We start from the raw sequence: 55,792 nt of genomic DNA, 5'->3' as shown, positions 1-55,792 counted from the left end.
TGTGGAGGGGGGCACGATGCGCCGAGACAGATTGCGGACCACCCGGACTCAGGACGGCCGCAAGCTCGCCATATGGCAATTGGAAGGGGTCTCGGCCCGCATCTTATGTGCGCAATTCACTGCCGAATCGTTCACCGCGTATCGCGTGCCCTTGCGCGCACCGGTTCCGGGAGCGCAACCCGGAACGGTCGTGTTCGATCCGTACCCCGACCTGGCCGCCGCTCGGGAGTTACTGCCCGAGCACGACGACCTGTGGGATGAGCTTCGCGACGACTACTGGGCCGCACTGATGAAGGGTGAGCCGCTATGAGTCCCTACCACCCGCCGCGAATCGTCGAGATCCCGTATCTACTTGCGATAGTCGCGGAAGGTGGCACGCAGGTCGTCGACGATCAGGTCGGGTTCTTCCATGGCGGCGAAGTGTCCGCCGCGGTCGAGTTCGGTCCAGCGCACGATGTTGTGGTTGCGTTCGGCGATGCGGCGGACCGGGATGCCGAGGTCGTGGGGCATGACCGCGACGGCGACCGGGACGTCGGTGTCGGGTTCGGTGCTGCCCCAGGTGGCGGCTGCCTCGTAGTAGTAGCGCGCCGACGAGCCGGCGGTGGCGTTGAGCCAGTAGATCATGACGTTGGTCAGCATCGCGTCGCGGTCGACGGCGTCTTCGGGCGCATCGGTGGAGTCGGTCCAGTCCTTGAATCGTTCAACGATCCAGGCCATTTGGCCTACCGGTGAGTCGGCGAGCGCGTATGACAGCGTTTGCGGACGACTGGCTTGCAGCATGGCGTACGCGCCGAGTTCGTACTGGGCGCGCTGCGCCAGTGCGACCGCCCGCTGTTCGGCGGGATTGTCGAGGTCGGCGGTCTCGGCGGTGACGGTGGCGGAGGCGATCATCGTCAAGTGCACCGCGACCACATGCTCGGCATCGATCACCGCCAGCTCGCGAGAGATCGCGGCGCCGGTGTCCTCGCCATGGGCGCCGTAGCGGTTGTAGCCCAGGCGGCGCATCAGCTCCGCCCACGCCCGCGCGGCCCGCGCGGGCGACCAGCCGACCGCGGGGCCGGAGAGCCCGTAACCGGGAATGGTCGGCACCACGACGTGGAACGCGTCCTGCGCCTTGCCGCCGTGCGCGACCGGGTCGGTCAGCGGGCCGATCGCCTCGAGGAATTCCACGATCGATCCGGGCCATCCGTGCGTGAGCACCAGCGGCAGCGCGTCGGGTTCGGGCGAGCGGACGTGGACGAAATGCACGTTGTGCCCGTCGATCTCGGTGCGGAACTGCGGGAAAGAGTTCAGCCGGGCCTCCTGGGCGCGCCAGTCGTAGGTGTTGCGCCAATAATCGGCCAGCTCCCGGGTGTAGCCGAGCGGGATGCCCTGTCGCCAACCCGCCCCGGGGTCCTCGTCGGGCCAGCGGGTGTCGTCCAGGCGCCGATTCAGGTCGTCGAGCTGCTCCTGGGCGATGGCGATGCGGAAGGGCGTGATCTCTGTGCTCATGAAAACCACACTACAATCGAGCTAGGACAGATACGGTCCTAGGATTCGGGCAGAATATGAGCTGTGTTGGAAACCTCGGCGCGACTGCTCGAACTTCTGTCCCTGCTGCAGACACCCCGCGAGTGGACCGGTGCGGAACTGGCCGAACGCCTCCAGGTCGACGCGCGGACGATCCGTCGCGACATCGACAAACTGCGCACCCTCGGCTATCCCGTGCACGCGGTCGCGGGAGCCGCCGGATACCGGCTGGGCGCGGGCGTCAAACTGCCCCCGCTGCTGCTGAACGACGACGAGGCAGTCGCCGTCGTGGTCGGGCTGCGCACCGCCGCCGGTGGCACCATCGCAGGCATCGAAGAGAATTCGCTGCAGGCGCTGGCGAAACTGGAACAGATCCTCCCGGCCCGGCTACGCCACCGCGTCTCGGCACTACAGGCCGCCACCGTCGCCATGCCGGCCAGCACCGCGCCGGTGGACCCCGACGTGCTGACCGTGATCGCCACCGCCATCCGCGATCACGAACAACTCCGCTTCGACTACCGCACCCACAGCGACACCCTGATCCGTCGCACGGCCGAGCCGCATCGGCTCGTGCACACCGGGCGGCACTGGTATCTGGTCGGCTGGGACCTCGACCGAACCGATTGGCGCACATACCGTGTCGACCGCCTGCACCCGCGCATTCCCAACGGGCCGCGGTTCACGCCGCGCGAGGCGCCGGAGGTGGATCTGGCCGGTTTCGTCTCTCGCGCGGTCAGCACAGCGCCCTATCGCTATCGAGCACGCATCACCCTCGAGGTATCCGCGGCCGTGGCGGCCGACCGCATCCCACCCACCGTCGGCGTCCTCGAGGCCATCGACGACCAGCACTGCCTGCTGCACACCGGCTCGAATTCGCTCGACGAAATAGCGGTCTACGTAGGGCTTTTCGGCTTCGGATTCCGTGTCCATGAACCACCCGAACTCATCGCCCACCTGCGAGCACTCGCACACCGCCTCACCGCGGCCACCTCATCCCAAACCTGACCAACCATTCCGCTCCAACCAATCCTGATCGGCATACTGCTGGGCAGGCACTTCACGAGCCGGATGCCGCATGGGTGACCGATCGTGCTCGGCCCTCCTCGAAAGTTCTGACCACAGCATGCGTGCCAGTGCGGCAACCGCTCTCGGTCATATTGCGCGTATCCGCTCCTGCAACCGTCGGAGCTGTGGCAGCGGAGATTATGCGAGGCGGATATCCGCGGTGGCGAGGCCGAACACCTTGCGTCCGGCCGACTTTGCGACGATAACGACGACTGCGGTCCTGGTCTCGGGGTCGACCGATTTGATGCGCCCGGTGAACTCGACGCTTCCGGCGCAGGCGGCTTCGATGACGGTGTAGTTCGACAGCCGGACCCCGTACCTGATCATCGCGCTCGGGTCACCGAGCCCTCCGCTGACAAAACCAGCGCCCAGGCCCATGGTGAGCATGCCGTGGGCGATCACATCCGGAAGGCCCGCGAGCGCGGCAACCTCGTCAGCCATTGGATCGGGTTCACATCACACGCTCGATCATGTCGCTGATGCTGGCGTCGAAGTCGTCGCTGATGATACCGACCACGGTGGTGTGCATGATCTGCACGAGCTCACCGGTCTGGTTGGTGAAGGTGTAGGTGATGGTGAGCAGGTCCCTGCCCGCGATCCGTCGCACCGAGGAGAGCTCGACATCGCTGACCAACCGGTCGCCGATGAGCACCGGCTTGTACATTTCGAAGACCTGATCGGTCTGCACGAACATGTCGTACAGTCACCACGGTCTCGAGCAGCTGGCGGTTGGCCAACATCGCGACGGTCGTAACCGGCATCAGCAGAACCGAATTCACGAGCGAAACCCCACCTTCTCACACTCATGGCGCTCGCGCCGAGGAGAACAAACGAACGGAACTGCTGGGCGCAGTCACCGAGCAGCGACTTCGCTGTCCAGTGGCCGGGCCCGCTCGAGAATCTCGTCGACGGTCTGCTCCACGGTGAGATCGGAAGTGTCCAACCACAATCCGATGCGCGGGGTCTGCGTCCGCAGCACCTCGTCCAGGCTGTCGACGGTGAAGCCGTCGTAGGCGACCTTGTCCCTGCCCGCCTCGCGGGCGGCGACCGCGGCCGGTCTCGGCGCGAGCACCACCACATACCGCGGCCTGGTCCGGATGTGGTCGAGGGTGTAGGGCAGGCACTCTCCGAGCACGACATCCTGGATGATCGCGGTGAATCCGGCCGAGGCGTATGTATCGGCGGTATGCGCGGCCAGCGCGTGTCGCAGCCGCAGTTGCTCGAGTGCCTGCGTCGACGGTTCCGGACTCATGTCCGCCCGGCCACCGATGATGAAGCGCCGGAACGCATCTCCGCGCACATGCGCCGAGCGAGGCAACCGCTCCGCCAGCGCCTGCGCGACCGTGGACTTCCCGGCGGCCTGAATACCGGTGATCAGATAGACGGCGGATTCCATATCCGCCATGCTCGCAGCCGAGCGCTACTCATTTTCGCCGCCGTTCCCCGACGCAGCTCGTCCGGTGGAACGGGTGCAGTCGCGACAGCGCGCGCCCGGTATCGGCGCGCGAGATGAGATCGTCGCCGCGGCTAGCGTGCAGGCCGGTAACGCCCGCGCCGGAGCGGTGCTGAGTGAGACGATCGAAATGTTCCAGCGAACTATTGCGGCACGGCCGTGGCAGTTTCGCTGAGAACCGTTGAGGCACCCACGATTTCGATGCATCCCATGTACTAGTCCTGCGCTGGGCGAAGAATCGGGTCGATCTCGACCAGCATGGCGATCAAGTCGCTTGCTCCATGACGTACCAGCTCATCAGGCGCTCCGGTCAATGTCTCGCACTCTCGCACAGCAGCATCCCGGTCGCGGGAGAACACTCCGAATACGTCGAGCACGGCTGTCCTGATCCAGTCGGCGTGGTTCGGATCAGCCGCGGCGAGTCCTGAGGCGACGGCAGCGAAACCGAGCACGTCCTGACGCCGGAGCAATGCCTCCGCCGTCGCGCGGGTAACGAATGTGTCGCCAGCATCAAGTATGAGGCTCGACAACGGCCCTCTGGTCTCGGGCATTTCGGCGAAGTTGGCCAGGCAGCGGCCTGCGTCTGCCCTGTCTCGGTAGTCGGGGCTTTCTGCAAGCGTGATCAGCCCGGCTACGACTGCACCTCTTACCTCGTTGCTCATGGGCACCATTCTGCTGCGCAGGTCGATCAAGTTCCCGCCGACGACCGAGATACCCGCAAGGCGCGCACCGACTCAGCTCGCGCGGTGGATGGGATGCAGTCGCGATAGCGCGCGCACGGCATCGGCGCGCGAAATGAGCTGGTCGCCATCGAGTTCGGCGATGGCTGCCTCCATCCATTCCCGGATCAGCGTCGACAGGCCGATACCGCGGTTGTCGGCGAGTTGCTTGACCCGGGTGTGCAGCTCCAGCGGCATACGGATGGAACTCGTCACCATGATGTCGTCACCGGGGGCGAGTGGTGGCGGCGCCTTCTCCGGCGGGACCGGTTCGTCGCTGAAGGTCAGCCGATCCATGAACGACGCCACTTCGTCCGGGGTGGACGGGAAATCCTTTTCACGCATCACCGGTTCTCCTGTTCCCACTCCTCGAACATTTTCAGTTCGTCGGCGCGCATTTCCCGGGCGCCGATGATCAGCCAGGTCCACTGGTCCTGTTGGCGCGTCGCCACGATCAGCGGCCGCCCGGTACCGGTGCGACCCCAGACCGACAACACCGTCACGTGCCCGTCATCGGCAATCCGCGGCCAGCGCAGTGCTCCTTCGAGGACTTGGCGTACCTCCCGGGGTCCGATGCCGATCAGGTGCGCGAACGCCCAGTCCGGCCACTCGAACCCCATAGTCACATACTACGCGCATAGTAACCGACCGATCAGTCCCGGCTTGATACTTGACGCGTAGGATTTTGCCTACCTATAGTCGGGATCGTGAACATCACCGAAGGACAGGTCTTCGCGGCACTGGCCAGTCCGGTTCGGCGCGAGGTATTGCGGCTGCTGCGCGAGGGCGGACCGCAGCCGGTGACCGATCTGGCCGCGCATTTCGAGATGGCGCGGCCGAGCTTCTCCGAACACCTGCGGGTGCTGCGGGAGGCCGAGTTGGTCAGTGAGAACAAGGTGGGGCGGCAACGACTGTATCGGCTCGAGGCGGCCCCGCTATACGAAATCCAGCAATGGTTGCACCCGTTCGAGCAGTTCTGGCGCGAGAAGTTGGCCGGGCTGCGTGAACTGCTGGACACCATGGAAGAGGAATAACGATGACCGACGATCCGACCACCATTCACGTGGACGAATTCCTGGCGCACCCACCCGCGAAGGTGTGGCGTGCGCTGACCGAGCCCGATTTGCTCGCGCGGTGGTTCATGCCGTCCGGCTTCCGGCTCGAGGTCGGGCATCGCTACACCATCGATGCGAAAGCCGTTCCGGCGACCGGCTTTTCCGGTGCGATCGCGGCCGAGGTGCTGGCCTTCGAATCGGAGCGGATGCTGCGCGTCGGCTGGCGCGACGTCGACCCGAATGCCGAGCACGGCGCCGACTGGACGATCACCTGGAAGCTCGAGGCCGAGGGCAAGGGCACCCGATTGTTCTTGGAACACGCCGGATTCGATCCGGACCATCCGCTCCAGCAGAAAGCCCGCACGATCATGGACGCCGGGTGGCGCAGCCATGTCATGCGGCGCATCGATGAGGTGTTGCAAGAATTGGAGTCGTCACCGAACCTCGGGCGCTGAGTCGCGCCGCATTTCCTTGCAGCTATCGGCTGTTCGATCAGGCGATCTCGGCAAAGTGCAGCACCGCCGAACGCCGGATACACCGTGGGGTGTCTGCCCCAGTGACAACGGCCGAGATGGTATCGGCGACCGTCATCGAACCGGTCGCCGATACCATGGCCATCAAGACAGCGACGTCGATTCGGTCATGTCCTGGTCCTGCGTTACGTCCTGTACCGGAACAGGATTCGACCGCGGGTGAGGTCATACGGGCTGAGCTCCACGAGCACCCGATCCTGCGGCAAGATCTTGATGTAGTTCTTCCGTATCTTCCCGCTGATGTGTGCGAGTACCTTGTGCCCGTTCGCGAGTTCCACTGTGAAAGTGGCGTTGCGCAGACACTCGACGACGGTGCCTTCGATTTCGATGCCCCTGCCGTTTTTTGCCGTAGTCATCATCGCAGCACCAACTCCAGGTTGCTGCCTGCGCGGCTGCTGCCGCCAACGCCGTCGAACAGCGCTGCAGCGGCGGTGTTGGTGTCGTTCACATACGCCGATGCCGTTTCGATCCCCGATTGGTGCAGCGAGCGAAGTACCGGGGCGAGCAGTGCTCTGGCGATACCTTGGCGGCGTTGGTCGGCTCGAACAACGATGAGTTCGATACGTGCGTGCCGACGTCGCGATGCGACGCGGAGCAGTCCGACATACTCGCCGGACCGGGTTGCGACCGCATACTGTGCCGGATCGACCGGAACGATCCCGTCCGGGCGGGTAATTATCTCGGCGGGCATGGAGTCCCAGCCGACGGTGTCGTCGATTTCGGCACGGATCCTGGTGTAGGCCTCGAGGAGTAGTACTTCTTGTGCCGCGCCGACCGGCAGTATCGTCACGCCCTCGACCGACGGCACCGAGTCGAGCCCGGTGTGGTGCGGGTCGGTGGATACGAGGTATTCCCACTCACGGCGGCGGGTCGTGAAACCAGCCCGCTCCCAAGCAGACCTCAGGTCCACGTCGACTTCATCGACCACCGTGTAAATCGGCCTCGAAAGCGCTGGCAGCATCGCACTAGCGAGTTGGTCGAAGACCGTGCCGTGCCACGAGTCGATGCTGAGGAAGATCCGACCGTCGGGCCGCCGCGAAGCGTCGCCGCGGCCGATCACTCGGTCGTCGGCTACCGCCTGCCATTGTGTCTCCGCAACCCGCGTGATCACTACGGTGGGCTCACCCATACCCGCAGTGAAATTCATAGAATTCATTGGTTGTCGCCTTTCGGGATTGCCTTGTTGCTCAGGCGCTCCCGGCGACACCTACATCGTTCGCCCGACCGTGACGACGAGAGGGAGCCCCCACATCGATACAGTGTTCATGGGTCTCACCTCCTCGCTTGATGCCACGGTGTCACGGAGGCTATCAGCTCGAACATCATCCTGCCCAACTCTTTTCCGCCGACCGGCTCGACTGGCTACCGGTGCACTGCTCGAGCATGGCATCGACGCCACCACCCCGGCCGCAGTTCCTGTTCCACGTCGTCGCCGCGATGGACGAGTGGACTGCGGACCTGATCAGCGAGGCGAACGCCGCTACACCGTCGCCCAAAACAGCAGACCCCCTGTCGGGTGTGAGCTTGCGATGAGGGGGCAGTACTCGCTCAGAGGTTTTCCGCGGTCACGATGATTGTGGTCCAACCGCCCAGGTGAATTCGGTCACCGCTCTGGAGCGGGACGGGCACCTTGCCGGGGATCAGGTCTTCGCTGCCATTCAGGCTTGTGCCGTTGGTGGAGCCGAGGTCGGTGATGGTTATGCCGGTTTCGGCGAGGCGGAGGATCGCGTGGGCGCGGGAGACCCCTGCGTCGGCGGGGGCGATGCCCAGATCGATCTCGGGTTGCAGACCCTGGGAGACGCTGTGTTTGCCGATCAGGATGTCGTTGCCGCGCAGGGTGATTCGGCGCTCGGGGTAGAACGCCGGGAATTCGACCTGGTCGGCGTCGGGGCCCTTGCGGGCCTGCACGCGGTCGTAGAACTCACGATCGGCGGTGATCGTGGCGACCCATGTCACGGTACCGGCCGCGCTCACGACCTCAGCGGCGGAAACCGCGGTGGCGGTGACGATTTCGGTCGGCGCGGCCGCACGCGGCTCCGGCGTCGGCAGCGCTGAATCGGCGCCGCAGACTTCACAGAAGCGGCCGGTGCTCGGCGACCCGCATGACGGGCACAGCGCGGCCGAGGTCGTCGGTGCGGGCGCGCCGATCGGTGAACCGCAGACATCGCAGTAATCCGTCGCGACGGACTGATGCCCGTCCGGACAGGTAGCAATCGCCATCACCCCTCCTTGCGTACCCGCGCCGTCTTGGTGGAGCGTGCGTCCAAGGCCATTTCGTCCGCGGCCTCGACCCTGGCGCGCAACCGCACCGTGCCATTGCGCTCGTCCACCTCGACCACACCGCGCAACAGCTTCGCGGTGCCCTCGTTCCCCGATTCGGCGGCGAGCTCGACCGCGCGCCGCAGCTTCGCCGTCGCGGTCTCCACATCACCGTTTTTACGCGCGCTCAACCCCTCTTGCACGACCTGGGCGAGTTCGGCCTGTCCGGTGTAATGCGCAACGCGCCTGCTGATCCGGGCCGAGAGTTCGGTCTCGGTGGTCCACACCGCGCGTACCAATCCCTGACCGACCACCTCGTCGCCCGCGACCACACTGATCCGGGCCGCGAGCTTCTCCCGTCCGGGTGCGGCGGGCTCGACCCGCACCTGCACGTGGTAGTCGCGGTCCTCCGCGCCCCAGGCGCCGAGCGGGTACTCCCCCAGTTGCGATCCGGCGTCGGTGCGTCGCGCGGTGAGATCCTCGATGGTCGGGGCGACCTGCTTGACGAACTGGACGGTGGCGCCCGCCGGTGTCCACACCCGCAGGGTGAGTTCCGGAATCGCCTTGGCCATCGACGTCTGCGTCATGGCGGCGAAGTCCGCGGCCAGATTCGCCGGATCCGCGACGATATCGACCGTGCCGTGCAGCGCCGAGGCGATGGTGCGCAATTCGTCCACCTGCCAGTCGGTGCCGACGCCGCGGCAGTCACAGGTGAAGATGCCCTCGGACTGTTTGATCTCGGCGGCCAGCGCCGCAGGTTCCTCGTGTTCGTTCTTGCCGTCGGTGAGCAGAATGGCGTGCACCATGGCATCCGGATGTTTCTTGGCCAGCTGCCGGGTGAGCCCGAGCCAGGTGCCCATGGCGGTGCCGCCGTTGGGCCGCAACTTGTCCAGTGCGCGGCGGGCCGCGGCCCTGGTATCGCGGTTGACGGGCACCGATGGCTTGTCGCCCGGATAGGTCAGCCGCGCCATCGACGTGCCCTCGATGATCGCGAACCGGGTGCCGTCCTTCAATACATCGAGTGCGGCCAGGGTGGCTCGGCGTGCACCCTCGAACTTCTTGCCGGTGGCCATCGATCCGGAGCAGTCGATGATCAGCACCTCCAGTCGCTCCGGTTCCGGTCCGGCGGCCACGAAATCCGCGCCGGTCTCCACGGTCACCACCGCGTCGACTGTATCCGCGCCCTCGGCCAGGTATTCGTTCTGGTCTATCGCTACCGAAATCCCGTTATTCGCAATGGAACTCACTGTGCAACTCCTGCATCGACCGATGGCCCGATCGGCACCAGCGCGACGGTGATGTTGTCGCTCCCCCCGGACCGTAGTGCAAATTCGACAAGCGCCCGCGCCGCCTCCTCGCGCGGTAACCCGCTGACCATCCGTGCCAACGCCGCCGGATCGGACACGTAGTTCCAGAGTCCGTCACTGCACAGCAACAGCACCCCGGGACCCGTGGTGTGAAAGGTCTTCACACATCGGTCCGACCACGCCTTGTCCTCGCTGTCGGCACCGAGCCAGCGCAGCAAGGTATGCGCCCGCGGATCCCGCATCGCGGACTGCTCGTCCATGGCACCCGCATCGACGAGCGCCTGCGCCCACGAGTCGTCGACGGTCAGCCGTGTCGACGGCAAATTCCCGCCCGCGATCGGCTCGATGCCGACGCCCTGCAACCAATATGCCCGGCTGTCACCGACATTCGCGACGGTGATCTCCACGCCGTCGCCGCCGTATCCGCGCACGATGGCCGAAACGTAGGTGCATGATGGAGCGTGACCGTCGTGCGTCGCGATATCGCGCACGGCCTCCGATGCGGCCGTGAGCCCGGCCATCACAACCGCCGTGCCCGAGCGCGCTTCGGCCAATGCGGTGAGGCAGGCATCGACGCCCGCACGCGCCGCCGCGCCCGAGGCCGCCTGCGGATCATCGGAGGTGGAGACGCCGTCGCTGACCGCGATCACCGAGACGACCGGGCGCTTGGCACCGTCTTCCAACACCGCCGCCGCGACCGCATCCTCGTTGCGCGCGTGCGCGATACCGCGATCGGTCATGACATACACCGCGCCGAGATCGGCCTCGAATCGATCCGGCTGCGGCCGCAATTGACCGCAGCCGCCGCAGTAACCATCGGCGTCGTATCGGGTGCCGCCACAACCCTCACATGTCGGCGCCGCATCCGGATCCGACCGCGGCAGCGCGATTCTGCGCGCGCCGAGTTCGCGGCCGCAGGCCTCACAGAACCGGTCGGCCACCCCGACCCGCGCCGCGCACTCCGGGCACCGCGGCTGCACCGCGGTATCAGGTCCGGTCATAGGTTCGTCCTCGGCCGGATCGCATTGGCACGATCCACCAGCTCGAATCGGGCCCACATATCTTCGGTTTCGCGGGCGAGGTCGCGATAGCAGCGCTCCAAACCGGTTCGTACTCCGTCCTGATCGAGGTTGGCGCCGAGCAGCGCCCCATGTGTCGTCGGTGCTTTTCCCGTGCGCAGCCAGTTCAATGCGGCGTCCAGCACGCGCATTCGCACCTGTGCGCCACGGCTTTTCGATTCGATTCGCAATGCCTCGACCCGTCCGCCCGCATCGCGCAGCAGCGTTTCCGATAGTTCATCGGGTGTGCGGTCGGCCAGCATGGTCTCCACCGCCGTCAGCCGTGCCTCGGTGTAGAGCGCCGATGCCGAATCCACCTGGTCGAGTACGGCGACCGCGCCGTCGCGATCGCCGTCCGCATTGCGCAGCCGGGCCAGTCCGAAGGCGGCGCTGGCGAAGCCGTGGTCGGTGCGCCAGACCGTGTCGTAGTAGCGCGCGGCCTGTTGCCGATCCGACTGCGCGCCCGCGAGTTCGGCGACGGCCGCCTGTGCGATCTTCGGCGCGGCCTCACCGGGCAATGCGGCGTACACGGCATCGAATTCGGCATGTGCCGCATCCGTATTGCCCGCGAGCAGCTCGGCTTGACCGCGATACCAGGCCAGCCGCCAGTCACCGGGCAGGGTGTCGGCGAGTTCGTCGAGTCGGCGCAGCGCGTCGGCCGGATCGCCGACCTCCAGCGCGGCGCGGACCAGCCGCAATGGAATCTCCACGGACGCACCGCGGGTCGTGAGCACCGATCGCAGTCCCGCCTCGAAGGCCGGTTCCAGTTCGGCGGGAGAAGTTCCGCCGGTGGTGGCCAGCAGCGCCGCACCGCTGTCGTTCGGATCCACCAGCGGAACGGGCAGTGCCGCAACGATACTCGCTGGCGTCAGCGCTTCCTGAATGCCGAATACGCCACGCGGCGGCCCGAAGTAGGCCGACATTCCGGGACGCGGCACACCGTCATCGATGCTCAGCACCTCGCGCAGCACGCCGGTCAGCTGATCGGCCATCTCCTCCATCGAGGAGAAACGCGCCTCTGGATCGGCCTCGGTGGCGCGCAGGATGAATCGGTGCAGCGAATCATATTTCGCCAGTAGCGGTTCGGCGTCCGGATCGGGCAGTGCGCCGAAGTGTCCACCCTGCTGCGGCACATTCATCAGCAATACCGCGAGAGTGCGTCCGACGGTGTAGACCTCGGTCGCCACGGTCGGCCCGCTTTGAGAAATTTGGGGGTCCTGATAGCCGATGGTGCCGTAAATAGGGCTGTCCTGATCGTCCATGGCGATCACCGCGCCCATATCGATGAGCTTGAGCTGCTCATCGGTCTGCATCACGTTGTCCGGCTTGAAATCGCAGTAGGCCAGGCCGAGCGAATGCAGATAGCCGAGCGCGGGCAGCATCTCCAGAATGTAGGCGATGGCCTGCGGTGGCGGCAGATAGCTGCCGTCGGCATCGCGGCGGGCGCGCAGGATCTGTTTGAGCGACGTCCCGCCGACGTACTCCATGACGATGTAGCCGACCGCGACACCGTCGGCGCCGCGGTGCTCGACGAAGTTGTAGATCTTGACGATGCTGGGATGTTCGACCTCGGCGAGGAATCGCTTTTCGGCGACCGCCGCGGCCATCGCGTCCAGATCCCCGGAATTGAGTAGACCTTTCAGCACCACCCAGCGGTTTGCGACATTGCGGTCGGTGGCCAGATAGATCCAGCCGAGTCCGCCGTGCGCCAAGCAGCCGACCACGTCGTACTGTCCGCCGACCAAGTCGCCCTTGCGTAGCTTCGGTGTGAAGGAGAACCGGGTGCCGCAGTTGGGACAGAAGCCCTCGGTGCGGCCGGGCGTACCGTCATGGCCGCGGCCGACCGGTTGTTCACATTTGCCGCAGAGCCGCTTTCCCTCGGCGACCTGCGGATCGGCCAGGACCGCGGTGGCCGGGTCGATGCGCGGGATCCGCGGCACTTCCACCATGCCCGCGCCGAGCCGACCGCGAGCGCTGGATTTCGACGAGGTCCGGCCGGTGCGCACCGAACGTCCGGAGGCGCGGGTGCTTCCCGAGCGGGCCGACAGTGCGGAAGTTCCGGAATTTCCGGCCGGAGCTGTGCCGCAAGCATCGCAGTAGCCGTCGACGATGTTTCCGCCGCAGCCCGGCTCGGCACAGATAGCCTGCCGCGATTCAGCCGGAGCCGTGCCGCAGGCGTCGCAATATCCACCGGCAATGGTTCCAGTGCAGCCCGGTTCGGCACAGGCCAGGGCCTTGCTCGAAACCTCATGCCGGATAGGGATTTCCGCCGAAACAGTGGTCGCCTCGGCGGGTGCGGTGCCGCACACCGCGCAGTATCCGTCTTCGATCGTGCCGCCGCAGCCCGGCTCATTACAGGTCATCTGCCCCGCCCCGATTTCTCCCCGATGATCTGCTGGAAGTCGGCGACCGCCCGGGTAACGGCCGCCAGATCACACGGTCGCCGCGCGAGCAGACCCGCCGCGATCTGATTCGAGGCCAGGACATCTCGGTCCTCGCTGACGCCGAGACGAGCCGCCTTCGCCTGATAGGCGGCCAGTCGTCCGCGCAACTCGGCACGCCGATCGAGCAGGCCCTGAGCCAATTCCTGCACGGTGGCCGCTCCCGCGGTCGCGTCCGCGATTTGTGTGCGCAACCGGACCAACTCCGCTGCCGCGCCCGATTTCGCGGATAACGCATCTAGTTCGGCTTCGAGCGCGGCGGTGTTGTCCTCGGACACCGGCAGCGGGCCAGCCGAAATCTTCGCCTCGACTTGCGTCCGCGCCTCCGCCGCGCGGGCTCGGGTGGCCCGCAGCACCGCCAAGCGACTGCGCGTTTCGGCGACCGCCTCGGCCCAATCCGCAGCGACCGCAACGAGTTCGGCGAGAATGGTGGCCACCTGCCGCAACTCCCCCGACAACTCCGCTATGCGCGCATCGATCTCCGGCACCGTCAACGCGAGTGGATCGGTCGCCGATCGGCTCAGCAATTCGGCGATGCCGTCGCCGATCGCGCGCAACTGCGTGGTCTCGCCCCCGGCCGCACCTGCTTTGTCCAGGGTGTCCTGCAGTGGCGCGAGGCCCGACATCACCCTCGTGTTCACCGCATCGATCGTGTCGAGGAATTCGGCGATTTCCGGGAAGGTGGCCCGCATGCGATCAACGGTATCGGCGAGTCCGACGAACAGAACCTCTTCGGCGGGTCCGGTGAGCGAACGTTGCGCCATCGGTATCGGCGTGCGCGCGGCCTCGTAGGGACGCCCACGCAGCAGCCGGGTGAGTTCGGCGCGCTCACCGTCGTCGAGGCGCGCCCGAGTGCCGCGCACCTTGCGCGCCGATTCCAGGATGATCTGCAGACGGCTGTAGTCCTCCCACATCAGCGCGAGCGCGGCGCGGACCGGCAGCCAGCGCTGTTCGGTCACCCCGGTCGGCGGATACCGCTGCAGCAGCGTGTGGCCCGGATGTTTGTCCAGTTCCAGCAGGGTGGCGGTGATGGCATCGAATTCGATTGTGCGGGTGGTCAATTCGGCGTCGATTTCGGCGAGAGTGAGTAGCTGCATGGTTTCACTCTTTGTAGCGGAGGTCCGGTGGCCCCGGCGACGGGCCGAGGGCGCTGAGCCTTGCGTTGTAGAGCTGCTGCCAGGTGCCGTCGCCGCGGATGCGTTCCAGCACGCCGTTGACGAAGCGGACCAGATCCGGATGCCCCTGCGCGATGCCGACCGCGTATGCGCCGGTGCCGATCACCTCGCCGACGATCTCCAGATTCCGGTCCTGGGCCACCAGACCGACCAGGATCGGATCGTCGCCGCTGATCGCGTCCACATGCCCCTGTTGCAGCGCGGCCAGACAGTCGGTCCAATTCGACGCGCCCAGGACGACGGGTCGCTTGGGCAGGCTGAACAGCGGCCCGGGTGAGGTGGTGCCCCGGGTGACGCACACCCGCTTACCACCCAGATCCGCGCCCGCACGAATGCCGGAGTTGCGGATGGCCAGAAGGCGTTGGGTCGCACGGTAATAGACCCCGGAGAAGTCGACATCGCGACGCCGCTCACAGGTCGCCGAGAAGGTGCGCACGATCAGGTCGACCTGCTTGTTCTGCAGGGCCGGTATGCGCTCGGCCGCGGTGACCGAACGCAATTCGATCCGGTCCGGATCACCGAAAAGGGATCGGGCGATCTCGCGCGCGATATCGATGTCGAAGCCCTCGAGCTGTCCGGTGCTGGGATTGCGGAAGCCGAACAGGTAGGTGTTCTGATCCACCCCGACCCGCAGTTTGCCATTGGCGGCGATGGCCGCCATAGCCGAGCCCGATGGCATCGCACCGGGACTCGGCAACGGCCCGGGACGCAGGGTGGCCTCCGGATCGCAATTGCCGCCGGATTCGGTCTGCGGTGGCGTAGTGATCTCGACCAGGTCGGGCTTGGGGTTGACCGCGGCCACATTCGTGGCGGCCGGGGCCTGGATGCCGGAGCCGCATGCGGTCACCAGCGCGCTCACCGCGACCAGCGCCATCCATCCGAAACCCGCCCGCCGCAGGATGATTCGCCGTCTCACAGGAACTCCTTCAGCCGTGGCCACAGTCCGGTGACGGTCGAGGCCGCTGCGCCGAACAGCAGTACCAGTGTCCCCGCGGGGCTGAGCGTCAACGTCGCACCCGCCGAGTCGACGCCGTCGCGCAACGAACCACGTTCCTGAATGAGGTTGTCGCGCAACAGCTGGTCGAGATGGGCGAACAGCATCGCCGAGGTGTCCGGACCGGTGCCGATGGCCTGCGCTACGGCCGCTGGATAGTTCGCCGCCTCGTAGGCCTCACGCTGTTTGGCATGTCCGGCGGTCCAGCCCAGCACGCTCCGCGAGGCCGCGGAATCGGACCCGGTTACCCTCGCCAACCGATCCGCCAGTTCGGTGGTGTGCTTGCGGTAATCGGTTTCGCTCGTGGTGATATCGCCGCGGGTGATCAACTCCAGGGTTTCGTCGGTGCGCGCTTGCTGGGCCAGGATCCTGGCCTGGGTCAGGGTTTCGAAGCGGCTGGTCGCCCCGGATTTGCCGGTATCGAGTGCGGCCGCGGCGATGATCGTCGCGGCGACCACCCAGAACAGCGCGAGGGCGGTCGCTCCCGCGGCGACCGCGAGGCCGAGGTTCATCCGGCGATTGGTGCGACGCAGCAGGACGAAAGTGCCACCGCCACAACCGATGAGAACCATCATCAGCAGCACGACGGTCGTCCACGGCAGCGCGCCGATATCGTGCTGATCCTGGCGCACCGCGGCCATGCGGTCTTTGCTCAGCATTTCGGCGTTGGGCAGCAAGGAATTCTGCATCAGCAGTGAGGCCTCGCGCAGATACGACGAACCGACGGGGAACCCCTGCCGGTTGTTCGCCCGTGCCGTTTCGACCAGGCCGGTGTAGGCGGGCAGGTCGGCGGCGATCTTGGCGACGATATTCCTGGTCTGCTGATCGGCGGCCCCGGCCGTCGCCTCCGCGAGTGCGGAGGCCGCTTCGGCGAGCGCCTGCTGGTACTGCCCACGCACCTGTGGTGATTCGATGCCGCCGGACAGGAAGGCCGTGGCCGCGGACGCGTCAGCGGCCGACAGTGCGACGTACAGGGTTTGCGCGGCGTAGGCCAGCGGTTCGGTGTGCTCCAGCACGGTATCGCGCCGCGCGATCTTGCCGCTCAATTGATCGGCCGAAGTCAATCCGGCAAGCAGGCACAACACCACGGTGACGACGGCGACCGCGCCGATGGCACCCGGAGTCGTCCCGGCGAAGCGCCGTAACCACGCACCCCCGTTGCGCATGGTCGCCGGTAGGCGAATCTCCAACACCGTCCCCCTTCATCTACCCGGCCGGTGTTCCCGATCGCGATAGTACGGGAGGGAATTCGGGTTTGCTGCCCATCGCCTCGGGGGCATCGAAATCCGAGGTCAATCCGAGGTCACATCGAGCAGCGGTGCGAGGTTCGGCGTCCAGCGCGGGTACTCGGTGAAGATCTCCCCGAAGGACTTCATCGGTTTGCCGAGCGGCAGGCCCGCCGAGCTGTCTTCGCGCAGTTCGTGCTGCAGCGACTCCACCGAGCGCATCAAGCCGGTGTGCAGACTGCGCTGTTCGATAACGGCACTGCGGCCGGTGATTCCGATCGCACCGATGAACGCACCCGAGCCGTCGCGCACGGCCGATGCCACGCAGCTCCATCCGACCAGGGTTTGCTCGCGCTCGTGCACGAATCCGGTATCGCGGGCCTCGTCGAGCAATGCCCGTAGTTTGCGCGAATCGGTGACCGAATATTGGGTCAGTGGCGCCCAGCCCATGGCGAAGATTTGTTCGGCCTGTTCGTCGTGTGCGGCGATCTGCAGTCGTCCCGCGGCGGTGAGGACCATACTGGGCCCGAACGAGGCCAGGCTCGGCCAGTTCTGCCGCTTCATCACCGCGGCGTAGTTGCGGCCGAACGCCGAACCGTTGAGGGTCAGCTCCCCGCCGTACAGGCTTGCGCACCAGACGATTTCGCCGCGCGTACGCAGATATAGGTCCTGGATGTAGGGCTGCGCGGTGAGCACGAAACCGTGCTGCTGGGCCGCGCGCAGACCGTGGTAGATCAGCAACGTGCCAGCGCGGTAACCGTCCTGAGTCAGTTCGAGCATGCCGCGTCGAGCCAGGTCGTTGGCGATGCGACGGACGGTGGGTTTCGGAATGCCGGTGCGCTTGGTCAAGGTGGCCAGCGAGACCGGATCCCGGGAATCGGCGACCGCCTCGATTATCGCGACGGCGCGCCCGACCACAGTTTTGTCATCGGGCATATCGCACCGCCGAGGCGACCGGAGCACAGCGGCGACACATCATGTCGACCTTCTCGGGAAGTGGAAACCGGCCGCGCGAGAAATGCGCGGTCGCGACGAGTGTGCGACCGCATCGCCCCGGGTGTCAAACCGGCACCTCGTTGGACGGCCGTTGGTTATTCGTTGGTCGGTGCCGCGAATCTCAGGGGGCCCGAAACGTACCGACCCGTGTTCGGTACGGACCCCCAACGCACCCCTAACCAACCCTCCAGCCTCGCACCGCGAGGCGGCCGTAATCAATGCACACACAGCCGATTTCGATGAACGTGTCACTCAGTGATACGGCGGGGATGTTTCCGCACCGGATTTGCCGGACGCTGATTCCAGGTCCCGTCCACCGGGCTTGGCGAGCAGGAAAGTGAACCCAGTGAAGTACCTACTCACCGCCGTTCTCGCGGTGGTCGCGGCGGCCGCGGTTTTCTTCGCGGTCGGTAAGTCGAATCTCGATATCCACCTGCCGCAGGTGGATCAGGCTTCGAATCAGGATCAGCCCACCGGCAAAGGCACCGGATCCTCTGGCGGAAACGGTGATTCGAACGGAAACAGCAATTCCGGTTCCACCGGACCCACGGGCCCGACCGGTCCCACCGGAACGTCGGACAAGACCAAGAAGCACACCGTCGTCTTCGACGTGACCGGCAACGGCAAGGTCCGCGATCTGAGCTGGGGTGACGGCGCCAGCAGCTATCTCGGTGCGGGCGCCACGACACTGCCCTATTCGCACACCCTGGTCAGCAACCGGACCGGCGGATTCGTCGTCTTTGTCGAGGGCACACCCGATCCCGCCGGTGCTGCTCACTGCAAGATCACCGTCGACGGCAAGGTCGTCGCCGACCAACAGGCCACCGCTCGCGGAATGTCTTGCCGCGCAGAAATTTCCAACTAATCGGAGCCAGGAATGCGTGAGGATACTCGTTTCCAACTCACCCAGGCCGGAGTGAGCGCCAGCCGGGTGTTCCCGTTCTATGTCGTCTGCGATGTCTCCCGGTCGATGTGGGATCCCGCGTGGACCAACCAGAAGATCACGCCGCTCGAGACGGTGGAGCAGGCGCTGCCGGATATGCTCAATGTGCTGGAGGAAGATCCGACCACCTATGACACCGCACATCTTTCGGTGGTTGCTTTCGGTGATTCCGCCGTCGCGGTGTTGCCGCTGACTCCGCTGCGCATCGATCCGTCCATTCCGGCGCTGCCACGCCAGGGCGCGACCGACTACGCGGACGTATTCCGCTATCTGGACCGGCAATTGCGCTCCGACCACAAGCGCTTCGCCAGCGCCCGACTGGACACCTACACGCCGGTGATCTTCTTCCTCACCGACGGAAATCCCCAGGTGCGCGGCAAATTCCAGCCCGACGAGGTCTGGGTGCCGGTACGCGCCGGATTGGAGGCGCCCGGCCACCCGTTCCGCCCGGTGGTGGTGGCCCTCGGCATCGGTGATGTGCGTGAGGAGACGGTACGGCAGTTGCGCTCCCGCAATCCGGTCGGCGTCGCCTGTGTCGCCCAGGGCAGTGTGGCGCCGGGAGATCTGTTGCGCGCCATCATCAACAGCATCAAGTTCTCGATCAGCAGCAGTGTCGGGCAGGGCAGGTTCCTGTTCCGTACGCCCCTCGGTATGCGGGAACTGGACTGAATAGCCATGACGTTGGATACGTTTCGCCGCCGACCCATTCTGCTGGTGGCCGGGATCGCACTGCTGGGTGCGCTGCTGTCGATCATTGTGCAACTGCTGGGTGACAGCGGGAACGACCGCTGGACGACGGACAGGGTGGCCGATCGGGTCCTGGCCGAAGGCACCGGCGGGTGCCCACCGACGGCCGCTGAGCCGCAAACCGCTGTGGCCGTGCTGAATTCGCCGGTGCGGGCGCAAATCGAAAACAAGGCGGGCGATACCTGCGCGTTGATCTCGGGTGCTCCCATCAAATTCCCACCGGAGTTCAAGGCGCCGTCGACACGGCAGATGGTGCGAGATGTCGACGGTAACGAAGTGAGCGTCCGCCCCCTCAACAAGGCGGGTGATCTGCTGATGGTTTCGATCGCCGAACCCGCGCACGAGCGGTCAGGATGGTGGTGGCTACCTGCGGCTCTCATCTGCTTCCTGGCCTCGACGGCCACCGGCGCGGCGGTCATGCTGGTGCGCCCCCGAGCTGATGTCCCCGCCCCTGAACGCGGCGAGGAGACCATGCGCCGAGAGCATGTCGAGCACACCGAGTCCGCCCGTCCGGTGGAACTGCCCGCCCTGACCACCTCGGGCGTGAGCGGACTCACGGTCGATCGCGGCCGCAGCGGCCGCTACGACGTGTATGCCGCCACGCAGGTGGGACTTTCGCACGCTAAGGACGGCAACACCCGCGAGGACGCCTACGCGATCGGTGGTGATCCGGATCGCGGCTGGGTCTACCTCGCGGTCGCCGACGGGCTCGGTTCGGCCGCCAATTCCCATGCCGCCGCCCAGCGTGCGACCCGCACCTGCCTGACGCTGCTGCACCGGTACGCGAGTTCGCTCGATCGCATCGGCTATCCGTCCACCTGGGAGCCGCTCGCCGCCGAGATCACCGCGAAGGTCGCCGCCCAACTCGACGCGGGATCGGTCGACGGACTGGCCGCCGAACTCGATTACCGCAGCCCGCACGGCGCGGGCGACAACAAGCGCACCTCGATCCCGGCCTGCACCTTGGCCTTCGCCGCGCTCGGCCCGGTATCGGCGGACGGCTATCCGCTGGCCTGGGCGACCGTCGGCGATTGCGATCTGCTGCTGGTGGATCTGAATTCCGGTGCCACCAAATGGCTTACCCAGCACGCGACCAAGCGCGGCATGATCAGCAATGTCACGCCGTCGCTGCCACGTGATGCCGATCGCGTGATCGCGGGATTCACGTTCGTGCCGTCGAATCTGATGGTGGTGCTGGCCAGCGACGGCATGGCCGATGCGATCCGGCTGGTGCCCGAACAATTCGCCACGCTGCTGCCGCAGATCGCCGGACCGCGGCCCGCCGAGCATGTTTTCGGTCAGCTCGTCGGATTCGACCTGCCCGGTCTGCACGATGACCGCACCATCGTCGCGGCCTGGCCGACACGCGGGCGCGGGCCCGCCCGGGAAAGACGGTAGGTGGGGGCAATGACAATGCCGGGGTGGTCGGCAGCCGGTCGTACCGAGTACCGCGTGGACGAACTGCGCATCGTGGGCGACTTCCCGCTGGGTGAGGGCGGTTCCGCACAGGTGTGGCGTTGTACGACACCGGACGAGGTGTCGGTCGCCTTCAAGCGCTATGACCGGGATACTGTGCGCCAGTTGGAGCCGGAGGTGCTGCGCGAGTTGGTCGACTGGCCGCACCGGCTGGATCAGGACGACCGGAAGCGGATGCTGGAGCTGTGTGCTTGGCCCCATGCCGTGGTCGTCGAAGATCGAACGGTGGTAGGCATTCTCATGCCGCTGGCACCGCGCGAATTCTTCTTCGAATCGCACAGCGGGCCGCAGCCGCGTGCCTTCACCCGGGTCGCGGTGCGGGTGTCGGATGCGCAGAAGCGTCGGCACACCTATTTCGACTTCCCGCACAAGATCGCACGGCTCGGGCAGTTGCTGGTGGATCTGCAGTTCCTGCACGACAACGACGTCGTGGTCGGGGATCTACAGCCCAACAACATTCTGACCACCGACGCACGCCCGGTCGACGGTATCGTCTCGGCGCACAATTACTTCCTGGACTGCGATTCCTTCCTCATCAGCGGCCGCGGCGCGACCCCGCGCCTGGATCCGCTGCCGTGGCGGCCGCCGTATCCGGTGCAGCAGTTCACCGCGACCACCGATCTGTTCAAATTCGCCCTGTTGATGATTCGTTGCCTCGCCGAGGATCTGGCCGCGAATCAGCTCGACTATCGGCAGTATGCCCAGTTGCTGCCCAGCGGGGATTTCCAGAAGGTCGACCGCCTGCTGACCACCCCGTACCCGGATCTGACCTCGGCGGATCTACGGGCGCTTGCGCTGGCTTGGCAGTCGGTGGTGCGGCCGGACGGCCGGGTGTATCGGCGGACCGACTTCGCGCTGCGCGAACCCTGGAACGAGCAAACTCGCGCCGCGCACTTCGCTGGGTTCGCCGTGCCCACGCCGACGAATAGTACACCGTCCCAACGTATTTCACCCATTGTGGTCGTCGCGTGGATCGCGCTGTTCATCGTGCTGCTCGCCGTTGTTATCGCGCTCGCCTGATCAGGAACGAACTGATGTCCGAACCCGCACTCCTGCTCACTACCGGTGCGATCCGTCACCGGATCTCCGGGCGTACCCATTCCCTCGGCTCCGGGTCCGGCGCCGATATTTCGGTCAGCGACGACGGTCCGGCAGGCCAGTGGCTTCGGTTCCGACATGTCAACGGATGGGCCATCCGCGCCGTGGATCCGACGATCGAGGCGACTCTCGATGATGTGCCGATCGGCCCACGGAACTGGACGGCGATCGAAGGTGCGGGGGTCCACGAACTGCGGATCGTGGTGCGCGGTCGGATATTTCGCCTCGTAGTGGCGAATGCGGACGATAATACGAATGTCACGCCGCCGACCGTTGTCGGTCGGGCGGGGCAGGAACCGCGGCCATCGGCCCCGGCCAGACCACCACAATCGAAACGCACGCCACCGCAGCCGCCTCCTCGGGGAGGGCGCGTCGTCAATGGCGGCGACCGGACGATCATCGATGCGCCGCCGCCATCACCGCCGGTCATCGATCGGACTCCCCCGCGACAATCCGTCCCGCCATCCCCCGGGCGCCCGGGATCCTGGTCGGTCCCGAGCGATCGGGTGCTCGCGATCGGCCGCGAGGGCGGTGACGCGGAAATCGCCCTGCCCGGACTGGATCTGGCGCATCGGCATGCGACAGTGCGCTGGACCGGGCGCGCTGTGGAGCTGCGCGGACTCGCCACCAATGCGCGTCCGTTCGTCGACGGCAAACCCGTACTGCACGCTCGGTTGCGGGTGGGCGAGCAATTCATGGTGGCGCACCACATCTTCGAAGTGTCGGGCCCGGCGCAGCTGACACTGGTGCCTGCCGCCGTGATCGCGCGGGAACCGCTGCTGCGCTTCGATGGGGTGAGCCTGCGGTATCGGGGTCGCACCGAGCCCACCTTGCGCGATCTGACCTTCGAACTCGGACGCGGTGAGGTCCTTGCCGTGATCGGACCGTCCGGGGCCGGGAAGTCCACCATGTGCGCGGGGCTGCTCGGGGAGGTCGCGCTGGCAGCGGGCTCGTTGCGGCTCGGGCACGTCGACCTGGTCGCCTCGCGCATGCAGGCCAGTCATCTGGTTTCGTTTGTGCCGCAACAGCCCGCGATGTTCGGCGACCTCGCGGTGCGCGACGCGTTGCTATGGGTTGCGGGTCTCCGCACGGCCAGCGATACCACCCGAGCCGAGCGGGCGGCCCGGGTCGATACCGTGATCGCCGAGATGGAGCTGGCGGGTGAGGTCGGCAAGCGGATCGACACGCTGTCGGGCGGTCAGCGCAAGCGCGTCTCGACGGCCATGGAATTACTGAGCGATCCGCAGTTGCTGGTCCTGGACGAGCCGACCTCCGGCTTGGACGAGGGCTTGGACCGCGCCATGATGCAGCGGCTACGGGTGGTCGCCGAAACCGGTTGCGCGGTCATTGTCGTCACCCATTCGATGGTCAATGTCGACTGCGCCGACAAGGTGCTCGCGGTAACCGGTCGCGGGCGACTCGGATTCTTCGGGCCACCCCGCGAGTTGCTGCGCGCCTTCGGTGTCGACAGCTACGCGGAGGTGATGGACCGGTTGCGCGCCGACCGGCAGGACGGGCAGCCCGCCGCACCCTCGACCCCGCAACCGGCCGAGCACGCGGTGCCCGCGCCGATGCGTGGTTCCCTGCATCGGCATCTGCCGCGACTGATCGGTCGGGAATGGGCCCGTCAGCGCAATGGATTCCGAACGCTCGCGCTGGGTTCGGCGGCGGGCATCGGCTTGACAGCCTTGCTGGGTGCGGCTGCCTCGGACAAAGGGCTGGGCGGTGATCCGCGTGCGATCAGTTCGGTCATGATCGCCTTGATCGTCTGTCTCACCTTCTTCTCGATGGCGCAATCCTTCGCCGCCATCGTCGACGATCGTGTCGTCATCGAACGCGAAGCGCGCTGGGGCATTTCGGCGGCGTCGGTGGTGTTGGCGCGCGCGATCACCTGTACACCGCTCGCGGTGCTGCTGGGTGTGGCATCGACCATCGGATATCTCGGCATCAAGTCCGGGCCCACGAAACCGGTGCTGCCGCAACCATACGGACTGCTGCTGTTCGCGATTACGCTGCCACTGGCCGCGATGGCGCTCGGACTGCTGGTGTCGGCATGTTCGAAATCATTGCGCCAGGCGGTTTTCGTGCTGATGGGCGTGCTCGCGCTGCAGGTGGTGATGACCGGGCTCGCACCACCGTTCGAAGGCACGCCCGGTGCGGTACTGCGGACGTTCGCCTATGCCGCGCCGTCGCGGTGGGCGGCGGCCGGGATCGGTGCCGATGTCGGACTCACCGATGGGGCGGATCCGCCAGCGGGACAGCAGAAGCCGTTCGCCGATTTGATCTGGACCCACGATCTGCGTCATGTCGTGACGGCAGCGGCGGTGCTCGTCGTGATCGCGATCATCGCCGCCGCATCGACCATTCGGGTGCTGCGGCGGCAGCTGATGGCCCTGAAATAGGAGCTGGGTATGACATCACGAATCCGCTTGCTGCTGAGCGTGTTTGCTCTGGTGAGTCTCGGTGTGGCCGGATGCTCGTCGGCCGCACCGCGTCAGGTCCAGCAGTCGCCGGAGCCGGGCGGAACGCGTCCGGTGACGGTGCGTACCGGACAGATTCCCGGCGGGACCATTACATTGCGAACGAATCAACAGGTGACTTTCGAACCGAATTCGCTGCGGTACTGCACGACCGATGGCGCCGGATTCAAGTTGCGCACCGGAGAAACCGTGTGGCTGAGCGGAATCTCATCCCTGGAATTCGGTACGCAGGAGGGTGTGGAGTTGGCAGTGACCTACCGGCCTTTGCCCGCGAAAGGCGGTGGCACCCAGATCTTTCCTGGTGCCGCGAATGCGCAACCCGGCTCCGGCCGCATGTCTTCGGTCTGTGAATTCTTCGTGGCGAATCTGAACCGTCGATATATGCCCGGCGACCTGATCAGTATCACCTTCAATTCGGAGACCGAATTACATAACTGATCCGCGTGCGGCGAATCATCACTGCAGTGCGCTCAGCCGGAATGCGACCACGAGCGCCACGACGGATATCACGATGGCAATCCAGCCGAGCCGGATCCAGCGTGCGGCCGATGCGGGCGGTGCGACGAATGCGCGTCGGGCATGAATTCGTTCGGCGAATCCGCGAATGATCGCGACCGGCCCCAGTACGAGGCCGAACCCGGAGAGCGACAGCAGGGTTATGACCACGACCATTGGTGTTCGGGGATGCGGATCGCGTTTGGGGACCGGCGGACCTGGCGGCACCTGGTTGACGACAGGCTGATCGGCTGGGGTAACCACAATGTTGCGCGCCGACGTGGAGCGTCTACGTTGCGGCTCGGTGGACCGCATCAGCCTTTCCTCGGCCGCGACGAGTTCGGTGACCTCATTCGATGCGGGCACACTGTCATGCCTGCGCGCGGTGGCTTCGTCGGCCGCGGTGATCGCGTGCGCCTCTTCGTTCGGTGCGGTGACCTCGTCGGCCGGTTCCGCAACCGTTTGTTTGCGTCGGTTGCTCCGCTCATCCTTGGCTTGTGCCGCAAGGAAATCCACCAATTCACGGGCCGTCGGCCGGGCATCGGGATCCTTGGTCATCGCCGCGAGGACCATGCGCCGATATCGGCCGGGCACCTCGGTGAGATCCGGATCGTCCCGAATGATCCGCGCTATCACCGCCGCCTGGGTATCGGCGTGGAACGGTGGCCGACCGGTCGCCGCGAAGGCGACCAGCGCGCCCCAGGCGAAGATATCCGCGGGCGGTCCTACCTCCTGGTTGCCGAGCATTTCCGGCGGCATCCACGCCAGTGTCCCGATGATGCGTCCCGGTTCGGTGAGGCGGGTGGCATCGACAATCCGGGCGATACCGAAATCGATGACCCGCGGGCCGTCCCACGTCAGAATGATGTTGTCCGGCTTCAAATCCCGATGAATGACATCAGCGCCGTGTATGCACTCGAGTGCTTCGGCGAGCCCGCTCGCGAAATCGTAGAGCTGTGCCGACGACATAGCGCCGCGTTCCCGAATGGCCTCTGCCATCGACTCCCCGGATACGAAGGAATTCGCCAGCCACGGCCGCTCCGCTTCGATATCGGCGTCCACCACCTCCGCGATGCGCCGTCCGTGCACACGCTGAGCCGCGGTGACCTCCTGCCGAAATCTAGCCCGGAACTCGGGATCCCGCGCCAATTGGGTATGCGGCATCTTTATCGCGACCACGGTGCCGTCCGGGCCGAATCCCTGGAATACGACACCCATTCCACCCTCGCCGAGGCGGCCGTGTAACACGAACGTACCGATAGCCGTCGGATCATCCGGCAACAATGGTCTCAGCATTCTCCCTCGCCGATTACGCTGAGCTGTCGTAGTTTTCGGAGTTTAGCACTGTCCGAGGGTATTGTCCGACCACATTGGTTCCCCGTTGGTGTTTCATTGGTCGCCGCCGCGAATCTCATGGGCATGAGCCCATCGAAACACCCGATCCGCCGCCCCGCCGCAGCCTTGCTGGCCGCCATCGCGGGCCTGACGATCGCAGTACTCCCACTCACCGAACTGCCCACGGCCGCAGCGGCTCCCGACTGCGCACACGCCGATGATCCGGTAATCCCGCCGGACAAGGCGCCATCCGGCAACTCCGGCTCACGCAGCCGCCTGCGGGATCTGTTCCCCGACCTCGCCTACCGCCACGAGATCGAAAAGGCGGTCCTGTGCCTGACCAATGCCGAACGCACCCAACGCGGCATCCCTGCCCTCGAATGGAACATGCTTCTCGTAGATTCGGCGGAGAAATACGGCACCGAAGCCGACCGCCTCGACTGGTGGGTCGGCAGCACCAAGCAGGAAACGGTGAAATGGCACATCCACCCCGAGACCCCACGCACCACCGCCGACGACAATCAGGAGGCGACGGTGCAGATCGGCAAGCGCATCGCCGCCGCCCAACCCTGCGCCCCCGGTAAGACTTTGGCGCACTGGGCGGAGAACACCGCCTGGGGCACCGGCAACCGATCCACCGCCCGCGCCATCGTGGACGCCTGGATGCACTCCGACACCCACCGAGCCAACATCCTCGACAAAGACTCGACGTTGCTCGGCCCAGGCGCGGTCTATGGCCTCGCCCAACCCGGCACAGCCCCCGACCAGGCAGGTCTGTACGTCCAGCACTTCGCGTCCTGCAAGTGATCGCCCTACCGCTGCTTCGCGTCGTAGTCCAGCCGTGCCTGTTCGACCTTGCCCAGGTTGACCGACCATTCGGCGAGCGACGCGAACAGCGGTGCCAGGCTGCGTCCGAGGTCGCTGATCTCGTACTCCACCCGGGGCGGTACCTCGGGGTAGTAGGTGCGCACGACGATCCCGTCGCGTTCGAGTTGGCGTAGCCGCTGTGTCAGCACCTTGGGCGTGATCGTGACGATGCGGCGTTCGAGTTCACCGAATCGTTGTCGCCCGAACTCGTTCAGTGTCCACAGGATCGGGGTGGTCCACCGACTGAAGACGATGTCGACCACCGGAGTGATCGGGCACGCGAGTTCCGGCGGGGGCTCGATTGTGGTCTCGGCCACTTCCACCGTCACTTTCCTCTAGGTACCTACTACCTCCACGACAGTACCGTGACCGGGTCCGCAGCGAAATCGGCGACAGGAGAACGGAAATGATCGTGGTGACGGGAGCGACCGGGAATGTCGGGCGACCGCTCGTGCAGGCCCTCGTCGAGGCAGGCGAGGAAGTGACGGCAGTCTCCAGGGGCGTGACCGAAGTGCCTGCGCGAGTCCGGGCGCACCGGGCCGATCTGGCCGAGCCCGCGACCCTGGAACCCGCTCTCGTGGGAGCCGAGGCGATGTTCCTCTTGACCTCCCCCGACTTCATGGCGAACGGCAATCTCGGTGACGTCGTGCACGTGGTGCGAGCGGCCGGGATCCAGCGGATCGTGTTGCTGTCATCGCAAGGTGTCGGCACACAACGTCATTCATCGAGACTGGAAGATATCGTCGAGCAGTCGGGTCTCGACTGGACGATGTTGCGCCCGGGCAACTTCAACTCCAACTCGCTGCAATGGGCCGATTCGGTGCGCACCCGGCGAGTGGTCGAAGCGCCGTTCGGCGACGTCGCGGTCCCGGCCATCGCCCCTGCAGACATCGCCGAGGTCGCCGCCGTCACGCTGCGCGAGCCGGGCCACGGCGGCCACATCTACACCCTGACCGGCCCGGCTCCGATCTCCCCCCGACAGCAGGCCGCGGCAATCGGGGACGCCATCGGCGAGCCGGTACGGTTCATCGAGCAGAGCCGCACCGATGCCCGGAACCAAATGCTGGCGTATCTGCCCGAGCCGGTTGTGGAGGCGACTCTCGGCGCCCTCGGCTCCCCATCGGCCGCCGAGCAACAAGTAAGCCCCGATGTCGAGCGACTCCTCGGCCGCCCACCCCACACCTTCGCCGCGTGGGCCGCACGCAACGCCGCAGCCTTCAAATAGCGCTGCCCACAACACATTTGGTCAAGGGATCACCATGCGCCGGTGGCGTTCGACCGAGACCGCCAACACCAGCGCATGGTGATCATGGGTCCAACTATTCCCCGCGGCGGGCAGCGGTTCGGCTGAGACGTGGTTGGTTACACCTCGGTCGGCGCGGGTGTCTTGTCGAGATAGCGGCTCATCGCCCAGTTCAGCCCGCGCATCGCGAGGTTGTAGGACGGCGGGAAGTAGCGCTGCGCGAGATAGCCGACCCGGATATCCGGGGAGGTGAAGACCAGGTATTTATTGCGCTCGACCCCGCGCACGATCGATCGGGCCGCCTGCTCCGGTGTAACCGCATGCCGCATGAACAGCGAAACCGCCTGCTGCACCGCCGCGCCCTGCCGATCGATGCCCGCGATATCGACGCTGTCCACCATCGGTGTCGCCATCGCACCGGGGCAGACCAGGCTGACACCGATTCGGTGCTGCCGCAGATCGAAGCGCAGCACCTCCGAAACGCCGCGCAATCCGAACTTTCCCGCACTGTAGGGCGCATGCCAGGGGAGCCCGAAGAGGCCCGCCGCCGAGGCCACATTGACCAGATGTCCACCTCGCCCGGCCTCGATCATGGGCGGCACGAACTCCTCGATCACATGGATCGGGCCCATCAGATCGATATCGATGGTGCGCCGCCACTGCGTGTGCGTGAGCCGATCGACGGTTCCCCAGGTGGCAATGCCTGCCACATTCATCACGATATCGACACTGTCCACTTCGGCGTGCGCCTTCGCGGCCAGCGCCACGACGGCGTCGTAATCGCTGACGTCGGCGGGCGCGGCCAGGTGCACGACGCCGCCCTGAGCGCGCACCTCATCGGCGGTATTCCGCAGTCCGGCATCATCGATATCGGTCAGGATGACCGATGCGCCCTTGGCGACAACCGCTAGCGCCATAGCGCGGCCCAATCCACTCGCCGCTCCGGTGATCAGGCAGCTCTTGCCGTGGAACTTCGTCATGAACCAAACGATAGACAATTACGAACACTATTGTCTATAGATCCGATACCCGCCTCGGCCGCAATATTCGGCCGCCGGTCGACAGATACCGAGATGCGATTGATACACGGCTCGCTGAACGATAGCTGTCGACCACAAAATGTGCTCATACCGGATTCGTGGAAGCGTCGCCGCCGTTGACACAGACCGGAACTGCGGCGATATACAAGCGGTGAGGCTGATGTCAAGGCATCGATACCAGGGCCGATGGTCGGGAATATGGCCACGAAAAGGCCCTTGTCCGGGTGCGCTGTGGTGCCATACTCGATTGGAGTGGCCAGCGGCGCGCTCGCCCCGGTCCGATCGATACCGACGCACCAGCCTCAGCATGGCATGGTTGCCGGGCGAACACTCGCGGACTCCAATGATCTTGGTGCGCCAGGAATGTTCGAGCACTCATCCCATGTTCCCAATATTGTTGCGTGTACAGGATTATCGGGAGGACCTCATGGGGAACCTGTTCGGACCCACCGGCCTAGTGGGGGGCAGACGTGGCTGAGGGACGCGAAACGACGGCACGGAATTCCACGCTCGCCGGGTATCGCGATGCCTCGATCACCACCACACCGGCCGTCCGCCCGGTGATCTCCATCGCCCTGTTGCTCGTGAGTGTCGCGCTGGTCTACGAGGCCGGACGCGCCGCCCCCGGACAGGACCACGGCTGGTTCATCGCCGTATCTATCGCCGGACTCTTCGTGGTGCGCGGATTGCATCTGCGCCGCCCAATCACCCTGCCGCATTTCACCATCGCGGTTTTCGTGCTCGCGGCGGCCAATGCCGCCTATCGCGCCTCGCATCCGGGCTTCGGCTTCGTCTTCCTGGCCGCGACCGGATTCATCCTGATGCTGCCGCAGTCGAGTAGGCCACAGCCCGAGCAGTTGTACCGGGTCGCCGAACTCGTCGGCCGATCCCACCGCGATCCACTCGCCGCCTTCGCGCTGCATTCGTCGAAGTCCTACTACTTCAACGCGAATTCGACCGCGGCGATCGGCTATCGGGCCCGCTTCGGGATCGCGGTGGTCGCCGGTGATCCGATCGGCGATCGCGCCGACTTCCCGGCCCTGCTCACGGACTTCTCCGAGTTCGCGGCGAATCACGGCTGGCGGGTCGCGGTGCTCGGTGCCAGTCCGGACCTGGCCGAGATGTGGCGACATCGGGCGATCGAGCATCGGGGGTTGCGCGCGATTCCGGTCGGCCGCGATGTGATCATCGATGTAGGGACATTCGCCATGGTCGGGCGTTCCTTCCGCAATCTGCGCCAGGGCGTGAGCCGCACCCGGAATTTCGGGGTGACCACCGAGGTCATCCATGAAACCGACCTGACCGAACCATTGCGGGCCGAACTACTGGATATTGTCGACGAGTGGCGTACCGGTCGGCAGAATCGCGGCTTCTCGATGATCCTCGACCATCTGTTGGACGGTCGGAATCCCGGCATGCTGCTGGTGCTGGCCCGCGATGAGCACGGGCGCGTGGCGGGCTTCCAGCGCTACGGCGTCTCCGGGCGGGGCCGCGAGCTGAGCCTGGATGTGCCATGGCGGCGCAAGGATGCCCCGAACGGGCTGGACGAGCGGATGGTCATCGATCTCGTCGACCACGCCCGTACCCAGGGGATCGAACGGATCTCGCTGGCATTCGCCCCTTTCCCCGAACTGTTCGCCGAGAAGGAGCGGTCGCGGACCGGGAAGCTGATCTATGCGCTCGTGCACCTGGGCGATCCGTTGATCCGGCTGGAATCGCTGTACCGATTCCTGCGCAAATTTCAGGCGATGTCGGATCAGCGCTTCGTGCTGATCCGCTGGCGCGAGGTGCTGCTGGCCGCCGCGGCCCTGCTCACCTTGGAGTTCGTGCCGCACCGCAAGCAGTACTAGTCACGGACGGTAATGCCGATCGTCTTGGCGAATTCGGGTGCCAGATCGATCAGTTGCAGCGGGGTGATGGTCGCCCCGCGCAAGGCATCGAGGCCCTCGGCGACATCGAGGTGCGCCGCACCGCGCAGGTCGACCTGTTGCAGTCGGGCACGGTTGATCAGCAGGCCTTCCACGGTGGTGCCGGGGAAGCTGACCTTGGTCAGCTCGGCATCACCGAAGTCGGTGTGGCGCAGCACGCAGTCGACGAATTGCACCTCGCGCAGTTTGGTCTTGCGGAAGTTCACGGAGTCGAATTTGCAGCCCTCGAAGCGCACTCGACGCAAGTTGGCACCGCCCGCATCGACGCCCGACAGTGCACCGGCGATCAATTCGACGTCCTGCCAGGAGGTATCGGACAGGTCGGTGCCGACCCAGCGCACGTTGCGCTGCCAGACATCGGTGAAGCGGGAGAACCGCAGGCTGCCGCGGTTGATCGCGAGCGAGGTGAAGACGGTTTCGGAGAACCTGGAATTGCCTGCCTCGATGTCATCGAGGTCGTCGCCGGTGATGTGCACACAGTCGTAGTCGCCCTCGGGTTCGAGATCGCTCGCCAGCGGCGTGAGATAGCGCGCGTAGGGCAGATCCTCGAGTTCGTTGGGCACGGTTGACCTCCGGTTCGGCGACGGTTCTCCTTGTCTACCAGTCGGATCCGACAGGTCAGGAGTCGATGCGGTCCAGCAGCCAGCTCGGGCCCGCCGATTCGGCGCCGAGGGCCTCGATTCGCTCGCGGAGTCTTCGATCGGCCGTTATGACAGTGATCCTGTCCTCCGCGGTGGCCGCGGCTACGACGTCGACGATCGCGTCGTCTCCCGAACCGTCCGCCAGCACCACGCGCACGCCTGCGAATTCCTCCGATCCCGCGGCCTTCGCCGCACCCTCCAGTACGACGACCACTTCGGCGGGTTGTGGGAGGTCCAGCGTGCTCAACCGCATGAGCAGTCGCCGAGCCGCACCCGCACGATCGCGCCACCAGCCATCGGGACGTGAGCCGACGACGTTGGCGGCATCGACGACGATCAGCATCGCTTCCTTTCTACTCATCGGTGCTGAGGCGGGCGGCGCGGGTGTGCAGGTAGCGCTGTTGCGGGAGGCTCATCGTCTGTTGCGCGGCAAGCAGAAATGCCTCGCGGGCACCGGCCCGGTCCCCCGTCGATTCCAGCAGATGGGCGCGGACCGCTGCCAGGCGGTGATCCCCCGCCAGCTTGCCGTCGTCGGCCAGATCGTCGACGAGCTTCAACCCGGCCAGTGGTCCGCGAGCCATGGCTACGGCCACGGCGTGGTTGAGGGCGATGATCGGATTGTCGACCAGGGCCAGCAGCCGTTCATAGAGCAGCATGATCTGCGGCCAATCGGTGGCCTGGTAGGTCGGCGCCTCATCGTGCAGCGCCGCGATGGCGGCCTGCAGCTGATACGGACCGGGTACGCCGTTGGGGAGCGCCTCGGTGATCAGCGCGATGCCTTCGGTGATGGCTTCGGTGTGCCAGAGTGCGCGGTTCTGGTCTTCCATCGGAATGAGTTCGCCGGTGGGTCCGGTGCGGGCGGGTCGGCGGGCATCGGTGAGCAGCATCAGCGCGAGCAGGCCGGTGACTTCGGCGTCGTCGGGCAGCAGGCGGTGCAGCAGACGGGTCAGGCGGATGGCCTCGGCGGACAGTTCGACGCGGTGCAGGCTCGGTCCGGAGGTGCTGGCATAGCCCTCGGTGAAGATCAGATACAGCACGTGCAGCACGGCGGTCAGGCGCGCGTCGCGGTGGGCGAGGGCGGGTGGGGCGAAGCCGGTACCGCTGTCCTTGATCGTCTGCTTGGCGCGGCCGATGCGTTTGGTCATGGTCGCCTCGGACACCAGGAAGGCGCGGGCTATTTCGGTGGTGGTCAGGCCGCCGACCGCGCGCAGCGTCAGCGCCACCTGCGCGGTGGGCGAGAGCGACGGGTGACAGCACAGGAACAGCAGGACGAGGGTGTCGTCGGAGTCGGTGGGGTCGCGGTCGGCAGGCGGGGTGAGCCAGTCCTCGGGCAGTGCCCAGCGGGCCACGGTGTCCTCGCGCCTGCGGCGGGCCTGTTCGTTGCGGAGCAGGTCGGTCAGACGGCGCGAGGCGACGGTGATCAGCCAGGCGCGCGGGTTGTCCGGAATTCCGGTTTCGGGCCAGTGGGTCGCCGCGGCGAGCAGTGCCTCCTGCACCGCGTCCTCGGCGGTGTCGAAATGACCGTAGCGCCGAACCAGCGCGGCGAGGACCTGCGGCGCGCAGGTGCGCAGCAGGTCCTCGACCTCGGTATCCGACATCGGAAGGGGCTCAGCCGAATTCGGGGGCGGACTCCGCGATGGGCCGGACATCGGCGTAGGCCGTATCGGCGATATGCGGCGGGGCCGGGCATTTGCTGAGTTCGGCCGCGATTTCGGTGGCGCGGTCGAAGCTCTCGCATTCGACGATCCAGTATCCGGCGAGCACCTCCTGCGTTTCGGCGTAGGGACCGTCGGTCACGAACGGTGCACCGTTCTTTGTGGTGATGCGGCGGGTGTGTACCGGTTCGACCAGACCGCGCGTCTCGACCAGTTCCCCGGATTCCGCCAACTTCTTGTTGAGGTTGCCCATGAACTCGGCCATGGCCGCGAAATCCTCGGCACTCCACGCGGGTTTGCCGGTGTCCTTGCCGACCATGCCGTCATAGTCCTGTTGCGAGCCGTAGCTCAGAATCATGTATTTCACGACAACTCCTCCGCTCCGGCGGCGTCCTGGTGGCGCCGCTCGTCAGATACGTCGCAGCCGCTGACCATTCTCGGACATGTCCGCCGAAAAAACTTCCGACCGCAGCAGTTGGGTGTGCGCGGCCGATCGAGCGATGCTGGGCTGATGCTGATGCTGATGCTGATGAGACCCTGCTGCGGTGGAGGCTGACTTCGCCCGGCAACAGCGGTCCACAGTGTCTGGACGCCATGCATCGATGACCGCCCGCCGTTGGCGTTCTGCACGCCGCGAAAGTCACCTGAGCTGCCGGGGTACGTCCACCGTCGCCGTAGACGGCGCCATGCGTGACATGCTGGGACACATGGTGATCGATGGAGTTGTCGCATCCGGGTTCGAGGCGGTGCGAGAGGTATTCGCGGCGAATTTCGCCGAGCAGGGAGATGTCGGAGCGGCGGTCGCGGTGTATCGGGATGGGCGGCCGGTGGTGGATTTGTGGGGTGGGCTCGCCGATCCGGAGGGTGAACGGCCGTGGGAGCGCGGCACTCTGCAGCTGGTCTACTCGGCGACCAAGGGTGTCACCGCGACCGTCGCGCATCTGCTCGCCCAGCGTGGCGAGCTCGACCTGGACGCGCCGGTCGCACAGTACTGGCCGGAATTCGCCGCGGCGGGCAAGAGCGATATCCCGGTGCGCTGGTTGCTGACCCATCAGGCGGGGCTGGCTGCGCTCGATAAGCCGGTACCCCTGGCGGATGCACTGGCCTGGGGGCCGATGGTGGAGGCACTCGCCGCGCAGACCCCGAACTGGCCGCCCGGCACCGCGCACGGATACCACGGGCGGACCTTTGCCTGGCTTGTCGGTGAGGTCATCCAGCGCGCGACCGGACGCACCGTCGGGCGGATTCTGGCCGAGGATATCGCCGGACCGTTCGGTGTCGACTTCTTCATCGGTTTGCCCGAGTCCGAACGGCATCGCGTCAGCCAACTCGTGTTCGCGCCCAAGATCGATCTGGCGACGGTTCCGGACGAATTCGTCCCGGAGGAATTCCGGCCGATGGTCCTCGCGATGCGTGATCCGGAGGCACTGGTCAACCGCGCCTTCGAGGTCACCGATCCGGCCGATATCGATTTCAACGATCCCGCGGTGCATGCCGCCGAGATTCCGTCGAGCAACGGCATCGGCACCGCGCGCGGACTCGTCCGGCTCTACGCGGCAACCATCGGCGAGGTCGACGGCGCCCGCCTGCTGACCCCTGAAACTCTCACCGCCGCAACCCGCGAACAAGCCGCTGGGATCGACCGCGTCATGATGTTGCCCGACCGCTACGCCTCCGGATACATGCTCCCCACCGAAGGTTTCGCACTGGGCGGCCCCGAGTCCTTCGGGCATCCGGGCCGTGGCGGCTCCCTCGCCTTCGCCGATCCGGACACCGGCATCGCCTTCGCCTACGTCACCAACTACATCATCGAAGGCGCTCCGGACCTGCGTGCCCGCAATCTGGTCGACGCGGTAACCAACGCCATCGCCTAGACGGCGCACCGGCCGCGCGGTTCAGCGCAGGGTGCGGATCCAACGGCGGGTGTCGGCCGGGTCGATGACGTCGTCGAGTTCCAGGACGGTGGCGGCGGTCAGGGCCTTGCCGTTGGCGTAGGCGAGCTGGACGAGGTTGTCGAAGGCCTCCTGGCGTTTGTCGGGGTCTTCGATGGCCGCGACTTCCTTGGCGAAGCCGAGCCGGACCGCGCCTTCCAGGCCCATACCGCCGATTTCGCCGGTGGGCCAGGCGATTACGAAGCGCGGGGCACGGAAGGAGCCCGCGGCCATGGCCTGCGCGCCGAGACCGTAGCCCTTGCGGATGATGACGGTGCCCAGTGGAACGGTCAGCGCGGCGGAGTCGATGAACAGCTTGCTGAACTTGGTGACGGTCGCTTCCTTCTCCGCCTCCGGGCCGACCATGAAACCCGGTGTGTCGCAGAGGGATACGATCGGCAGGCCGTGGGCGTCGCAGAGTTGCAGGAATGCGCTGAGCTTGTCGGCGGCGGGGGCATCGATCGCACCGCCGAGGTGGTGGCAGTCGTTGGCGATGAGGCCGAAGGGGCGGCCTTCGACGCGAATGAGAGCGGTGACCACACCGACGCCCCAGTCCCGGCGCAGTTCCAGGACCGAGTCGATGTCGGCTACAGCGGCGATGACTTCGCGGATATCGAAAGCGCGCAGCCGATTCTCGGGCACCACGTGGCGGGTGACGCGCGGGTCCGGTGCGGTCCAATCCTGCAGCGGCCCTTGGAAATACGAGAGATAACGACGGGCCGCGGCAACTGCGTCCGCTTCGTCGGCGGCAACGATGTGCACGACACCGTTGCGGCGTTGGACGTCGATGGGGCCGATGTCCTCGGGTGCGTAGACGCCGAGCCCGCCGCCCTCGATCATCGCCGGACCGCCCATCCCGATATTGGCATCCGGGGTCGCGATGACCACATCGCACATGCCGAGCAGCGCCGCGTTACCCGCGAAGCAGCGTCCGGAGACGATGCCTACCAACGGGACTCGACCCGATAGTGCGCCCATTGCGCGAAAGGTGGTCACGTCGAGGCCCGAAATGCCCGAATAGTCGGTATCCCCCGGTCGCCCGCCGCCGCCCTCGGTGAAGAACACCACTGGTATGCGCTGTTCGTGTGCGAGTTCGAGCATGCGATCGGTTTTGGCGTGATTGCGCATGCCCTGGGTACCGGCCAGCACGGTGTAGTCGTAGGACATGACCAGTGCGCGAGCGACTTCCGCGCCGAATCGGTCGGCGTTGATGGTGGCGATGCCGCCGATCAGCCCGTCCGCGGGTGTGTTGGCGATCAGATCTTCGGGGCTGCGGCGCAGTCGCTGTGCGGCTACGGCGAGCGCGCCGTATTCGAGGAAGCTGTCCTCGTCGACGAGGTCGGCGATGTTCTCCCGGGCGGTACGGCGGCCCTGCTCATGCCTTTTCGCTACGGCGGCCGGACGGCCCGCATCGAGTCCGATTCGATGCCGCTCGCGCACTTCGCTCAGATCAGCACGGACCGCATCCAGGTCGACAGCCTCGATATCGGCGGCCGGACCGTCATGATCGGTCGCGACCCAAGTCAATAGCAATGCGTGCGGATCGACCGTCGCGCCCGGTGTCACCAGGTGGCGCGATACTCGCAGCGGCTGCTCCGCTCGCAGCACGTGCTGCATTTTCATTGCCTCGAGTACAGCGACTTCCGCACCGGCCGGAACAACGCTGCCCGGCTCCGCCAAGCTCACGACGGTACCGCCCATCGGCGATCGCATGCCCTGCTCATCGTCTTCGAGCCTTACCTGGAGATCGGCTGCTGCCGCCGGGTTTCGATGCTCGGCGAGCTGATGCGCCGGACCTTCCGAGCCGACCGCGCGCCGGGCCGCAGTAGATGCGTAATCGCCTGCCCGACCGACAAGTTCGCCGATACCGTCCTCGAACCACGAAGTGGAAACACTGGTTCCATCGGTGAGCTGCTCCAACACCGCGCGCAGCAAACCCGTGTTGGTATCGACACCGGCAATCACGGTTTCCGCCAACGCATCCGAACACCTCCGCATCGCAGCCGAATACGTCGGCCCCTGTGCGATAACCTTCGCCAGCAACGAGTCGAACTGCGCCCCCTGTCGCATGCCCGTGCACGCCGCGGTATCCACCCGAACGCCCACCCCGGTCGGCGCGGCGAATTCGGTCAGCACACCGGTGCTCGGCAGAACCTCCCCACCCGCCGTGACCATTTCGGCATTGACGCGCGCCTGCACCGCGAACCCCCGCACACAGTCATTCGCTCGAACAGCACGACCCGTCGTCTCCGGCACAAGGTCGCCGAGAGCGAGTTCGCGCAGGGCAGCGCCGCGGGCCAGATCGAGTTGGACTGCCACCAGGTCCACCCCGGTTACCGCCTCGGTGACGGTGTGTTCGACCTGGAGGCGCGGGTTGACCTCGAGGAACCAGGCGTCGGTCGCGGTGACCAGGAATTCGACGGTGATCACGCCGTGGCAGGAGACCGATTCGGCTATGCGGATGGCGTCGCGGTGCAGTCGTTCTCGAAGGGCGGCAGGCAGATTCGGGGCCGGGGCGATTTCGACGAGTTTCTGGTGGCGGCGTTGGATGCTGCAGTCGCGGTCGCCGACGGTGATGGCTCGGTGCCCGTCCGCGACGACCTGGATCTCGATATGGCGCGCGTCGGCGGCCAGTGCTTCGGCGTATACGGTGTCATCGCCGAAACCGGCGCGGGCTTCGGCTCGGCAGCGCTCGAGTGATTCGGCGAGTGTGTCCGCAGTGTGGACCGCACGCATGCCGCGTCCGCCGCCACCGGCTGCGGCCTTCAGCATCACACCGTTCGGGTGGTCGGCGAAGAACGCGGAAATTTCCGCCAGGTCCGCGCCGACGGACGTTGCGGGCAGGACCGCGACTTCGACCTGTCGTGCGGCGTCGCGGGCCGAGAGCTTATTGCCGAAAATGCGCAGCACCTCGGGTGAAGGCCCGACGAATACCAGACCGGCGGCCGCGCATGCTGCCGCGAAATCGGCACTCTCACTGAGGAATCCGTAGCCGGGATGCACCAGTGCATCGGCACCGGCCCCTTGGCCGCGGCGACTACAGCCGCGATGTCCAGATACGCGGCGGCACCGATGCCCGGCAATTGGACCGCGTCATCAGCCAAACGCACCGGCAGGGCTGTCGCCTCCGCACCGGTATAGAGCGCAAGAGTCGAGTAATTCCGCTCGCGTGCCGTCCGGATCACCCGGACCGCCACCTCACCCCTGTTCGCCACCACCACATGCATGCCGACAGTGTGCTTTGACATTGACGTCAATGTCAACGACGATGATTTCATGACACAGGCAGGCTGGTCGGTACGTGCGGCGCGGGAACGATCCGATACCGACCGCCATCGCGCGCTGCTCGATGCCGCCGCCGACGTCTTCGCCGAGCGCGGCTACGACAAGACCACCGTCGCCGATATCACCACCGCCGCAGGCGTTTCCCGCGCGACGATGTATGTCTACTTCGCTTCCAAGGACGAAATCTTCCTCGCCCTCGCCGCCCGGGTCCGCGACGATTTCCTCGATGCCCAGGAACCCGATATCGATACCGACGATCCCCGAGTGATGCTGGCCGCCACCATCGATGCCTTCGCCGCCGCGGTCCGCACAGCCGGACCCATGCTGCGCATCATCGATGAACGCGGTGCCGTCGACAACCGAGTCGCCATCCTCGCCCAGGAAATCGCCGAACGCCCCATCCGCCGCTTCACCCGCTACCTCGAACGCCTGCACACCGCAGGCCGCATCTCCCCCACCGTCCCGCCGCGCATCATCGCCGAAACCATCGGCTACGCCCTGACTCGCGGCACCCTCACCCGCGCAGACGCCACCCCACGCGCGCGCGCCACCTACCTGGCTCACATGCAGACGGTCGCCGAAACCCTTTTGTCCCCAACCTGATTCACGCAGCCGCGACGGCCTCGCTGCTGCCCGCGCCCATGGCCGCACCGGTGGGCAGAAACCGAAACTCGGTCCGCGGCAGGTACGGCTGGCGCGCGACGTCCGACGAGGTCGACACCGAGGGCAAGCGCCGGAATGCCGTCGCGCAGATCGCTGCCGAGTTCGGATGACACGACCCACCGTCTACCGCCCCCTCGCACCGACATTCGACGGGCTCACCGAGTAATTCGCTCACGATCCCTCGAAGTCCTGGGACGAGACCGAATATGATCAGAATCCCTTGTGTAACGGACGATCTGGGGGGAGTGCTCGTGCGATCATGGCGACGTTGCTTGGATGTGGGGGTGCGGGACCGCGCGGTGCGCGCCGACTATACAGCTGCGGCACGGTATTTACGACGCAGAGATTTCTCTGTCTGGTTGCCGACGCGGGTATTGGTTCCGCCGGAGGGACTGCCGCATATGGTCGCGGTAGCAGCGTTGGTGCGTTACACCGATGACCTTTGTGACAGTGGCCCTGTCGAGGGGCGGACGCAGCGGTTCGAGGAGTGGGCCGCCCATGTGGGGGCGGCGCTGGACACCGGCAGTTCCGAGCACCAACTGTTACGGCCATATCTGCACTCCGCCGACGTGCAGAAGCTTTCGCGCACCTGGCTCGACTCGTACCTGGCTGGGACTCGCATCGATCTGGACTTCCCCGGATTCGCTCAGGAATCCGACTACCAGCGCTATATCGACACAGTCGTGCTGCCGTCTTTCATGGTCACCACCGAAGCTATGCCAGGTCTAGCCCCGGACCGAAACTTCCTGTCCTTCGCGCGCATGCTCTCCGACGGGACGCAGCGAACAGACTTCCTCACCGACGTGTTCGAGGACCTGCGAGACGGGCGACTGTGCCTGCCGCTGTCCGACCTCGACCGGTACAGCGTGACCAGGGCAGACCTCGAACAGGGACTGGACACTTCAGGCGTCAGGGCGCTGATCTCGGCCACGGCACGTTCCGCGCGTACCTCACTCATACAGGGTGAACAGATCCTCGGCGCAATCGCCCCCGACTACCGCCCGATAATGAGATTCGTGATGGGCTTCTTCCACAAGCGTCTCGACGATGTAGAGACACGTGGCGCCGCCATCCTCCGCCGCCCGTACCGCGATGCGAAGGTGACGGCTGTGCCGCTGATCGCACGGTCCGGTCGCATGGGCGCATCGACACAAGCCCTCCCTGGCCGGGACGTCCAGAAGAACTGTGTCAGCAGCAGCAATCCACCGCTTGCCAGTTGATCACTACGCACCGAGCGTCTCTCGCCCGATGAGATGTTCCTCGACCCGCTGATCCAACTCCCTGATCACGTAGAAATCGCCGAAAATCCACCGGATACGGCGTAGCCGCTGGTCAACTCACTGGCGCAGGTCGGCTCCCTGGCCTGCGCACCGGCGTCCACCACGACCAGCGGTCCGAGCCCCGCGCCCGAGTTCGGTTCGGAGTGCAGCGAGAACGGCGGTCCACCGCTCGACGGCCGGATTCGACCATCGCCCGGTCGTGGCGACGGGTGCAAAGAGTCCTTGCAAACTCTCTTTGTAAGCCGCCGTAACCGTGCCAACCCTTGCGTTCAACGCAAGTACTCCTTACCAATATTGCACTGGAAATCATGTCTCGGTGGATCAATACTGATCTCAGGAGTTCTCGGAAGCGGATGCGCCGCTCTCGACGAGACAACCGATCGGTCGCGCCGCCTATTCGCCGGGCAGTGCCGACTGCCACCCCACCAGGACAGGAGCTCAGTCATGCCCAGAATCGTGCGTCCGACCGCCTATGGCACACCCGATGTGCTCGCCGTGACCGAGGTGCCTACTCCGTGCGCGGCCGCCGACGGCGTGGTCGTCGAGGTCCGGGCCGCGGGGGTCAATCCGATCGACTGGAAGCTCTACAGTGGGGCTTTCCATGCCGTGGACGAAGACCACAAGGAGGTCGCGGGAGTGGCCGCATCGATGCCCTCGATCGGTCTGGAGTGTGCGGGCGTCGTCACCGAGGTTGGTGCGGATGTGACCGGTGTGCAGGTCGGGGACGAGGTCATCGTGTACCCCGTGACGGCCGCCTACGCCGACTACGTCACGGCCCCGGCTACCTCGATCTTCACCAAACCCGCCGAAATCGGGTGGGCCCAGGCAGGGTCGCTGATGCTGACCGGCACGACTGCCGTCCACGCACTGCATGCCGTCGGCGTGGGTGCTGGCGACACGGTACTCGCCCACGGCGGGGCAGGCGGCGTCGGCCTGATGGGCGTGCAACTGGCCACCGCTCAGGGTGCGACGGTGATCGCCACCGCCGCCGAACGCAACCACGCACTGTTGCACGAGCTCGGCGCCATCCCTGTCGTCTACGGCCCTGGACTCGCCGACCGAGTGCGCGCCGCCGCGCCGCAGGGCATCACCGCCGCAGTCGACTTCGCCGGTACCGACGAGGCCCTCGACGTCTCGCTGGAACTGGTGGCCGACCGCACCAGGATCGCCTCGATCGCCGGGTCGCCACGACGCGCCGAAGCAGGCATCAAGCTGCTCGGCTACGGTCCGGGGCAGGACGCGGGCACCGAAGTCCGCGGCGCCGCGCGCGGTGGGCTCATCGAGCGCGCCGGGTCCGGCGCGCTGCGCGTCATCGTCGATACCACCTTCCCGCTCGCCGAAGCCGCGAAGGCCCACGAGGTCGGCATCGCCGGACACGCACCCGGCAAGCTCGTGCTGATCCCCTGACCGGCCCCTCGGCTATGCAATCCGCTTGCGCGCCTGGCCTCTCGACTTGCGGCCGGGCCGGGCGGCGGCACCGTCGAAGGTGAGTACCCCGTCCTCCAACGGCGCCTTGCGTAGTAGCGCGCGGTCGCGGAAGTAGTTGTTGATGACCTGCCAGGGGCCGCGGGCCCCCTGGCGGGGCATGACACCGTCGCCGCGTTGGATGTAGCCGGAGGTCAGGGCGCCGCCCATCAGTGATTGATCGGAGCGGTCGGCGTCTTCGGCGATCGCGACGACCTTGGTGTAGCCGTTGGCCTTCATGTGGTTGAGCAGGCGGCAGAAGTATTCGGCGGCCAGATCCGCCTTCAGCGTCCACGATGCGTTCGTGTAGCCGAGGACCAGCATCGCGTTGGGGATGCCGTCGAGCAGGGTGCCCTTGTAGACCACGTGCTCACGGGTCGACACCGGCTCGCCGTCCACATCGAGTGCCGCGCCGCCGAGGATCTGCACGGTGAGACCGGTTGCGCTGATGACGATATCGGCGGGGAGTTCTTCCCCGGATGCGAGCCGAATGCCGGTTTCGGTGAAGCGGTCGATGTGATCGGTGACGATCGATGCCTTACCACTGCGCAGGACCTTGAACAGGTCGCCGTTCGGGACGACGCACAGCCGCTGGTCCCACGGGTTGTACGACGGCGTGAAGTGCCGCATGTCGAACTGCTTGCCGAGTTGCATCCGCACCGCGGCGAGCAGCAGTTTCTTCGACAGCTCGGGATTGGTGCGCGAGAGCTGGAAGCTGGCCCGCTGCAAGGCGATATTGCGTGCCCGCCCGGCCCGATAGGCGATCTTCTCCGGCACCCGCGCGTACTTCATGCCGACGGCGACCGGGTCATCGGCGGGCAGTGCGGTGATGTAAGTGGGCGAGCGCTGCAGCATGGTGATGTGCGCGGTGTCGTCGGCCATCGCCGGGACCAGCGTGATCGCGGTCGCGCCGCTGCCGATCACCACGACGCGCTTTCCGCGGTAGTCCAGACCTTCCGGCCAGTGCTGTGGGTGCACGATCTGCCCGCGGAACTCCGCCTCGCCCGGAAACCGCGGGCGGTATCCGTTGTCGAAGTCGTAGTAGCCGGTGCAGCCGACGAGGAAGTTGCTGGTGTAGATCTCGGTCTCGCCGGTCTGCTCGTCGAGCGCCTCGACGGTCCACAGCTCGGCTTCGCTCGACCAGCTGGCCTTGGTCATCTTGCGCCCGAACCGAATGTGCTCGGTGACGCCGTATTCGGCGGCGGTGTCCTCGATGTATTGGCGGATGTGCGGGCCGTCGGCGAGCACCTTGGTGCCGATCCACGGACGGAAGCCGAAGCCGAAGGTCAACATGTCGGAGTCGGAGCGGATGCCCGGGTACCGGAACAGATCCCAGGTCCCGCCGATGGCGGTGCGGCGTTCCAGGATCGTATAGCTGCGTCCGGTCTGCTCGCGGGTGAGATGGCACGCCATCCCGATGCCGGACAGGCCCGCGCCAATGATCAGTACGTCGACATGCCGCGTCATTGAGGTAATCCGTTTCGTTCTGCTCTCACCCGAGCACCCTTGCCCGACCGTCCTCCAAGATTACCTGTTATCTCCAGTAACGTCTAGCCGCCTTGGAGAATGCGCTGGCGGCGTGCTTCTCTCGGCGTTTGCCGCCACGGTTACATGGTGATCAACCGTCCAAGTGTCGCTTGCCCAGCGATTGCGGCGGGGCGGGTTGCGGGCGTTGCAGCGGTGCACGTGGCGTGCAGCTGCACGCCACGCATTCGTGGGTATGGATTGCTTGCTGATCGCCCCGGCGTCGGCCTCGCCAACTCCGCCGACCACAATGGATAGCCGACTCGGCCGGTCGGCCGCAGCCAGAGCATGCATTGAGGGAGTTCATGACCAGCCCAACCCGGTGGCGCCGCCGCCTGCCCGACACCGCGACGAGCCCCGCTTCAGGGTCGCCGACCCTGAAGCGCAGTCTGGGGCGGATCGACCTCACGGCCATGGGTGTGGGCACGATCGTCGGGGCGGGCATCTTCGTCATCACCGGTGTCGCGGCTGCCGAGAAGGCCGGGCCGTCGATTGTGCTGTCGTTCCTGCTGGCCGGAACCGTCTGTGTGCTCGTCGCGCTCTGCTACAGCGAACTCGCGGCCATGGTGCCGGTCTCCGGCAGTGCCTATACCTACACCTACGCCACCCTCGGCGAAGGTCCAGCGTTCCTGGTCGGCTGGAATCTGCTGCTCGAATTCGTCATCGCGGGCGCGGCCGTGGCGATCGGCTGGTCCGGCAGCGTCGTCTCGGCGCTGGACTCCATGTTCGGCATCACTTTGCCCACCGCGATCACGGCGGGCCCGTCCGAGGGCGGCATCGTCAACCTGCCCGCCGTGCTCATCATCGGCGTCATCGTCGCGGTCCTGGTCGGCGAGGTGACGCTGACGGCCCGGATCACCAAGGCACTGGTCGCGGTGACGATCGGCCTGCTGGTCCTGGTCGTCGCGATCGGCGCACCGCACATCGATATCGGCAACTGGACCCCGTTCGCGCCGTTCGGATTCAGTGGCATCGTCGGCGGCGCCGCGATCGCCTTCTTCGCCTTCCTCGGATTCGATGTCGTCGCCGCATCCGCCGAAGAGGCGCGCAACCCCCGCCGCGATATCCCGTTCGCGATCATCGGCACGGTCCTGGTCGCTACCCTGCTGTACGCACTGGTCAGCGCCGTGCTCACCGGCATCGCACCGTTCGCCACCCTGAACAACGCCTCGCCGATCGCGACCGCCTTCGGGAATCTGCACGTCGGCTGGATCGGCAATGTCATCGTGATCGCCTCGATCATCGCGCTCACGAAGGGCCTTTTGCTGATCGTCTACGCACAGGTGCGGCTGATGTTCGCGATGTGCCGCGACCGTCTGCTGCCGCGCGGTCTCGCCGAAACCGGTAAGCGGGCCACTCCGGTCCGGCTGACGCTGCTGCTGGGCGTCGTCTGCGCGACCATTGCCGGTCTGCTGCCGATCGATATCGTCGTCGAATTGGTGAATATCGGCGCGCTGTCCGCTTTCGCGGTGGTTTGTGTCGGAGTGCTGGTGCTGCGAAAGCTGGAGCCGAATCGGGAACGGCCGTTCCGCACCCCATTGGTGCCGCTGGTGCCGATTCTCGCGCTGATCGGCTGCGTACTGCTGGCAACCACCTTGGACGGGCTGACCTGGGTGCGTTTCGCGGTTTGGGTGCTCGTCGGCATTGCGGTCTACCTGGGCTACGGCCGTAAACGCTCCACCCTCGCCGCGCCGACCATAACTGACTCAACGGTTTCTGCCGAACGGTAACCGGCGCGAAATTCGCCATTGGGATCTTGCACGAATGCATTCCCAGTCATTGCGTCCGCGTGGTGAATTCGGCACGCTCTCTGGGTAAGAGCCACGGCGCACACCCCGGCGGCCGGGCCGGAGAGGACGACGACCAGATATGTCCGATGACGAGAAGCAGATCCGAATCCTGATCGAGCGGTGGGCGGCGGCGGTGCACACCGGCAACCTGGCCGGTGTAGTCACCGATCATGCCGACGACATCGTGATGTTCGATGTGCCCCCGCCGAATGAAGGCGTGCGTGGCATCGACGCCTATCGGGAGACCTGGCCCGGCTTCTTCGAATGGCAGGCATCGGGTGCGACATTCGACATCGTTTCGCTCGAGGTAGAGGCGGGCGCAGACGTGGCATTCGCGCATGCGCTGCTGCTGTGCGGCACCGCGGAGGATTTCGCCCGCGATCCGGCCAAGCGCCTGCGGATCACCTTCGGCCTGCGCAAGCGGTACGGACGCTGGGTCGTGGTGCACGAACACCACTCCTTCCCCGACGACACCGCGGCACCCGAGGCCTGAGCTCGACCCGGTTCGCTACGGTGGCATCGAGCGCAACGATGCAGCGACCGCCGGTGGCGTGGTGCACCGTTGCCGCGAATACGGCATCGAGTGCACCGGGAGTTCCACGTGAATCAGCCTGATAGCGAAGCCTTTTCGAACCATGCGGGCACCCGCCCCGCGGCCTGGTACGAGAACTGGACGGAGGTGCCCGATTCGCCGTGGCGGGATCGGCCCGACCCCGCTGGCGAACGCGAGTACCGCACGATCACCTATGAGCGCGACGGGCGCATCGCGCGCATCACCTTCAACCGCCCGGAGAAGGGCAATACGATCACCCCGGACACCCCGGTCGATCTCGCCCATGCGGTCGAGCGGGCCGATCTGGATCCGCGGGTGCACGTCATCCTGGTATCCGGGCGCGGCAAGGGTTTCTGCGGCGGCTACGACCTGGATATGTTCGCCGAACAGGGCAGCCACGGTGCCGATGGTTCGATCGACACCACCGGCACCGTTGCCGATCCGGTGGTGCAGGCGGTCAATCACAATCCCTGGGGCACTTGGGATCCGATGATCGACTACGCCATGATGAGCCGGTTCAACCGCGGTTTCGCCAGCCTGATGAACGCGAACAAGCCGACGGTCGCGAAACTGCACGGCTTCGCCATCGCGGGCGGCACCGATATCGCGCTCTACTCCGACCAGATCATCTGCGCCGACGACACCAAAATCGGCTACCCGCCCACCCGCGTATGGGGTATTCCGGCGGCGGGCATGTGGGCCCATCGCCTGGGCGATCAGCGCGCCAAGCGGCTGCTGTTCACCGGTGACTGCATCAGCGGGAAGCAGGCCGAAGAGTGGGGTCTCGCGGTCGAATCGTGTCCGGCCGATGAACTCGACGAGCGCGCCGAGGCATTGGTGGCACGCATCGCGCGCATGCCGATCAACCAGTTGATGATGGCCAAACTGGCGCTCAATTCGGCGCTGCATTCGCAGGGCGTGACGAATTCCGCGATGATCAGCACGGTATTCGACGGGATCTCCCGGCACACGCGCGAGGGTTACGCCTTCCAACTGCGTTCGGCCACCGTCGGTTTCCGCGAGGCCGTGCGCGAACGCGACGAACCGTACGGCGACTACAAGCGCGCCCAGTTCCGCGCCGAGGAATAACACGCTCAGCGTGTATAGCGGTGCTTCACCCCGATCGGGAAGTAGTCCGGATCACCGGTGGGGCGCAGCTCGACATGCGGCAGGTGACGTTCGGGCGGAACGTAATGCGCGTATTCGCTATTGCGGCGCAGCAATTCGTCGCGAATCGATTCGGCGACGCGTCGGGTGCGTTCGGGGGTATTCGGTTCGTCGGGGACCAATTCCACCGTGACGCGCAATGTCGGATCGTGATCGGCGTTCTGCCACACCTCCAGCACGAACTTGCCGGTCACCCATTCGCTGACTCCCGGCTGTTCCAGCCCGATCGTTACCGTCTCCGGAAAGACATTCGCCCCGAATATCGATACCGCGTGCAGCGATCGCCCGAAGACATAGACGAACGGCAGCTCGGGTCCGGTTTCGGCGCCGAGATCGAGGCCGTGGGCGGCACAGAACGCGAGCATATCCGCATGCGAGACCACGCCACCGTCGTCGGCGATGTGATAGCGGATCAGCGGTACCCCGGAATCGGCGGTGAATGCCAGTGTGCCGTCGATGGATTCGAAATACCGATCCGCCGGATCGTATTGCAGCAGCGTGGGCAATCGCCGACTCCCGAACAGTTCTTCTCCGGCGCGATTTTCGCCCAGAAACCGCCGGATCCGCACACTCAACGGCGTCTCGTTTCCGAGGACTCCCCCGTCCGCGGTCCCGTACAGCGAGGCCACATCCCGCACCGGATCCAGCCCGGTCCGCTGTGCCATCAGATCGCGCCACTGCTCACTGATCACCTCACCGGCCAATACGAGTTTCACCAAGTAACGCGACCACTCGACTCCCGCACGAAGTCCGGTATCGATGACGTCCCTGAGAAACGGCGGATACCCCAGCAGCACAACCTGATCGACATGCGAACCCAGTTCCGGGATCACCCGCAAGATCTCCGCTTTGTTATTGCCCGGCGCGACGATCGTCAACGGCATCTCCGCCGCCAATGCCCGCAGGCAGGAGAGTGTGTACAGCCCGCCGACCCAGGTACCCAGCGGGAAGCACACCACCGCAAGGGTGCGCGTCGTCGCGGCGGCGAAGCCGTCGGCGAGCACCTGCGCGAACCTGCGTGTGGCCGCCGCCTCGTCCGCGGCGGTGCGCGGCCAGAAGGTCGGCGTCCCAGTCGATCCCGATGAAACCGCGATCAGATCGCAGTTGGTGAGCTCGCCACCGCGGCAGCGTTCGGGTAGCGGATAGCGGTGGTGGTAATTGGCCTTGGTCGTCAACGGCAACTGCTGGAAGGCCGCGGCGTCGGTGATCTTCTCCGGATCGATCCCGTGCGCGTCCAGAAATGCCCGATACGCGGGCACGGTGGCCGCGGTCCGCGCGACCGAGTCGAGAATGTGCTGATCCGGATCGACTGACATCTGGCGACCTCTCTCCCCGTGCGCGCTTCAACGCTACCGGCGTCGGATGCGCGACATGCGTGATCGTCCGATACTTCTTCCACGGTCCCCGAACGCGGCACCCGCTGCCACGATGGAAACGGCGGGGTCGTGGCGCTCGATGGACATTTCGAGAACGGGAGGACTGGGGGATGTCGGATATACGGGCGAGATTCGGGGTGCTCGGGCCGGTGCAGTTGACGATCGACGGGGTCGCGCAACCGCTCGGTGGTGTGAAACAGCGTGCGGTATTGGCGTATCTGGTGGTCAATGCGAACCGGCCGGTGTCGACGGAGGCGCTGGCACAGGCGGTGTGGGAGGAGAATCCGCCGCCGGATATCCGGATCAGCCTGCACACCATCGTGTCGAATCTGCGAAAGCCGTTGCGGGATGCCGGACTCGACGCGCGCACGATCCTTTCGCGCGCGGGCACGGGCTACCGGATCACGGTGCCCGCGGACAGCTGTGATGTCCAGCGGTTCCGTACGCGCAAGGAATCCGGATTGCGGGCCATGGCCGCGGGCCGGTTCTCGGTGGCCGGTGAGGTGCTTTCCAGCGCCCTCGCACAGTGGCGCGGCACCGCGCTGGCGGACCTGCAGGGCCTCGGTTTCGCCGATGCCTTCGCCACCGCCCTCGACGACGAACGGATCGGTGTCATCGAGGCCCGCGCCCAGGCCGAGATCGCGCAGGGCCGGGCCGACGGCGTGATCGCCGAGCTGGCCGAACTGGCCGACAGGTATCCGCTGCGCGAACCGCTGTGGGAGCAGCTGATCACCGCCCTGTACGTGAGCGGTCGGCAGAGCGACGCACTCGAGGCGCTGCGCCGATTGCGGGTGACCCTCGCCGATGAACTCGGGATCGATCCGGTGGCCTCGATTCGCGAACTCGAAGCCAAGATGCTGCGCCAGGAACCGCTCACCCCGCCCGCCGATGCCGTCGCATCGGCACTGCGGGCCACTACCGTCGTCGACCTGATAGCGCCCGGATCTCAAGCGTACCTGCGGGATTCGACCGGGCAGACGTTCCCGATCACCGGCCCGTTCACCCGCATCGGCCGACTGCCCGATAACGACATCGTGCTCGACGACGGCAAGGTAAGCCGCCATCACGCGGTGATCGTCAGCAATGGGGTGACATGCGTGCTGAAGGATCTACTGTCCTCCAACGGGGTGTTCGTCGGCGGGGTCCGGGTCATCGACGGCGCCGCGCTCACCGATGGTGTGACGATCCGTATCGGCGATACCGAATTCACCTTCGGCGTTATGCCGCACAACTAGGTGGTGTGCTTGTCGAACCAGTCCCGCAGTTGGGCTTCGGTTTTCGGTCCGGGGAGCGGGTTTTCCGGCACCAGTGTGCAGAACTGGGCGATCAGGTGGGCGTCGGAGTGCACGGCGATCAGGCAGGTCCGGGTGCCGATATCCGGATCGTTGTCCAGGAAGCAGAAGAATCGGCCGATGTCCTTGCCCCCGCTGCGCCACACCTCGTCGGTGCCGCCGCCACCGCAGGCGTGTCCGCCGAGCACCCCGACGTCGGCCCGGTACAAGGTGTCTGCCGACTGGGCGTCCGGGAATCCGAAGAACAGTGCGGACGGATAGTCGGGCGGGGTACTGCATACGATGGCGGCGTTCACCGTGCCGCCGGGCGGCGGCACGTGCCGACAGTTCGCCGGACCGAAGGCATTGCCGAGATGCCCGAGCAGGACGCGGTCCTCGGGGGTGAAAAAGTCCGGGTCACGGGCGGCTTCGGCGGTCAGGAACTGGCTGGCGGCGAACTTGGACAGGTAGTCGCGCAGCGGCTGGTCGCTCGGCGACGGCCAGATGAAGAACGCCAGCGCGAGCTGGGGCTCATCGGTCAGCAGCAGGGATGGTTTCGGCGCGTTGGGGTCATCGGCGCGGTTGGCGAGGCACGCCTTGCGGCCGATCTCCTTGCCCTCGTACATCACTGGGCCGTCCGGCCCAGCGGGGTCGCCGGGGCAGTTGGTGGTCTGGAAGGTGCGGATCAGGAGGTTGTAGTAGTCGTGTAGTGCGTCGAGATTGCGGAACCGCATGTATCGGACCGCCGACTCGCTGGCCGCGGGGTTGTCCGGGCAGAAGATGACCGCGACGGTGGTGGAGGTATCGGGCTGCTCGTGCTGGCAGGTGGATCGGCTGCGGCCGGTCTGGGCGACGATCTTCAGCAGATCGATATCGGCGTCGCGCAGTGCGGTGGCGTCGGCGACCGCGGTGCCCTTTCGATCGCCGAGCATGGTCCAGGCCCCGTATCCGGCTCCGGCGGCGATCACGGCGGCGAGTGCCAGGACCAGCGCGGTCAGCCTGCGGCGTCGACGGCGCGGTTCGGCCACCGTGACACCCTGTGTATCGCTTGTCTCGGCTTCGGGCTGCTCCGTATCGGGTTTCCGGGCAACGGATAACAGATCGTCACTGGTCGCGGTATCGGGCGAGCTGCCTTGTCCGGCTTCACGATTCGAGGTTCGTTCATCGTGCACCCCGATCGCGGACACCGCCGTGCGCCCCTCGGTGACCGCACCGGCACTCGTCAGCGCCGCCTCCGCCGCATGCGCGAGGTCCCCCGCCGCCCGGTAACGTTCGCGCACGTTTTTGGCCATGCCGTGCTCGATGACGGTATCGAGCGCGGGCGACACGTCCGGCCGGTTCGTGCTCGGTCGCGGCACCGGCCCGAACAGATGCGCGCTGATGATCTCGGCGTCGGTGGTGCCCCCATACGGCCGTGCGCCGGTGAGGCATTCGTAGAGCACGCAAGCCAGCGAGTAGACATCGACCGCGGGCGTGGTGTGCTCGGAACGGAACCGTTCCGGCGCCATATAGCTGAATGAACCGATCACCGCACCGTGGGTCGTCAACCCCTGATCGGCATCGGAATGCGCGATACCGAAGTCGACCAGATAGGCGAAACCTTCCGGCGTGAGGAGGATATTGTCCGGTTTGACGTCGCGATGGACCAGTCCTTCGGCGTGCGCGGCATCCAATGCCGACGCGATCTGGCGGATCACCGCCACCGCCTGATGCGCGGGCATCGGCCCCTTGCTCTCCAATACCGACGGCAAGCTGACACCGTCCACCAAGCGCATATCGATATACAGGTGGCCGTCGATCTCGCCGTAATCGTGAATCGGGATGACGTGCGGTTCGCGCAGTCGCGCGGCGGCGTCGGCCTCGCGCTGGAATCGCTCGCGGTACCCCTCGTCCTGCGCGAGCCGTTCGAGGAGCACCTTGATCGCCACACTGCGGCGCTTGCGCATGTCGTAGGCCTGGTAGACCTCGCCCATGCCTCCGCGCCCCAGCAGCCGATCCAACCGGTAGTGCCCGAATATCGAGCCCACGGTCGGTGGCTGGCGCTGGCTCGTCATCTCGTCCTCCGCGATGCAGACCGGAGCCCTTCGCTGTCGGTCAACTGTAAGGTCGGCGACCTGCTTTTCGCGCCGCCTGCGGAAATGTTCCCCCTGATTGATCTTCGCCGTGCCATGTTTGGTTAACCGCTGGTCCTGTCGCGCGGCTGATCGAACCTCGACGATAAGGTCATGGGATGACCTGGACCGTCGCCTTCGACCTCGATATGACGCTGATCGATTCCCGGCCGGGCGTGTGCAAGGCGATCGAGCAGTTGGCCACGGAGTTCGGTCTGCCGTTGCGTAGTGCTGAACTGGCCGACCGGCTCGGGCCGCCGCTGGCGATGCTGCTGGCAGACGCCGGTGCGCCCGAGCAGCTCATCCCGGCACTGGTGACCCGCTATCGCGAGATCTATCCATCGATCGTGCCCTACATTCCGGCCATGCCCGGTGCCGATGCCGCATTGGATGCCGTCCGTGCGCGCGGCGGGCGGATACTCATCGTGACCGGCAAACACGAACCACTGGCCCGGCTGCACGTCGCCGAACTCGGATGGCGAATTGATGAGGTGGTCGGTGATCTGTGGTCGGACGGTAAGGCGGCGGCATTGCGCGAGCACCGCGCGGACCTGTTCGTCGGCGATCACCAGGGCGATATGCGCGGGGCGCGAGCGGCGGGCGTCTATGCGCTCGGGGTCACCACCGGTCCCTGCGATGCCGACGAATTGCGCACGGCGGGAGCGGATTTCGTCCTCGGTGAGCTGACCGAATTCCCGGACTGGCTGGCCGCGCGCTAGCGCCCGCCCGCCGCACCCTCCAGCGTCTCGAACCGCAACGACAACCCGTCCAGCAACGCGCGCAACCCGGTTTCGAAGGCGGCGTCATCGATATCGCGCTGCCGTCCCGACAGCAGATGCGCCTCGTCCAGATGCGGATAATTTCCGCGATAGACCGCCGCGTCCTCCGGGAACCCGCCCGCGAACGACCCCAGCGTCGACCCGGTGACGAAGAACCGCATGAGCGCGCCCACCTGGGTGGCCTCGCGGCGCGGCCAGCCCGCCGCCACCAGACCCCCGAAGACCGCGTCGGCCTGCCGCAACGCATTCGGCCGTCGACCCATGCCCTGATTCAGGGCGGGCACCACCTTCGGATGCGCCGCCAGGGCCGCCCGATACGACCTGGCCCAATCGCGCAGTGCCACCCGCCAATCCGAGATATCGGTGAACATGGACAGATCGATCTGGCCGAGTACGGCATCGACCATCGCGTCCAGCAGGTCGTCCTTGGTGGCCACATGGTTGTAGAGCGATGGGCCCTGCACGCCGAGTTCGGTGGCGAGTCGGCGCATCGAAACCGCCTCCAGTCCTTCGGCATCCACCAGATCCAGCGCGGCCGACACGATGCGATCGCGGCTGAGCAAGGGGTGGCGGGGTCTTCCCACGAAAACCTCCTGGTCGGTCAATCCAGTGTCACACGGCGGATACCCACACCATCAAACTTGCATCGCTAGTTTAGCGACAGTTAGCATACGGGAAACTTCCGCTGTTAGTTTTCTTGCCCCGGAGTCGTGATGAACCTGGAACTGTCCGACGAACAGGCCGCCGCCAAGCGGCTCGCCGCCGAATTCGTCGACCGCGAGATCGCGCCGCATGCGACGGAGTGGGACCGGACCGAATCCGTCGATACCGCGATCGTGGCCGAACTGGGTGAAGTCGGTTTCCTCGGTCTGACCATTCCCGAGGAGTACGGCGGCAGCGGCGGCGACCATCTCACCTACTGTCTGGTACTAGAGGAACTCGGCCGCGGTGACTCCGCAGTACGCGGAATCGTCTCGGTCTCTTTGGGTTTGGTCGCCAAATCGATCGACCACTACGGCACCGAGGAGCAGAAGCGCACCTGGCTGCCGCGCCTGACCTCGGGTGCCGCACTCGGTTGCTTCGGCCTCACCGAGCCGGGGACCGGTTCGGATGCGGCGCAATTGCGCACCCGCGCGGTTCGCGACGGTGACGACTGGGTGTTGTCCGGGACCAAGATGTTCATCACCAACGGCACGTGGGCCGATGTCGCCCTCGTTTTTGCCCGGACCGGCGGCGAAGGGCATCGCGGTATCACCGCCTTCCTGGTGCCGACCGACTCCCCCGGCTTCACCGCCCGCGCCATCCACGGCAAGCTCGGTCTGCGCGGGCAGGCCACCGCCGAACTTGTACTCGACGGCGTCCGGGTCCCCGACGGCGCCCGATTGCACGATGCGGGCAAGGGCTTCACTGTCGCGATGGCGGCGCTGGCCAAGGGCAGGATGTCGGTGGCCGCCGGTTGTGTCGGCATCGCACAGGCCTGCCTGGATGCCGCGGTCGGATATGCCACCGAGCGCGAACAATTCGGCAAGCCGATCGCCGGGCATCAGCTGGTGCAGGAGCTGCTTGCCGATATCGCCCTCGATGTGGACGCGGCCCGGCTGCTGGTGTGGCGGGTGGCCGATCTGATCGACCGTGGCGCCGAATTCGCCGTCGAGTCGTCGAAGGCGAAATTGTTCGCGAGTGAGGCCGCGGTGCGGGCCGCCGATCGGGCGCTGCAGGTCTTCGGCGGTTATGGCTATATCGACGAATTCCCGGTCGGCAAATATCTGCGCGACGCCAAGGTGATGACCCTGTACGAGGGCACGAGCCAGATCCAGAAGCTACTGATCGGTCGTGCGCTGACCGGAGTCAGCGCATTCTGATGACCGCCGTATCAACTCCCGAGGAGGATGTTCGATGACCAGATTCACCGACCGGGTCGCCGTGGTCACCGGCGCGGCACAGGGTATCGGCGCGGCCACCGCGCAACTGCTCGCCGCCCAGGGCGCACAGGTCGCGGTGCTCGATCGCAATGCACCCGAGGACACTGCCGAACAGATCGTCGCGGCGGGCGGCGCGGCCCGCAGTTATGTCTGCGATGTCACCGACCGCGCCTCGGTGGAATCCGTATTCGCCGATATCGCAACCGATCTCGGCGGTCCGCACATTCTGGTCAACAATGCGGGCATCACCCGCGACGATCTGTTCTTCCGGCTCTCCGAGGACGACTGGAATGCGGTGCTCTCGGTCAATCTGACCGGCGTTTTCCACTGCACCCAGGCGGCCCAGGAGTACATGGTCGCCCAGCGCTACGGCAAGATCGTCTCGCTGTCGAGCCGCTCGGCGCTCGGCAACCGCGGTCAGGCGAATTATGCCGCCGCGAAGGCGGGCATCCAGGGCCTGACCGCGACGCTGGCCATCGAACTCGGGCCCTACAACATCACTGTCAATGCCGTCGCGCCCGGCTACATCGCCACCGCGATGACAGCCGCGACCGCGAACCGGGTCGGGGTCACGGCCGAAGACCATCAGAAGGCTGTGGCCGAGCGGACCCCCCTGGGCCGCGTGGGACAGCCCGAAGAGGTCGCCGCGGTGATCGCGTTTCTGGCCAGTGATGAGGCGTCCTATGTCAGCGGGCAGACGTTGTACGTCAATGGTGGGGCCCGCTGAATGCGCTGGTAGCGTCCGGCAGCCACGCTCGTCGCGGTATTCGGGAGCCTGCTCGCGGTAGCCGGTCCCGTCGCCGTGGCCGAGCCGCCGCCGTCGGGGCCGACGCAGGACTGCCAGGTCGGGGACACACAGGTCCAAGGACCTACCTGTGCATCTGCGGCGAAGACCGGCAGTGGGTGTGTCACGAACGGACTAGACGAGTAAGTCCGAA

51 protein-coding genes and 2 pseudogenes are annotated in these 55,792 nt (G+C 66.1%); 25 read left to right on the top strand and 28 right to left on the bottom strand.

Going from position 1 to position 55,792, the window contains the following annotated elements; translation table 11 throughout:
* Window positions 1-310 (top strand): hypothetical protein (locus tag NP3_RS33145; RefSeq protein WP_218024983.1); only part of this gene is annotated, 310 nt, incomplete at its 5' end.
* 38 nt (window positions 311-348) lie between these two features.
* On the opposite strand, the gene NP3_RS33140 is transcribed toward NP3_RS33145, so the two are convergent.
* A complete protein-coding gene (locus NP3_RS33140; RefSeq protein ID WP_063045680.1) occupies window positions 349-1,491 on the bottom strand; it encodes an epoxide hydrolase family protein in 1,143 nt (380 codons plus the stop codon).
* Between the two features lie 63 nt (window positions 1,492-1,554).
* On the opposite strand from NP3_RS33140, the gene NP3_RS33135 reads away from it, so the two are divergent.
* Complete coding sequence (locus tag NP3_RS33135; RefSeq protein ID WP_063045679.1) at window positions 1,555-2,514, top strand: helix-turn-helix transcriptional regulator; 960 nt, start codon at window positions 1,555-1,557, stop codon at window positions 2,512-2,514.
* A 198-nt stretch (window positions 2,515-2,712) separates the two neighbouring features.
* Here the strand turns inward: NP3_RS33135 and NP3_RS51840 are convergent.
* Window positions 2,713-3,347, bottom strand: a pseudogene (locus NP3_RS51840) ((R)-hydratase); the annotation flags it as partial.
* A gap of 80 nt (window positions 3,348-3,427) precedes the next feature.
* A complete protein-coding gene (locus tag NP3_RS33120; protein WP_063045676.1) occupies window positions 3,428-3,979 on the bottom strand; it encodes an AAA family ATPase in 552 nt (183 codons plus the stop codon).
* On the opposite strand from NP3_RS33120, the gene NP3_RS33115 reads away from it, so the two are divergent.
* On the top strand, window positions 3,978-4,202 hold the full coding sequence (locus NP3_RS33115; protein WP_063045675.1) for a hypothetical protein: 225 nt from the start codon (window positions 3,978-3,980) through the stop codon (window positions 4,200-4,202). The two genes, NP3_RS33120 and NP3_RS33115, sit on opposite strands and share 2 nt — an antisense overlap.
* A 40-nt stretch (window positions 4,203-4,242) precedes the next feature.
* On the opposite strand, the gene NP3_RS33110 is transcribed toward NP3_RS33115, so the two are convergent.
* The 3 genes from NP3_RS33110 to NP3_RS33100 are packed head-to-tail and all read right to left on the bottom strand — an operon-like array spanning window position 4,243 to window position 5,366.
* Complete coding sequence (locus tag NP3_RS33110; protein ID WP_218024982.1) at window positions 4,243-4,719, bottom strand: hypothetical protein; 477 nt, start codon at window positions 4,717-4,719, stop codon at window positions 4,243-4,245.
* A gap of 42 nt (window positions 4,720-4,761) precedes the next feature.
* Entirely contained in the window at window positions 4,762-5,091 is a 330-nt protein-coding gene (locus NP3_RS33105; protein ID WP_063045674.1) for a YlcI/YnfO family protein, read from the bottom strand.
* Complete coding sequence (locus NP3_RS33100) at window positions 5,091-5,366, bottom strand: hypothetical protein (protein ID WP_063045673.1); 276 nt, start codon at window positions 5,364-5,366, stop codon at window positions 5,091-5,093. Before NP3_RS33100 ends, NP3_RS33105 begins: the two co-directional genes overlap by 1 nt.
* An 87-nt stretch (window positions 5,367-5,453) precedes the next feature.
* Between NP3_RS33100 and NP3_RS33095 the strand changes: the two genes are divergently transcribed.
* Window positions 5,454-5,780: an ArsR/SmtB family transcription factor gene (locus NP3_RS33095; RefSeq protein WP_373864798.1), complete on the top strand. Its 327-nt coding sequence runs from the start codon at window positions 5,454-5,456 to the stop codon at window positions 5,778-5,780.
* A 2-nt stretch (window positions 5,781-5,782) separates the two neighbouring features.
* Window positions 5,783-6,256 carry an SRPBCC family protein gene (locus tag NP3_RS33090; RefSeq protein WP_063045671.1) on the top strand — a complete coding sequence of 158 codons (474 nt, stop codon included), beginning with the start codon at window positions 5,783-5,785 and terminating at the stop codon, window positions 6,254-6,256.
* 203 nt (window positions 6,257-6,459) lie between these two features.
* Here the strand turns inward: NP3_RS33090 and infA are convergent, their stop codons facing one another.
* The 10 genes from infA to NP3_RS33035 form a co-directional block, all read right to left on the bottom strand.
* Window positions 6,460-6,690 carry a translation initiation factor IF-1 gene (gene infA / locus NP3_RS33085; protein ID WP_157124720.1) on the bottom strand — a complete coding sequence of 77 codons (231 nt, stop codon included), beginning with the start codon at window positions 6,688-6,690 and terminating at the stop codon, window positions 6,460-6,462.
* A complete protein-coding gene (locus NP3_RS33080; protein WP_063045669.1) occupies window positions 6,690-7,490 on the bottom strand; it encodes a GNAT family N-acetyltransferase in 801 nt (266 codons plus the stop codon). Before NP3_RS33080 ends, infA begins: the two co-directional genes overlap by 1 nt.
* 392 nt (window positions 7,491-7,882) lie before the next feature.
* A complete protein-coding gene (locus NP3_RS33070) occupies window positions 7,883-8,554 on the bottom strand; it encodes a double zinc ribbon and FHA domain-containing protein (protein WP_063045667.1) in 672 nt (223 codons plus the stop codon).
* Window positions 8,554-9,840 carry a vWA domain-containing protein gene (locus NP3_RS33065; RefSeq protein WP_063045666.1) on the bottom strand — a complete coding sequence of 429 codons (1,287 nt, stop codon included), beginning with the start codon at window positions 9,838-9,840 and terminating at the stop codon, window positions 8,554-8,556. The genes NP3_RS33070 and NP3_RS33065 overlap by 1 nt, the downstream gene beginning before the upstream one ends.
* Complete coding sequence (locus NP3_RS33060) at window positions 9,837-10,901, bottom strand: PP2C family protein-serine/threonine phosphatase (RefSeq protein ID WP_063045665.1); 1,065 nt, start codon at window positions 10,899-10,901, stop codon at window positions 9,837-9,839. The genes NP3_RS33065 and NP3_RS33060 overlap by 4 nt, the downstream gene beginning before the upstream one ends.
* Window positions 10,898-13,321 (bottom strand): serine/threonine-protein kinase, encoded by a 2,424-nt coding sequence (locus tag NP3_RS33055; RefSeq protein WP_084509340.1) that lies wholly within the window; start codon window positions 13,319-13,321, stop codon window positions 10,898-10,900. The genes NP3_RS33060 and NP3_RS33055 overlap by 4 nt, the downstream gene beginning before the upstream one ends.
* Window positions 13,318-14,496 carry a hypothetical protein gene (locus tag NP3_RS33050; RefSeq protein ID WP_063045664.1) on the bottom strand — a complete coding sequence of 393 codons (1,179 nt, stop codon included), beginning with the start codon at window positions 14,494-14,496 and terminating at the stop codon, window positions 13,318-13,320. The genes NP3_RS33055 and NP3_RS33050 overlap by 4 nt, the downstream gene beginning before the upstream one ends.
* Before the next feature lie 4 nt (window positions 14,497-14,500).
* Entirely contained in the window at window positions 14,501-15,448 is a 948-nt protein-coding gene (locus NP3_RS33045) for a glutamate ABC transporter substrate-binding protein (RefSeq protein WP_063045663.1), read from the bottom strand.
* A 38-nt stretch (window positions 15,449-15,486) separates the two neighbouring features.
* The gene (locus NP3_RS33040) at window positions 15,487-16,761 is read right to left on the bottom strand and encodes a GlnX family signal transduction membrane protein (RefSeq protein WP_245721209.1); all 1,275 of its coding nucleotides are present in this window, start codon (window positions 16,759-16,761) and stop codon (window positions 15,487-15,489) included.
* Window positions 16,762-16,860: 99 nt separating this feature from the next.
* Window positions 16,861-17,730 carry an IclR family transcriptional regulator gene (locus NP3_RS33035; RefSeq protein ID WP_063045662.1) on the bottom strand — a complete coding sequence of 290 codons (870 nt, stop codon included), beginning with the start codon at window positions 17,728-17,730 and terminating at the stop codon, window positions 16,861-16,863.
* A 406-nt stretch (window positions 17,731-18,136) separates the two neighbouring features.
* Here NP3_RS33035 and NP3_RS33030 point away from each other — a divergent pair, with 406 nt between their 5' ends.
* From NP3_RS33030 to NP3_RS33005, 6 genes are read left to right on the top strand one after another with little or no spacing between them, the layout of a single operon-like run.
* Window positions 18,137-18,655 carry a hypothetical protein gene (locus NP3_RS33030; protein ID WP_063045661.1) on the top strand — a complete coding sequence of 173 codons (519 nt, stop codon included), beginning with the start codon at window positions 18,137-18,139 and terminating at the stop codon, window positions 18,653-18,655.
* A gap of 12 nt (window positions 18,656-18,667) precedes the next feature.
* On the top strand, window positions 18,668-19,402 hold the full coding sequence (locus tag NP3_RS33025) for a vWA domain-containing protein (RefSeq protein ID WP_063045660.1): 735 nt from the start codon (window positions 18,668-18,670) through the stop codon (window positions 19,400-19,402).
* Window positions 19,403-19,408: 6 nt separating this feature from the next.
* Window positions 19,409-20,878: a protein phosphatase 2C domain-containing protein gene (locus NP3_RS33020; RefSeq protein ID WP_084509338.1), complete on the top strand. Its 1,470-nt coding sequence runs from the start codon at window positions 19,409-19,411 to the stop codon at window positions 20,876-20,878.
* Window positions 20,879-20,887: 9 nt separating this feature from the next.
* The gene (locus NP3_RS33015; protein ID WP_157124719.1) at window positions 20,888-21,976 is read left to right on the top strand and encodes a protein kinase family protein; all 1,089 of its coding nucleotides are present in this window, start codon (window positions 20,888-20,890) and stop codon (window positions 21,974-21,976) included.
* A 14-nt stretch (window positions 21,977-21,990) separates the two neighbouring features.
* Window positions 21,991-24,456 (top strand): ATP-binding cassette domain-containing protein, encoded by a 2,466-nt coding sequence (locus NP3_RS33010; protein ID WP_063045657.1) that lies wholly within the window; start codon window positions 21,991-21,993, stop codon window positions 24,454-24,456.
* A 9-nt stretch (window positions 24,457-24,465) separates the two neighbouring features.
* Window positions 24,466-24,972, top strand: a complete 507-nt coding sequence (locus tag NP3_RS33005) for a hypothetical protein (RefSeq protein ID WP_157124718.1) — start codon at window positions 24,466-24,468, stop codon at window positions 24,970-24,972.
* A gap of 18 nt (window positions 24,973-24,990) precedes the next feature.
* On the opposite strand, the gene NP3_RS33000 is transcribed toward NP3_RS33005, so the two are convergent.
* Window positions 24,991-26,325, bottom strand: a complete 1,335-nt coding sequence (locus NP3_RS33000; protein ID WP_063045655.1) for a serine/threonine-protein kinase — start codon at window positions 26,323-26,325, stop codon at window positions 24,991-24,993.
* Window positions 26,326-26,448: 123 nt separating this feature from the next.
* On the opposite strand from NP3_RS33000, the gene NP3_RS32995 reads away from it, so the two are divergent.
* Window positions 26,449-27,171 carry a CAP domain-containing protein gene (locus NP3_RS32995; protein ID WP_169814621.1) on the top strand — a complete coding sequence of 241 codons (723 nt, stop codon included), beginning with the start codon at window positions 26,449-26,451 and terminating at the stop codon, window positions 27,169-27,171.
* A 5-nt stretch (window positions 27,172-27,176) separates the two neighbouring features.
* Here NP3_RS32995 and NP3_RS32990 read toward each other — a convergent pair whose 3' ends face one another.
* Window positions 27,177-27,560 carry a winged helix-turn-helix transcriptional regulator gene (locus NP3_RS32990; RefSeq protein ID WP_218024981.1) on the bottom strand — a complete coding sequence of 128 codons (384 nt, stop codon included), beginning with the start codon at window positions 27,558-27,560 and terminating at the stop codon, window positions 27,177-27,179.
* Between the two features lie 77 nt (window positions 27,561-27,637).
* Here NP3_RS32990 and NP3_RS32985 point away from each other — a divergent pair, with 77 nt between their 5' ends.
* Complete coding sequence (locus tag NP3_RS32985) at window positions 27,638-28,456, top strand: NAD(P)H-binding protein (protein WP_063045653.1); 819 nt, start codon at window positions 27,638-27,640, stop codon at window positions 28,454-28,456.
* A 137-nt stretch (window positions 28,457-28,593) separates the two neighbouring features.
* On the opposite strand, the gene NP3_RS32980 is transcribed toward NP3_RS32985, so the two are convergent.
* Window positions 28,594-29,454, bottom strand: a complete 861-nt coding sequence (locus tag NP3_RS32980; protein WP_063045652.1) for an SDR family oxidoreductase — start codon at window positions 29,452-29,454, stop codon at window positions 28,594-28,596.
* Between the two features lie 530 nt (window positions 29,455-29,984).
* On the opposite strand from NP3_RS32980, the gene NP3_RS32975 reads away from it, so the two are divergent.
* The gene (locus NP3_RS32975; RefSeq protein WP_084509336.1) at window positions 29,985-31,364 is read left to right on the top strand and encodes a bifunctional lysylphosphatidylglycerol flippase/synthetase MprF; all 1,380 of its coding nucleotides are present in this window, start codon (window positions 29,985-29,987) and stop codon (window positions 31,362-31,364) included.
* Here NP3_RS32975 and NP3_RS32970 read toward each other — a convergent pair.
* From NP3_RS32970 to NP3_RS32955, 4 genes are read right to left on the bottom strand one after another with little or no spacing between them, the layout of a single operon-like run.
* On the bottom strand, window positions 31,361-32,005 hold the full coding sequence (locus tag NP3_RS32970) for a pentapeptide repeat-containing protein (RefSeq protein ID WP_063045651.1): 645 nt from the start codon (window positions 32,003-32,005) through the stop codon (window positions 31,361-31,363). The two genes, NP3_RS32975 and NP3_RS32970, sit on opposite strands and share 4 nt — an antisense overlap.
* Window positions 32,006-32,060: 55 nt before the next feature.
* Entirely contained in the window at window positions 32,061-32,444 is a 384-nt protein-coding gene (locus tag NP3_RS32965) for an NYN domain-containing protein (protein ID WP_063045650.1), read from the bottom strand.
* Window positions 32,437-33,681, bottom strand: coding sequence for an RNA polymerase sigma factor (locus NP3_RS32960; RefSeq protein ID WP_063045649.1), 1,245 nt, complete (start codon window positions 33,679-33,681; stop codon window positions 32,437-32,439). The genes NP3_RS32965 and NP3_RS32960 overlap by 8 nt, the downstream gene beginning before the upstream one ends.
* A 10-nt stretch (window positions 33,682-33,691) precedes the next feature.
* Entirely contained in the window at window positions 33,692-34,096 is a 405-nt protein-coding gene (locus NP3_RS32955; RefSeq protein ID WP_245721211.1) for a YciI family protein, read from the bottom strand.
* A gap of 349 nt (window positions 34,097-34,445) precedes the next feature.
* Between NP3_RS32955 and NP3_RS32950 the strand changes: the two genes are divergently transcribed.
* Window positions 34,446-35,612: a serine hydrolase domain-containing protein gene (locus NP3_RS32950; RefSeq protein WP_084509344.1), complete on the top strand. Its 1,167-nt coding sequence runs from the start codon at window positions 34,446-34,448 to the stop codon at window positions 35,610-35,612.
* Window positions 35,613-35,633: 21 nt separating this feature from the next.
* On the opposite strand, the pseudogene NP3_RS32945 reads toward NP3_RS32950, so the two are convergent.
* Window positions 35,634-38,896, bottom strand: a pseudogene (locus tag NP3_RS32945) (acetyl-CoA carboxylase family protein).
* A 49-nt stretch (window positions 38,897-38,945) separates the two neighbouring features.
* Between NP3_RS32945 and NP3_RS32940 the strand changes: the two are divergent.
* The 3 genes from NP3_RS32940 to NP3_RS32930 all read left to right on the top strand — a co-directional run bounded on the left by NP3_RS32940 (window position 38,946) and on the right by NP3_RS32930 (window position 42,304).
* Window positions 38,946-39,557: a TetR/AcrR family transcriptional regulator gene (locus NP3_RS32940; protein WP_063824976.1), complete on the top strand. Its 612-nt coding sequence runs from the start codon at window positions 38,946-38,948 to the stop codon at window positions 39,555-39,557.
* A 419-nt stretch (window positions 39,558-39,976) separates the two neighbouring features.
* On the top strand, window positions 39,977-40,837 hold the full coding sequence (locus tag NP3_RS32935) for a squalene/phytoene synthase family protein (protein ID WP_169814620.1): 861 nt from the start codon (window positions 39,977-39,979) through the stop codon (window positions 40,835-40,837).
* A 504-nt stretch (window positions 40,838-41,341) separates the two neighbouring features.
* Window positions 41,342-42,304, top strand: a complete 963-nt coding sequence (locus NP3_RS32930) for an NADP-dependent oxidoreductase (protein ID WP_063045645.1) — start codon at window positions 41,342-41,344, stop codon at window positions 42,302-42,304.
* Window positions 42,305-42,316: 12 nt separating this feature from the next.
* Here the strand turns inward: NP3_RS32930 and NP3_RS32925 are convergent, their stop codons facing one another.
* On the bottom strand, window positions 42,317-43,828 hold the full coding sequence (locus NP3_RS32925) for a flavin-containing monooxygenase (RefSeq protein ID WP_063045644.1): 1,512 nt from the start codon (window positions 43,826-43,828) through the stop codon (window positions 42,317-42,319).
* A 362-nt stretch (window positions 43,829-44,190) separates the two neighbouring features.
* Here NP3_RS32925 and NP3_RS32920 point away from each other — a divergent pair, with 362 nt between their 5' ends.
* The 3 genes from NP3_RS32920 to NP3_RS32910 all read left to right on the top strand — a co-directional run bounded on the left by NP3_RS32920 (window position 44,191) and on the right by NP3_RS32910 (window position 47,317).
* Window positions 44,191-45,615 (top strand): APC family permease, encoded by a 1,425-nt coding sequence (locus NP3_RS32920; protein WP_063045643.1) that lies wholly within the window; start codon window positions 44,191-44,193, stop codon window positions 45,613-45,615.
* 139 nt (window positions 45,616-45,754) lie between these two features.
* Complete coding sequence (locus tag NP3_RS32915; RefSeq protein ID WP_063045642.1) at window positions 45,755-46,168, top strand: YybH family protein; 414 nt, start codon at window positions 45,755-45,757, stop codon at window positions 46,166-46,168.
* A 108-nt stretch (window positions 46,169-46,276) separates the two neighbouring features.
* Window positions 46,277-47,317, top strand: a complete 1,041-nt coding sequence (locus NP3_RS32910) for a crotonase/enoyl-CoA hydratase family protein (protein WP_063045641.1) — start codon at window positions 46,277-46,279, stop codon at window positions 47,315-47,317.
* Between the two features lie 5 nt (window positions 47,318-47,322).
* Here the strand turns inward: NP3_RS32910 and NP3_RS32905 are convergent, their stop codons facing one another.
* Window positions 47,323-48,711 (bottom strand): phenylacetate--CoA ligase family protein, encoded by a 1,389-nt coding sequence (locus tag NP3_RS32905; protein ID WP_063045640.1) that lies wholly within the window; start codon window positions 48,709-48,711, stop codon window positions 47,323-47,325.
* A 170-nt stretch (window positions 48,712-48,881) separates the two neighbouring features.
* Between NP3_RS32905 and NP3_RS32900 the strand changes: the two genes are divergently transcribed.
* The gene (locus NP3_RS32900; RefSeq protein WP_063045639.1) at window positions 48,882-50,006 is read left to right on the top strand and encodes a BTAD domain-containing putative transcriptional regulator; all 1,125 of its coding nucleotides are present in this window, start codon (window positions 48,882-48,884) and stop codon (window positions 50,004-50,006) included.
* Here NP3_RS32900 and NP3_RS32895 read toward each other — a convergent pair.
* Entirely contained in the window at window positions 50,003-52,096 is a 2,094-nt protein-coding gene (locus NP3_RS32895; protein WP_063045638.1) for a serine/threonine-protein kinase, read from the bottom strand. The two genes, NP3_RS32900 and NP3_RS32895, sit on opposite strands and share 4 nt — an antisense overlap.
* Window positions 52,097-52,272: 176 nt before the next feature.
* Here NP3_RS32895 and NP3_RS32890 point away from each other — a divergent pair, with 176 nt between their 5' ends.
* The gene (locus NP3_RS32890; protein ID WP_063045637.1) at window positions 52,273-52,872 is read left to right on the top strand and encodes an HAD family hydrolase; all 600 of its coding nucleotides are present in this window, start codon (window positions 52,273-52,275) and stop codon (window positions 52,870-52,872) included.
* On the opposite strand, the gene NP3_RS32885 is transcribed toward NP3_RS32890, so the two are convergent.
* A complete protein-coding gene (locus NP3_RS32885; protein WP_063045682.1) occupies window positions 52,869-53,516 on the bottom strand; it encodes a TetR/AcrR family transcriptional regulator in 648 nt (215 codons plus the stop codon). The two genes, NP3_RS32890 and NP3_RS32885, sit on opposite strands and share 4 nt — an antisense overlap.
* Before the next feature lie 129 nt (window positions 53,517-53,645).
* Here NP3_RS32885 and NP3_RS32880 point away from each other — a divergent pair, with 129 nt between their 5' ends.
* Window positions 53,646-54,794 carry an acyl-CoA dehydrogenase family protein gene (locus NP3_RS32880; RefSeq protein WP_063045636.1) on the top strand — a complete coding sequence of 383 codons (1,149 nt, stop codon included), beginning with the start codon at window positions 53,646-53,648 and terminating at the stop codon, window positions 54,792-54,794.
* A 34-nt stretch (window positions 54,795-54,828) separates the two neighbouring features.
* Entirely contained in the window at window positions 54,829-55,581 is a 753-nt protein-coding gene (fabG, locus tag NP3_RS32875; RefSeq protein WP_063045635.1) for a 3-oxoacyl-ACP reductase FabG, read from the top strand.
* The last annotated feature ends 211 nt before the right edge of the window (window positions 55,582-55,792 follow it).

The sequence above is a fragment of the Nocardia pseudovaccinii NBRC 100343 genome (assembly GCF_001613225.1).
Lineage (GTDB): Bacteria > Actinomycetota > Actinomycetes > Mycobacteriales > Mycobacteriaceae > Nocardia > Nocardia pseudovaccinii.
This window is presented reverse-complemented; position numbering and strand designations above follow the sequence as displayed.

What these genes read in the sequence shown, in the direction of transcription:
- NP3_RS33140 (WP_063045680.1), bottom strand. Translation starts at nt 1,491, where the DNA reads ATGAGCACAGAGATCACGCCCTTCCGCATCGCCATCGCCCAGGAGCAG.
- NP3_RS33115 (WP_063045675.1), top strand. Translation starts at nt 3,978, where the DNA reads ATGCTCGCAGCCGAGCGCTACTCATTTTCGCCGCCGTTCCCCGACGCA.
- NP3_RS33120 (WP_063045676.1), bottom strand. Translation starts at nt 3,979, where the DNA reads ATGGCGGATATGGAATCCGCCGTCTATCTGATCACCGGTATTCAGGCC.
- NP3_RS33105 (WP_063045674.1), bottom strand. Translation starts at nt 5,091, where the DNA reads ATGCGTGAAAAGGATTTCCCGTCCACCCCGGACGAAGTGGCGTCGTTC.
- NP3_RS33100 (WP_063045673.1), bottom strand. Translation starts at nt 5,366, where the DNA reads ATGGGGTTCGAGTGGCCGGACTGGGCGTTCGCGCACCTGATCGGCATC.
- NP3_RS33090 (WP_063045671.1), top strand. Translation starts at nt 5,783, where the DNA reads ATGACCGACGATCCGACCACCATTCACGTGGACGAATTCCTGGCGCAC.
- infA (WP_157124720.1), bottom strand. Translation starts at nt 6,690, where the DNA reads ATGACTACGGCAAAAAACGGCAGGGGCATCGAAATCGAAGGCACCGTC.
- NP3_RS33080 (WP_063045669.1), bottom strand. Translation starts at nt 7,490, where the DNA reads ATGAATTCTATGAATTTCACTGCGGGTATGGGTGAGCCCACCGTAGTG.
- NP3_RS33070 (WP_063045667.1), bottom strand. Translation starts at nt 8,554, where the DNA reads ATGGCGATTGCTACCTGTCCGGACGGGCATCAGTCCGTCGCGACGGAT.
- NP3_RS33060 (WP_063045665.1), bottom strand. Translation starts at nt 10,901, where the DNA reads ATGACCGGACCTGATACCGCGGTGCAGCCGCGGTGCCCGGAGTGCGCG.
- NP3_RS33055 (WP_084509340.1), bottom strand. Translation starts at nt 13,321, where the DNA reads ATGACCTGTAATGAGCCGGGCTGCGGCGGCACGATCGAAGACGGATAC.
- NP3_RS33050 (WP_063045664.1), bottom strand. Translation starts at nt 14,496, where the DNA reads ATGCAGCTACTCACTCTCGCCGAAATCGACGCCGAATTGACCACCCGC.
- NP3_RS33045 (WP_063045663.1), bottom strand. Translation starts at nt 15,448, where the DNA reads ATGGCGCTGGTCGCGGTGAGCGCGCTGGTGACCGCATGCGGCTCCGGC.
- NP3_RS33035 (WP_063045662.1), bottom strand. Translation starts at nt 17,730, where the DNA reads ATGCCCGATGACAAAACTGTGGTCGGGCGCGCCGTCGCGATAATCGAG.
- NP3_RS33025 (WP_063045660.1), top strand. Translation starts at nt 18,668, where the DNA reads ATGCGTGAGGATACTCGTTTCCAACTCACCCAGGCCGGAGTGAGCGCC.
- NP3_RS33020 (WP_084509338.1), top strand. Translation starts at nt 19,409, where the DNA reads ATGACGTTGGATACGTTTCGCCGCCGACCCATTCTGCTGGTGGCCGGG.
- NP3_RS33015 (WP_157124719.1), top strand. Translation starts at nt 20,888, where the DNA reads ATGACAATGCCGGGGTGGTCGGCAGCCGGTCGTACCGAGTACCGCGTG.
- NP3_RS33010 (WP_063045657.1), top strand. Translation starts at nt 21,991, where the DNA reads ATGTCCGAACCCGCACTCCTGCTCACTACCGGTGCGATCCGTCACCGG.
- NP3_RS33005 (WP_157124718.1), top strand. Translation starts at nt 24,466, where the DNA reads ATGACATCACGAATCCGCTTGCTGCTGAGCGTGTTTGCTCTGGTGAGT.
- NP3_RS33000 (WP_063045655.1), bottom strand. Translation starts at nt 26,325, where the DNA reads ATGCTGAGACCATTGTTGCCGGATGATCCGACGGCTATCGGTACGTTC.
- NP3_RS32995 (WP_169814621.1), top strand. Translation starts at nt 26,449, where the DNA reads ATGAGCCCATCGAAACACCCGATCCGCCGCCCCGCCGCAGCCTTGCTG.
- NP3_RS32985 (WP_063045653.1), top strand. Translation starts at nt 27,638, where the DNA reads ATGATCGTGGTGACGGGAGCGACCGGGAATGTCGGGCGACCGCTCGTG.
- NP3_RS32980 (WP_063045652.1), bottom strand. Translation starts at nt 29,454, where the DNA reads ATGACGAAGTTCCACGGCAAGAGCTGCCTGATCACCGGAGCGGCGAGT.
- NP3_RS32965 (WP_063045650.1), bottom strand. Translation starts at nt 32,444, where the DNA reads ATGAGTAGAAAGGAAGCGATGCTGATCGTCGTCGATGCCGCCAACGTC.
- NP3_RS32960 (WP_063045649.1), bottom strand. Translation starts at nt 33,681, where the DNA reads ATGTCGGATACCGAGGTCGAGGACCTGCTGCGCACCTGCGCGCCGCAG.
- NP3_RS32955 (WP_245721211.1), bottom strand. Translation starts at nt 34,096, where the DNA reads ATGATTCTGAGCTACGGCTCGCAACAGGACTATGACGGCATGGTCGGC.
- NP3_RS32950 (WP_084509344.1), top strand. Translation starts at nt 34,446, where the DNA reads ATGGTGATCGATGGAGTTGTCGCATCCGGGTTCGAGGCGGTGCGAGAG.
- NP3_RS32940 (WP_063824976.1), top strand. Translation starts at nt 38,946, where the DNA reads ATGACACAGGCAGGCTGGTCGGTACGTGCGGCGCGGGAACGATCCGAT.
- NP3_RS32930 (WP_063045645.1), top strand. Translation starts at nt 41,342, where the DNA reads ATGCCCAGAATCGTGCGTCCGACCGCCTATGGCACACCCGATGTGCTC.
- NP3_RS32925 (WP_063045644.1), bottom strand. Translation starts at nt 43,828, where the DNA reads ATGACGCGGCATGTCGACGTACTGATCATTGGCGCGGGCCTGTCCGGC.
- NP3_RS32920 (WP_063045643.1), top strand. Translation starts at nt 44,191, where the DNA reads ATGACCAGCCCAACCCGGTGGCGCCGCCGCCTGCCCGACACCGCGACG.
- NP3_RS32915 (WP_063045642.1), top strand. Translation starts at nt 45,755, where the DNA reads ATGTCCGATGACGAGAAGCAGATCCGAATCCTGATCGAGCGGTGGGCG.
- NP3_RS32905 (WP_063045640.1), bottom strand. Translation starts at nt 48,711, where the DNA reads ATGTCAGTCGATCCGGATCAGCACATTCTCGACTCGGTCGCGCGGACC.
- NP3_RS32900 (WP_063045639.1), top strand. Translation starts at nt 48,882, where the DNA reads ATGTCGGATATACGGGCGAGATTCGGGGTGCTCGGGCCGGTGCAGTTG.
- NP3_RS32895 (WP_063045638.1), bottom strand. Translation starts at nt 52,096, where the DNA reads ATGACGAGCCAGCGCCAGCCACCGACCGTGGGCTCGATATTCGGGCAC.
- NP3_RS32890 (WP_063045637.1), top strand. Translation starts at nt 52,273, where the DNA reads ATGACCTGGACCGTCGCCTTCGACCTCGATATGACGCTGATCGATTCC.
- NP3_RS32880 (WP_063045636.1), top strand. Translation starts at nt 53,646, where the DNA reads ATGAACCTGGAACTGTCCGACGAACAGGCCGCCGCCAAGCGGCTCGCC.
- fabG (WP_063045635.1), top strand. Translation starts at nt 54,829, where the DNA reads ATGACCAGATTCACCGACCGGGTCGCCGTGGTCACCGGCGCGGCACAG.